The organism is Bradyrhizobium sp. LeoB3 (assembly GCF_055456055.1).
Window position 1 is genome coordinate 1 of the sequence record NZ_JBVBEF010000064.1, and the last position, 46,657, is coordinate 46,657.

General features: G+C 63.5%; 46 protein-coding genes. 17 read left to right on the forward strand and 29 right to left on the reverse strand.

Annotated features, from left to right (window positions below):
- Positions 1 to 355 precede the first annotated feature (355 nt).
- The 3 genes from ACZXDY_RS30970 to ACZXDY_RS30980 all read left to right on the forward strand — a co-directional run bounded on the left by ACZXDY_RS30970 (position 356) and on the right by ACZXDY_RS30980 (position 3,439).
- Positions 356 to 1,396, forward strand: a complete 1,041-nt coding sequence (locus ACZXDY_RS30970) for a PrsW family intramembrane metalloprotease (protein WP_130229830.1) — start codon at positions 356 to 358, stop codon at positions 1,394 to 1,396.
- Between the two features lie 68 nt (positions 1,397 to 1,464).
- Positions 1,465 to 2,043: an HdeD family acid-resistance protein gene (locus tag ACZXDY_RS30975; RefSeq protein WP_464348118.1), complete on the forward strand. Its 579-nt coding sequence runs from the start codon at positions 1,465 to 1,467 to the stop codon at positions 2,041 to 2,043.
- A 310-nt stretch (positions 2,044 to 2,353) separates the two neighbouring features.
- The gene (locus tag ACZXDY_RS30980) at positions 2,354 to 3,439 is read left to right on the forward strand and encodes a 3-deoxy-7-phosphoheptulonate synthase (RefSeq protein ID WP_464348119.1); all 1,086 of its coding nucleotides are present in this window, start codon (positions 2,354 to 2,356) and stop codon (positions 3,437 to 3,439) included.
- Positions 3,440 to 3,488: 49 nt separating this feature from the next.
- Here ACZXDY_RS30980 and ACZXDY_RS30985 read toward each other — a convergent pair whose 3' ends face one another.
- The 3 genes from ACZXDY_RS30985 to epmA form a co-directional block, all read right to left on the reverse strand.
- The gene (locus ACZXDY_RS30985; protein ID WP_028167861.1) at positions 3,489 to 3,740 is read right to left on the reverse strand and encodes a hypothetical protein; all 252 of its coding nucleotides are present in this window, start codon (positions 3,738 to 3,740) and stop codon (positions 3,489 to 3,491) included.
- A gap of 70 nt (positions 3,741 to 3,810) precedes the next feature.
- Entirely contained in the window at positions 3,811 to 4,902 is a 1,092-nt protein-coding gene (locus tag ACZXDY_RS30990) for a lysine-2,3-aminomutase-like protein (RefSeq protein ID WP_464348120.1), read from the reverse strand.
- Positions 4,899 to 5,951, reverse strand: a complete 1,053-nt coding sequence (gene epmA / locus ACZXDY_RS30995; protein ID WP_464348121.1) for an EF-P lysine aminoacylase EpmA — start codon at positions 5,949 to 5,951, stop codon at positions 4,899 to 4,901. Before epmA ends, ACZXDY_RS30990 begins: the two co-directional genes overlap by 4 nt.
- Before the next feature lie 354 nt (positions 5,952 to 6,305).
- Here epmA and efp point away from each other — a divergent pair, with 354 nt between their 5' ends.
- The 3 genes from efp to ACZXDY_RS31010 all read left to right on the forward strand — a co-directional run bounded on the left by efp (position 6,306) and on the right by ACZXDY_RS31010 (position 9,170).
- Positions 6,306 to 6,872, forward strand: a complete 567-nt coding sequence (gene efp, locus ACZXDY_RS31000; RefSeq protein WP_027578243.1) for an elongation factor P — start codon at positions 6,306 to 6,308, stop codon at positions 6,870 to 6,872.
- 46 nt (positions 6,873 to 6,918) lie between these two features.
- Complete coding sequence (locus tag ACZXDY_RS31005) at positions 6,919 to 8,496, forward strand: M23 family metallopeptidase (RefSeq protein ID WP_464348146.1); 1,578 nt, start codon at positions 6,919 to 6,921, stop codon at positions 8,494 to 8,496.
- A 113-nt stretch (positions 8,497 to 8,609) separates the two neighbouring features.
- Positions 8,610 to 9,170 (forward strand): DUF805 domain-containing protein, encoded by a 561-nt coding sequence (locus ACZXDY_RS31010; RefSeq protein ID WP_464348122.1) that lies wholly within the window; start codon positions 8,610 to 8,612, stop codon positions 9,168 to 9,170.
- Here the strand turns inward: ACZXDY_RS31010 and ACZXDY_RS31015 are convergent.
- Both ACZXDY_RS31015 and ACZXDY_RS31020 read right to left on the reverse strand, forming a co-directional pair.
- Positions 9,081 to 9,578, reverse strand: coding sequence for a cupin domain-containing protein (locus tag ACZXDY_RS31015; RefSeq protein WP_464348123.1), 498 nt, complete (start codon positions 9,576 to 9,578; stop codon positions 9,081 to 9,083). The genes ACZXDY_RS31010 and ACZXDY_RS31015 overlap by 90 nt on opposite strands.
- Positions 9,579 to 9,627: 49 nt before the next feature.
- On the reverse strand, positions 9,628 to 10,110 hold the full coding sequence (locus ACZXDY_RS31020; protein WP_464348124.1) for a carboxymuconolactone decarboxylase family protein: 483 nt from the start codon (positions 10,108 to 10,110) through the stop codon (positions 9,628 to 9,630).
- Between the two features lie 50 nt (positions 10,111 to 10,160).
- Here ACZXDY_RS31020 and ACZXDY_RS31025 point away from each other — a divergent pair, with 50 nt between their 5' ends.
- Together ACZXDY_RS31025 and ACZXDY_RS31030 are read left to right on the forward strand one after the other, a co-directional pair.
- Positions 10,161 to 10,736, forward strand: coding sequence for a MarR family winged helix-turn-helix transcriptional regulator (locus ACZXDY_RS31025; protein ID WP_464348125.1), 576 nt, complete (start codon positions 10,161 to 10,163; stop codon positions 10,734 to 10,736).
- 56 nt (positions 10,737 to 10,792) lie between these two features.
- Complete coding sequence (locus ACZXDY_RS31030; RefSeq protein ID WP_464348126.1) at positions 10,793 to 12,022, forward strand: lytic murein transglycosylase; 1,230 nt, start codon at positions 10,793 to 10,795, stop codon at positions 12,020 to 12,022.
- Positions 12,023 to 12,029: 7 nt separating this feature from the next.
- On the opposite strand, the gene ACZXDY_RS31035 is transcribed toward ACZXDY_RS31030, so the two are convergent.
- Together ACZXDY_RS31035 and recJ are read right to left on the reverse strand one after the other, a co-directional pair.
- Positions 12,030 to 12,848 (reverse strand): SDR family NAD(P)-dependent oxidoreductase, encoded by an 819-nt coding sequence (locus ACZXDY_RS31035; RefSeq protein ID WP_028167853.1) that lies wholly within the window; start codon positions 12,846 to 12,848, stop codon positions 12,030 to 12,032.
- Between the two features lie 21 nt (positions 12,849 to 12,869).
- Positions 12,870 to 14,711: a single-stranded-DNA-specific exonuclease RecJ gene (gene recJ / locus ACZXDY_RS31040; protein ID WP_464348147.1), complete on the reverse strand. Its 1,842-nt coding sequence runs from the start codon at positions 14,709 to 14,711 to the stop codon at positions 12,870 to 12,872.
- Positions 14,712 to 15,073: 362 nt separating this feature from the next.
- Between recJ and ACZXDY_RS31045 the strand changes: the two genes are divergently transcribed.
- Complete coding sequence (locus ACZXDY_RS31045) at positions 15,074 to 16,168, forward strand: methyl-accepting chemotaxis protein (RefSeq protein WP_028167851.1); 1,095 nt, start codon at positions 15,074 to 15,076, stop codon at positions 16,166 to 16,168.
- A 165-nt stretch (positions 16,169 to 16,333) separates the two neighbouring features.
- On the opposite strand, the gene ACZXDY_RS31050 is transcribed toward ACZXDY_RS31045, so the two are convergent.
- From ACZXDY_RS31050 to ACZXDY_RS31070, 5 genes are all read right to left on the reverse strand, one after another.
- A complete protein-coding gene (locus ACZXDY_RS31050) occupies positions 16,334 to 17,053 on the reverse strand; it encodes a haloacid dehalogenase type II (protein ID WP_464348127.1) in 720 nt (239 codons plus the stop codon).
- 67 nt (positions 17,054 to 17,120) lie between these two features.
- On the reverse strand, positions 17,121 to 18,119 hold the full coding sequence (gene glpX / locus ACZXDY_RS31055) for a class II fructose-bisphosphatase (protein WP_464348128.1): 999 nt from the start codon (positions 18,117 to 18,119) through the stop codon (positions 17,121 to 17,123).
- Positions 18,120 to 18,194: 75 nt separating this feature from the next.
- A complete protein-coding gene (locus ACZXDY_RS31060) occupies positions 18,195 to 19,511 on the reverse strand; it encodes a homoserine dehydrogenase (RefSeq protein WP_028167848.1) in 1,317 nt (438 codons plus the stop codon).
- Positions 19,512 to 19,535: 24 nt separating this feature from the next.
- Positions 19,536 to 20,756, reverse strand: coding sequence for an LL-diaminopimelate aminotransferase (locus ACZXDY_RS31065; RefSeq protein WP_130228036.1), 1,221 nt, complete (start codon positions 20,754 to 20,756; stop codon positions 19,536 to 19,538).
- A gap of 212 nt (positions 20,757 to 20,968) precedes the next feature.
- Positions 20,969 to 21,238 (reverse strand): hypothetical protein, encoded by a 270-nt coding sequence (locus tag ACZXDY_RS31070; RefSeq protein WP_464348129.1) that lies wholly within the window; start codon positions 21,236 to 21,238, stop codon positions 20,969 to 20,971.
- 290 nt (positions 21,239 to 21,528) lie between these two features.
- Between ACZXDY_RS31070 and ACZXDY_RS31075 the strand changes: the two genes are divergently transcribed.
- Together ACZXDY_RS31075 and ACZXDY_RS31080 are read left to right on the forward strand one after the other, a co-directional pair.
- A complete protein-coding gene (locus ACZXDY_RS31075; protein ID WP_464348130.1) occupies positions 21,529 to 23,334 on the forward strand; it encodes a PHA/PHB synthase family protein in 1,806 nt (601 codons plus the stop codon).
- A gap of 94 nt (positions 23,335 to 23,428) precedes the next feature.
- Entirely contained in the window at positions 23,429 to 23,827 is a 399-nt protein-coding gene (locus ACZXDY_RS31080) for an MAPEG family protein (RefSeq protein ID WP_028167844.1), read from the forward strand.
- 10 nt (positions 23,828 to 23,837) lie between these two features.
- Here ACZXDY_RS31080 and ACZXDY_RS31085 read toward each other — a convergent pair whose 3' ends face one another.
- The 6 genes from ACZXDY_RS31085 to ACZXDY_RS31110 form a co-directional block, all read right to left on the reverse strand.
- Entirely contained in the window at positions 23,838 to 24,818 is a 981-nt protein-coding gene (locus ACZXDY_RS31085; RefSeq protein WP_464348131.1) for an isopenicillin N synthase family dioxygenase, read from the reverse strand.
- A gap of 46 nt (positions 24,819 to 24,864) precedes the next feature.
- Positions 24,865 to 25,833, reverse strand: coding sequence for an ABC transporter substrate-binding protein (locus ACZXDY_RS31090; RefSeq protein ID WP_464348132.1), 969 nt, complete (start codon positions 25,831 to 25,833; stop codon positions 24,865 to 24,867).
- A gap of 433 nt (positions 25,834 to 26,266) precedes the next feature.
- Positions 26,267 to 27,247 (reverse strand): N-acetyl-gamma-glutamyl-phosphate reductase, encoded by a 981-nt coding sequence (gene argC / locus ACZXDY_RS31095; RefSeq protein WP_464348133.1) that lies wholly within the window; start codon positions 27,245 to 27,247, stop codon positions 26,267 to 26,269.
- Positions 27,244 to 27,909, reverse strand: a complete 666-nt coding sequence (locus tag ACZXDY_RS31100; protein WP_464348134.1) for an FMN-binding negative transcriptional regulator — start codon at positions 27,907 to 27,909, stop codon at positions 27,244 to 27,246. The genes argC and ACZXDY_RS31100 overlap by 4 nt, the downstream gene beginning before the upstream one ends.
- Before the next feature lie 333 nt (positions 27,910 to 28,242).
- A complete protein-coding gene (locus ACZXDY_RS31105) occupies positions 28,243 to 29,232 on the reverse strand; it encodes an MBL fold metallo-hydrolase (RefSeq protein ID WP_464348135.1) in 990 nt (329 codons plus the stop codon).
- 129 nt (positions 29,233 to 29,361) lie between these two features.
- Positions 29,362 to 29,892: a DedA family protein gene (locus tag ACZXDY_RS31110; RefSeq protein ID WP_130228029.1), complete on the reverse strand. Its 531-nt coding sequence runs from the start codon at positions 29,890 to 29,892 to the stop codon at positions 29,362 to 29,364.
- Between the two features lie 178 nt (positions 29,893 to 30,070).
- Here ACZXDY_RS31110 and ACZXDY_RS31115 point away from each other — a divergent pair, with 178 nt between their 5' ends.
- From ACZXDY_RS31115 to ACZXDY_RS31130, 4 genes are all read left to right on the forward strand, one after another.
- A complete protein-coding gene (locus ACZXDY_RS31115) occupies positions 30,071 to 30,439 on the forward strand; it encodes a hypothetical protein (RefSeq protein ID WP_028167837.1) in 369 nt (122 codons plus the stop codon).
- 138 nt (positions 30,440 to 30,577) lie between these two features.
- Positions 30,578 to 32,635 (forward strand): DNA topoisomerase IV subunit B, encoded by a 2,058-nt coding sequence (gene parE, locus ACZXDY_RS31120; protein WP_464348136.1) that lies wholly within the window; start codon positions 30,578 to 30,580, stop codon positions 32,633 to 32,635.
- Positions 32,636 to 32,851: 216 nt separating this feature from the next.
- On the forward strand, positions 32,852 to 33,634 hold the full coding sequence (locus tag ACZXDY_RS31125; RefSeq protein ID WP_028167835.1) for an outer membrane protein: 783 nt from the start codon (positions 32,852 to 32,854) through the stop codon (positions 33,632 to 33,634).
- A gap of 166 nt (positions 33,635 to 33,800) precedes the next feature.
- A complete protein-coding gene (locus tag ACZXDY_RS31130) occupies positions 33,801 to 34,571 on the forward strand; it encodes an SDR family NAD(P)-dependent oxidoreductase (RefSeq protein WP_464348137.1) in 771 nt (256 codons plus the stop codon).
- Position 34,572: 1 nt separating this feature from the next.
- On the opposite strand, the gene ACZXDY_RS31135 is transcribed toward ACZXDY_RS31130, so the two are convergent.
- Together ACZXDY_RS31135 and ACZXDY_RS31140 are read right to left on the reverse strand one after the other, a co-directional pair.
- A complete protein-coding gene (locus tag ACZXDY_RS31135) occupies positions 34,573 to 35,823 on the reverse strand; it encodes an FAD-dependent oxidoreductase (RefSeq protein ID WP_464348138.1) in 1,251 nt (416 codons plus the stop codon).
- A 47-nt stretch (positions 35,824 to 35,870) separates the two neighbouring features.
- Complete coding sequence (locus tag ACZXDY_RS31140; RefSeq protein ID WP_464348139.1) at positions 35,871 to 37,340, reverse strand: caspase family protein; 1,470 nt, start codon at positions 37,338 to 37,340, stop codon at positions 35,871 to 35,873.
- 412 nt (positions 37,341 to 37,752) lie between these two features.
- Between ACZXDY_RS31140 and ACZXDY_RS31145 the strand changes: the two genes are divergently transcribed.
- Positions 37,753 to 39,180, forward strand: coding sequence for a DEAD/DEAH box helicase (locus ACZXDY_RS31145; protein WP_464348140.1), 1,428 nt, complete (start codon positions 37,753 to 37,755; stop codon positions 39,178 to 39,180).
- Positions 39,181 to 39,391: 211 nt separating this feature from the next.
- Positions 39,392 to 40,459, forward strand: a complete 1,068-nt coding sequence (locus ACZXDY_RS31150; RefSeq protein ID WP_028167830.1) for a GGDEF domain-containing protein — start codon at positions 39,392 to 39,394, stop codon at positions 40,457 to 40,459.
- A 182-nt stretch (positions 40,460 to 40,641) separates the two neighbouring features.
- Here the strand turns inward: ACZXDY_RS31150 and ACZXDY_RS31155 are convergent, their stop codons facing one another.
- The 9 genes from ACZXDY_RS31155 to ACZXDY_RS31195 all read right to left on the reverse strand — a co-directional run.
- A complete protein-coding gene (locus ACZXDY_RS31155) occupies positions 40,642 to 41,070 on the reverse strand; it encodes a TfoX/Sxy family protein (protein WP_464348148.1) in 429 nt (142 codons plus the stop codon).
- Positions 41,071 to 41,219: 149 nt separating this feature from the next.
- Positions 41,220 to 41,609: a HesB/IscA family protein gene (locus ACZXDY_RS31160; RefSeq protein WP_456641536.1), complete on the reverse strand. Its 390-nt coding sequence runs from the start codon at positions 41,607 to 41,609 to the stop codon at positions 41,220 to 41,222.
- A gap of 125 nt (positions 41,610 to 41,734) precedes the next feature.
- Positions 41,735 to 42,148: a VOC family protein gene (locus tag ACZXDY_RS31165; protein ID WP_464348141.1), complete on the reverse strand. Its 414-nt coding sequence runs from the start codon at positions 42,146 to 42,148 to the stop codon at positions 41,735 to 41,737.
- 6 nt (positions 42,149 to 42,154) lie between these two features.
- Complete coding sequence (locus ACZXDY_RS31170; RefSeq protein ID WP_028169354.1) at positions 42,155 to 42,529, reverse strand: SUF system Fe-S cluster assembly protein; 375 nt, start codon at positions 42,527 to 42,529, stop codon at positions 42,155 to 42,157.
- Positions 42,526 to 43,773 (reverse strand): cysteine desulfurase, encoded by a 1,248-nt coding sequence (locus ACZXDY_RS31175; protein ID WP_464348142.1) that lies wholly within the window; start codon positions 43,771 to 43,773, stop codon positions 42,526 to 42,528. Before ACZXDY_RS31175 ends, ACZXDY_RS31170 begins: the two co-directional genes overlap by 4 nt.
- A complete protein-coding gene (sufD, locus tag ACZXDY_RS31180; RefSeq protein WP_028169356.1) occupies positions 43,770 to 45,083 on the reverse strand; it encodes a Fe-S cluster assembly protein SufD in 1,314 nt (437 codons plus the stop codon). Before sufD ends, ACZXDY_RS31175 begins: the two co-directional genes overlap by 4 nt.
- 18 nt (positions 45,084 to 45,101) lie before the next feature.
- Positions 45,102 to 45,854, reverse strand: coding sequence for a Fe-S cluster assembly ATPase SufC (sufC, locus tag ACZXDY_RS31185; protein WP_464348143.1), 753 nt, complete (start codon positions 45,852 to 45,854; stop codon positions 45,102 to 45,104).
- A gap of 16 nt (positions 45,855 to 45,870) precedes the next feature.
- Entirely contained in the window at positions 45,871 to 46,083 is a 213-nt protein-coding gene (locus ACZXDY_RS31190) for a hypothetical protein (protein WP_464348144.1), read from the reverse strand.
- A 4-nt stretch (positions 46,084 to 46,087) separates the two neighbouring features.
- Positions 46,088 to 46,657 (reverse strand): SufD family Fe-S cluster assembly protein (locus tag ACZXDY_RS31195; RefSeq protein ID WP_464348145.1); only part of this gene is annotated, 570 nt, incomplete at its 5' end.

The following is a 46,657-nucleotide window of genomic DNA, read 5'->3' on the forward strand; positions in this document are numbered from 1 at the left end:
TCACCTTCAAAACCGGCCTTGAATACTTCCATGCCGTCGCAGTCGGATGGAGCCTCAGAGATCCGTGCATGCCCTAGCGCCTTCGCGGGGACGACAGCGTAGGATGGGTAGAGCGCAGCGAAACCCATCGCGATGAAATGAGCGGCGCGAATGATGGGTTTCGCTGCGCTCTACCCATCCTACGGACTACGGACCGCCGGATCCCGGCTCGACACCGGAAACGACCGACCGTGCCATGCGACAAAAAGCCGTGAATGTGGCGCGCCGAACCCATCGCAAAGCGGTTACGTTGCCTTGCCAAGCGCTGGCTTTGTGGCCATTTTCCTTACTCGTACCCGGTTTTGATTACCCGCAGATGCTATTGCTCGAGTCTCTCCCAACCGTCATCGGTGCCGCCGCCATTGCGCCGGCGCTTCTGATGCTCTGGCTCGTCATCGCCGCCGACGAGCGCCCGGGCCCGCCGGGACAGGTCTGGCTCGCTTTCGTGCTCGGCGCGGCCAGCATCTCGCTGCTTGGGCTGGTGCGGGCGCCGTTCAACGCATTGCTGGCGATACCGGAAAACCCCTGGATGACGTTGGTGGTGCGCTCGCTGTTCGGCGTCGCCCTCCCTGAAGAGATCGTGAAGATCGCGGTGATCATCGCCGTGTCGTCCCGGCGGCGGCGCGCCTCCGCCGACCCGATGGATCCGGTGGTCTACGGCGCCGCCGTAGGGCTCGGTTTCGCCGCCTATGAGAACCTCGCCTACCTGGTCCAGCACGCGGAGATGTGGCGCGCGCTCGCCGTGCTGCGCAGCGTGCTCACGGTGCCGTTTCACGGCGCGCTCGGCATCATCGCCGGCGCCTATGTCGCGATCGCACGCTCCGGCACCGCGCTCGGCGCGCACCGCAAGAACCGCGCCTGGGCGCGCTTGTCGAGCTGGGGCATGGTGCTGCTCGCCCCGGTCTTGCTGCATGCCGCGTTCGACTTCCCGCTCCTGACCCTGCAGCGGGGCGGCGATCTCGGCTCCACGCTGCGGATGGTCCTGGGCTCGGCGAGCGTCCTGATCGGGTTCAGCTCGATCGGCTTCGCCATCCGCCTGATCTACCGGGTCGGCCGCCATCATGCCCCGCGCACCGCGCTCGCGCGTGAACGGCTGAGCCAGTTGCGGCGGATGTGGGCCGTGCTCGTCCTCGGCAGCGGCGCCGGCTTTCTCGGGCTGGCCTTCGTGCTAACGTCGATCCGTCGCTGGCTGATCAATCCCGAGCACAATGCGGCGGCGATCCTGGTCCCGGTCGCGGCGATCTCCATTGTGATCGGTATAGCGCTGCTGATCGCGACCACCGCGATTTACATCTTCGGGCGAAATCGAATTCGCACGACATCGGAGGGCTTTTCGTCGGCACCGGGGCCGGGCTAATCTGATATAATCAGAACCGGACACGCTCTAGGATCGCGTGCAATCAGGCACCCGCCGGGAGAGCTGCGATGACCCTTCCAGATAACCTCGACAAGCTGCAGTCCGAAGTGAACGCCACGGTGAAGGCGCATTGGAAGGCCTTCCTGTTCGAAGGCATCCTGCTCGTGGTTCTTGGCCTCGCCGCGTTGATCGTGCCGGCCTTCGCGAGCCTCGCCGTGACCATCTCCCTCGGCTGGCTGTTCCTGATCTCCGGGATCGGCGGATTGATCGTAACTTACTGGGCGCGCGAGATGCCGGGCTTCTGGTGGTCGCTGATCTCGGCGGCGCTGGCCGTGCTCGCCGGCCTGATCCTGCTGGCGCGGCCGATGCAGGGCGTGCTGACGCTGACCATCGTGGTCGGAGCCTATTTCGTCGCCGAGGGCGTCGCCACCATCATGTATGCGCTGGAGCACCGGCGCGAATTGACCGGGCGCTGGTCGTGGCTCCTGATCGCAGGGCTGATGGACATCCTGATCGCCTTCATCATCGTCGCCGGCCTGCCCGGCTCGGCGGAATGGGCGCTTGGGCTCCTGGTCGGCCTCAATCTGTTATTCGGCGGCGCCAGCCTGATCGGCATGGCGCTCGCCGCCCACAGCACCGACCCGTGATTTAGATCGTTTTCGAGCGAAGTGGATACCGGTTCGCGTGAAGAAAACGCGTCAAAATAAGAAACTGAAGATCGGTTCTGATTGAATCAGAACCGAATCTTTGGAGGTGACAAGGCGGAATCCTTCCGCTATAGACCCAGCCATGATCAACGCCGCCACCAGCTATTTTTGGTACTTTAGCTACGACAGCTCGCTGGCGGCGGGAGGATCGCGCTCAATTTAGTGAAATTGCAGCAAGACGTCCGAACAGCCGCCAGACCTGGCGGCTTTTTTGTTGGCCGGCAGGTTCAAAAATCAAAAGGAGCCCGCCGTGTTGAGTACCACTGACGATCTTCGCATTAGAGAACTGAAAGAGCTGAGTACGCCCGAAGAGGTGATGCGCGAGGTCCCGCGCACCTTGACGGCGACGCGGGTGGTGATGGCGGCGCGCAACGCCATCCACGCCATCCTGAACGGCAAGGACGACCGCCTCCTGGTTGTCGTCGGCCCCTGCTCCGTCCACGATCCCGAAGCGGCCATCGACTACGCCGAGCGCCTCGCCACCTTGCGCGAGACGCTGTCTGACCGGCTCGAGATCGTGATGCGGGTCTATTTCGAGAAGCCGCGCACGATTGTCGGATGGAAGGGGCTGATCAACGATCCCAACCTCGACGGCAGCTTCGACATCAACAAGGGCCTGCGGCTCGCCCGCAGCGTGCTCTCCGCCGTCAACAATCTCGGCCTGCCCGCCGGCGCCGAATTCCTTGATATGACGACGCCGCAATATATCGCCGATCTCGTGAGCTGGGCCGCGATCGGCGCGCGCACCACCGAGAGCCAGATCCACCGCGAGCTCGCCTCCGGCCTGTCCTGCCCCGTCGGCTTCAAGAACGGCACCGACGGCAATGTGCGCATCGCCTCTGACGCCGTGAAATCGGCGTCCCACCCGCACCATTTCATGGCGGTGACGAAGGGCGGACGCTCGGCGATCGCGGCGACCAGCGGCAATGAGGACTGCCACATCATCCTGCGCGGTGGCCGCGCGCCGAACTATGATGCGGCAAGCGTCGATGCCGCAGCAAGCGAGTTGGCGCGCTCAGGCGTCAACCAGCGCATGATGATCGACGCCAGCCACGCCAACAGCAGCAAGAAGCCGGAGAACCAGCCGCTGGTCGTTGCCGACATAGCCAGCCAGGTTTCCGGCGGCGAGACGCGCATCATGGGCGCGATGATCGAGAGCAACCTGGTCGCCGGGCGACAGGACGTTGTGCCGGGAGTTGCGCTCACCTACGGTCAGAGCATCACTGACGGCTGCATCGACTGGGAGACGACGGTCTCCTCGCTCAACGTGCTCGCCGATGCGGTCGAGGCACGCCGCAAGGCAGAGCGCCGCGATGTCCGGGAACGGTTGGCCTAGACGCTTGTCGTTACGGGCCGCTGGGCGTCGCAGCGCCCGGCGGCTCGCCTCAGCAACCTCTGCAGATGCTCTTGATCTTGCGATCAAGGGCGGCGTCTTCCTTGTTCACCGGATTGTTCGGGTCGTTGATATTGTTCTCGCTCGGCACATCGCCGCGGCGCGGCTGACGGTGGCCGATCGGCGCTTCCGGAATCGGCCTGGTCTCGGGAGTGCTTTTCGGCACTGTCGTGGTTCCACCCTGCGCAAAGGCAGGCGCACCGATCAGGGTCACAAGTGCCATCGACAAGATTGTTTTCCGCATCCTGATTCTCCTGCCTCTCGACACACTTTATCGCGCCCGTTCAGGCGCGTCGATATTACTGCATCTGCGCTCACACATTAGGTGGATAGAGATGCACGTCACCGCAATAATCGACGACACGGTAGCGTGTTTCATTAACTCCTTCACGCTGCGAGAGATTGTCCTGCGTCAAATAGCCCGGCCCGATCGGCGCTTTGCCGTGGCCGCCGGGAATGTCGAGCACGTAGTCGGGCTGGCACAGGCCCGAGACGCGGCCCCGCAACGATCGCATCAGTTCCTGCCCCTCCTCGACGGTCGTGCGCAGATGCGCAGTGCCGGGCGCGAGATCGCCGTGGTGCAGGTAGTAGGGCTTGATCCGGCATTCGACGAAGGCCCGCATCAAGCCTTCCAATGTGGCAGCATCATCGTTGACGCTCTTGAGCAGCACGGTCTGGCTCACCAGGGGAATGCCTGCATCCGCCAGCCGCGCACAGGCGGCGCGCGCCTCGGGCGTCAGTTCGCGCGGATGATTGGCGTGGATCGCAACCCAGGTCGTCGCGCCCTCCACACGCAGCGCGCGGACCATCTCTGGATTGAGACGGGCCGGATCAGCCACCGGCACGCGCGTGTGCAGGCGGATGATCTTGACGTGATCGATGGCAGCGAGATCGGCCATGATCTCCGCGAGCCGCCGCGGCGACAGCATCAACGGATCGCCGCCGGTCAGGATCACCTCCCAGATCTGCGGCTGCGAGCGGATGTAGGAGAGCGCATCGCGGTAGGCGTCCTCCGACAGCGCCGTCGCCTTCCCCGGCCCGACCATCTCGCGGCGAAAGCAGAACCGGCAATAGACCGCGCAGACGTGCACGAGCTTGAATAACACCCGGTCCGGATAACGGTGCACGATGCCGGGAACAGGCGCATGCGCATCATCGCCGATCGGATCGGCGTTCTCGCCGGGATGCGTCACGAGTTCATCCGCGGCGGGGATGAATTGCCGCGCGATCGGATCGTTCGCATCATTCGGGTCGATCAGCGCCGCAATGCCAGGCGTCACCGCGATCGCGTAGCGCGCGGCGACCTGCTCCAGATCGGCAAGCGCCTCCTGCCGCGCAAGGCCGCGCTCGATCAGTTCGGCGGGCTGCCGCAGCGTTGTCGCCAGCTTTCGGTCGATCCGGTTCATCTCTCTCCTGCCGGCGGCGTCCACACCACCTGGTCGATCCTTGGCGCGCCGCTTGCCAGCATCACCAGCCGGTCGAAGCCGAGCGCCACGCCGCTCGCCTCGGGCATCGCGCCGACGGCGGCGATAAAATCCTCATCGAGCGGGTAGCGCTCGCCATAGCGACGCTCCTTCTCGTCCATGGCCGCGGCAAAACGTCGGCGCTGCTCAGCGGCATCCGTCAACTCGCCAAACCCGTTGGCGAGCTCGACGCCGCAGGCATAGACCTCGAACCGCTCGGCGACGCGCGGATCGGAAGGATCTGCGCGCGCCAGCGCCGCTTCCGGGATCGGATAGTCGGACAGCACGGTCAGGTGCCCCTGCCCGAGATTTGGCTCAACATGCTCGACCAGAACCTTGCTGAAAATATCCGACCAAGTGTCATCCTCGGCGATCCGTACCCGCTCCCGTGCCGCATCCGCAAGCGCCGCACGGTCGCCCTCGCCGTCAACGACGGTGGCCAGGAGATCGATCCCGGCAAAGCGTTCAAAGGCGGACGCCACTGTCAGGAATTCAGGCACCCCGCCGATCTCTGCGGTCTTGCCACGAAACGAGAATCGCTCGATGCCGGTCGCGTGCGCGGCCTCGGCGATGATCAAGAGGGTGTCGGTCACCACGGCGTCGATATCATCATTGGCGCGGTACCATTCCAGCATGGTGAACTCGGGCAAATGGAGGTCACCGCGTTCACGGTCGCGGAACACGCGCGCGAACTCGAAGATCTTTGTTTCACCCGCCGCGAGTAGCTTCTTGCAGGCGAATTCGGGTGACGTGCGCAAGTAGCGGGGCACGCGGCTGCAATCGGCCCGCGTCAACTCCGTGCGCGGCGCATGCAGATGGGTCTCGTTGCCAGGCGAAATCTGCAGGATGCCGGTCTCGACTTCCAGGAATCCCCACCCCTCAAACCAAGCCCGCACCGCCTTCGTCACGGCGCTCCGCGCCTCAAGAAACGGTTTTCTGTCGGCGTGCCGGGCTGGATTCCACCAGGGGGACGGGCGGTCGACGCCGCTCATGGCTGCGCTCCTGCCAAAGGATGCTTCACGCGATGCGTCGGGTTGTCCATTAACAAGTTGAGAAAATCGGTAAATCTCATTGAAATCGCTCGATTTCCTCGACGTCCGGCGACTCCTTGATGCCTGACGGTGAATGCGTTGTCCATAGAGCGGGGCGGCACCACGTTCCGGCCCGCCGTTCGCGCGGTTGACACCTCGTAGAGGACGCCACACCTGTCAGCAACCTGCCGAAACCGGCCGCAAAAGGCTGGCATCTCGGGGGCAAATCAGTATGTTGCAGCCCGAAACTGCCGCCAGGCCGCCGAGCGTATCAGCCGAGCCGAGCCGGCGGCCGAACCATTCAGGAAAACCACTTTGAGAGTCATCGCCAGTTCCATCCGCAAGGGCAACATCATCGAGCAGGATGGCAAGCTTTACGTTGTCCTTTCCGCCGAAAACATCCATCCCGGTAAGGGAACCCCGGTCAGCCAGATTGAAATGCGTCGCATCGGCGACGGCGTGAAGGTCTCCGAACGCTACAAGACCACCGACCAGGTGGAGAAGGCGACCGTCGAGGATCGCAACTTCAACTACCTCTATGAGGACGCCGACGGCTTCCATTTCATGAATGGCGAGACCTACGACCAGGTCCAGGTGTCGAAGGACATCGTCGGGTCATCCGCGCCGTATCTGCAGGAAAACATGACCGTGAAGCTCTCGATGCATGAGGGCAATCCGGTCGCGATCCAATTGCCGCAGCGCGCCACCCTGGAGGTCGTCGAGACCGAGCCGGTGACGAAGGGCCAGACCGCCTCCTCCTCCTACAAGCCGGCCGTGCTGTCGAACGGCATTCGCACCGCTGTGCCGCCGCATATCTCGACCGGCACGCGCATTGTGGTGATGACCGAAGACGGCTCATACGTCGAACGCGCGAAGGATTAACCGATCGCGCTAAGGGGGTACCGCGCCGGGGGACGACGCGTTGAAAGTGAAAGCTGTCTGCTTTGTGGCACCTTGGCTGGCAGCTTTCGCGTCGCTTCTCGCCACCTCCCTCGCCGCTTCTGCCGACGAATTCCGTACCCCTTCGATCTCGGCCGTGCGCGTCGAATGGCGCGCGGTGCTCGATCAGCTTCGCGCCGAGATCAATAGCCAGCCTTCGATCGCTGCGAACTTCACATTTGCGAGCCAGCGCCGCGTACCTTCGTACGATCCGCGCTCACGGCCCGCGCTGGTGCAATTGAACGCGATCACCTCGCAGCTATTCCCCGGCATCGGCCGCAGCCCGATCCCGGTACTCTTGCCGTTCGATACCGCAACCTATCTCGAAGCGCGGCGGAGCGGCACGCCGGAGAGCTTGTCCGTGTCGCGCTATCAGGCGGACTTCCGTCCGGCCGGTCTCTTCCATGCAGGAGCGGCCGGTTATGATGCGATGTTCACACTCGAGCCGGGCGCAGGCAACGGAATGCCGGAGCGGACTTATGCAAGACCGATCGAGGTACATATCACCGGTTCGCTGCTGCTCTATGATCTCAACGATCGGCTCGGCGGCAAAGGCGAACCGGTCAAATCGCTTTCGGCGCAATATCCTGATATCCGACGCTTCATCCGCGAAGGCTATGTGCGCTACGCCTTCACCCGCTTCGGCGTACCCTATGTGGTTTCGATCCACTGCCTCGATAGCACGCCGCGGCTGCGACGGCTGGCCTGCCGCGAGGCCTATCCGGTCGCCGAACGCTTCCTGAAGGCGCTGCGCATCGCCGGCGGCCAACCCTCGCGGCTGCGGCGGGACATCGCCTCCGTGAGCGCGGAACGGCCGGCCACCGTTTCACCCGAGTTCACCTATCGGCCAAGCGGCGACATCGTCGCCAACAGCGGTTACCACAAGCAGGGTGGCCGCACCGACCTGACCGCGTATTCGCAGATCCGCTTCCCCTTGGCGAAGGCACCGGCCTTCATCCATTCGCAATCGTTCGGCAGGCGCGCCGACCAATATCCCTGGCAGGACAGTTTTTGCGAGGCGCGCAGTTTCGAAGTCGGCCAGTGCACCAACGGCTTTGGCCACCAGGGGCAGGATATCCGCCCGGGCGCCTGCCCGCCCAACAACGAAAGCGGAGAGCCCTGCGATCCCAAGCGGCAGGCAATCGTCGCGGTGCGCGACGGCGTTGTGATCCGTTCACCGGGCCAGCAGGGAGTGACGCTGCAGGTCAACACCCAGACCGAGCATATTCGCTTCCGCTACATGCATATGAACCCGTCGGCGATGGACGCGGACGGCCTTCTCAACGGACGCCGTGTCACGGAAGGCGAAAAGATCGGCGTGGTCTCGAATTATCTCGATCACCCCAACGGCACCACGCGCCACCTGCATTTCGACGTGCAGGTGTTCACGCGCGACGGTTGGCTCTGGGTCAATCCCTACACCACGCTGGTCTCAGCCTATGAACGCCTGATCCGCGGCCGCGGCCGCGAGATCGGCCCCGAACCGCCGGCGGCGGCCGCAGTGGCGCACGCGCAGCCAGAAGACGTGATCCAGCGTCTCGATCCGCAGGAAGGCGGCGGCAACTGATTGCCGACCAGGCGATTGACGGAAAGTAGCTAAATCTCGGAAATCGATTCCGCGATCGTTAAGTGCCTGCAGTGTACGATGGGCAGCCAACTCAAGTGAAACCACGATCGCGCATGTTCTCGACCTTCACCTGGTATTTTCTGTCGCCGAACGGCCGCATCAGCCGGCAGGAATTCCGACTCGGCTTTATCGGGATTGTCTTGGTCTACATTCTGCTGGTCCGTAGCTGGCGTAACCTCACCATTCCGCCGGTTCGGTATTACGTCTCACCCGACGTCAATCCGCCGTATGACGGCTCTGTCCGGCTGGCGCTGCTGATCGTTCTGTGGCCGCTCATCGCCATATTGGCGAAACGGTTGCACGATCTGAACGTCTCCGGATGGTGGCTGCTGACCCTTCTCGCCGTTCCACTTGTTGCCAGCGCGATCAGCATCAGCGTGTCTATTCCATATCTCCTGATTGTTGCCTTTCTGAGCTTCTTTCCCGGAGCATGCGGGAGCAATCGGTTCGGCCGCGACCCCCACTGGCGCGCGCCGGAATCTAGCGCGGCCGCCGCGACGCGTTTACAAACCAGCCGAACCGCACTACTCGAGAAACGTCGTAAGCTGCGCGCCCTCGTCGGCTACGAATACGGCAATCAACTCCGCCGGCTCCGTGTTGCTTGCATTGGCTGAGACCAGGTGCGTCGAACCCGGCGGCTCGAAGAAGGACTGGCCGACCTTGAACGTCTCAAGCGGTCCGCCGCCGAGCTGCGAGCGGATTTCGCCCTTGGTGATATAGGCCGTCACCGAGCCGGCATGCCGATGCGCGCGCGTGAAACCGCCGGGGCCGTAGAACACGCGTACGATGGTGACACGCTTGCCCGGCACGTTTGGCAGCGCGTACGAGCCGATCGGCTCGACCTTGTCGAGCGGCGATCCCTCGGCGGCGTTCGCGCAAAGCGGCGCGATGGCGCCGGATACCGTGTCCATCATCGCCGGCAATGTCCTTGCGGTGACCAGGGCACAGGCAAGACCCGCAATAACCGCGAGCGAAATCGGCCGTGTCGATGCGAAAGGAGTTGTCGCGAGCATCGATGCCATGTTGTTCTCCTTTGGAGAAAGACGTTATTCGCCCCTTTGCCTTCCCTATTCACGACGCGGCTGCGCCGACCGAGGACGGCTTTCGCGCCGGCGGCGTCCAGCGATAGGCGACGCCATACCTGTTCCAGACGTTGATCGCCGCGATCGCCGAGGTGAGATAGCTCAGTTCCGGCTCGGAGAATTCCGCGCGCGCTTCAGCATAAACCTCGTCGCTCACGCCGTCGCCGAGTTTCGTCAGCGCTTCGGTCCATGCCAGCGCAGCGCGTTCTCGCGCGGAAAATTGCGGGGCCTCGCGCCAGACCACGACGAGGTTGAGCTTGTCGGCCGATATGCCGAGGCTCTCGGCCTGCAGGATATGAAACTGCACGCAGAAGGCACAGCCGTTGATCTGCGAGGCGCGCAGCTTGACCAGTTCGAGCAACTGCTTGTCGAGCCCGGCCTTGGCCGCCATCTGACCCAGCGCCCGCACCGCATCGTAGACATCGGGTGCAAGCTTCGGAAAGTCAGCGTATTCGGCTCTCGCGTGTGACATCAGTTTCGCCTCATGTTATCAGTATGCTGATATATTATAAGAGCACTGATATGGCGCGCAAGACTGCATGGTCCACCGGCACGGTTCGTAAGACATCAAAAATCGAAAAATCGAAAAATACCACTCGGAGCCGGAAAGCGCCCGCCGAGACAGATCCGGCACTTGCAATCATCCGCCCACCACCACCCGGCCAGGGCAAGCGCGGCGAGCAAGGCTATCTCGCTTATCTCCTGCGGCAGGCCCAGGCGGCGACGCGGCTGACGATGGAGCGGGCGCTGGGAAAGCTCGGCGTTACCCCGCCACAGTTCGTCGTGCTGACGATGCTGCGCGCCTATCCCGGGCTGTCCGGCGCCGATCTCGCGCGGGTGGCGTTGCTGACGCCGCAGACCGTCGGCGTCATCATCCGCAATCTCGAGCGCGACGGCGCGATCCGGAAGACACCGCATCCGGTTCACGGCCGCGTCCTGCAATTGACGCTGACCAGGCGCGGAACCGCGCTCCTGGAAAAATGCCGGCGTCACGCCCATGCCGTGGACCGGCGGCTGGCCAAGGGGCTCAACCCCAGGGCAGAACTGATCGTGCGGCGCTGGCTGTCCAAAATCGCCACAGAGCTGCAGGATAGCTAGGTTCCCGCGGCGATGTGACTTTTTGTGTCCTTGGATGGCGCCGCTAGATTGGCAGCATGAAGCAACTTGATTCTTTGAAATCCCCCGCCCGCCGAGCTTTCCTGCAAGGCAGCATCGCGGCCGGCGCCCTACTTGCCGGCCCGTTCGCTGCGCTCGCCGCGCCACCCGGCTTTGACCAATGGCGCGACAATTTCCGCGCCCGCGCGCTCGCCAAGGGAATCTCGGCGGCGACCTGGACCCGCGTGATGGGCCGCATCGAGCCTGACATGAGCGTGTTCCGGCAGATGCAGAAGCAGCCGGAATTCAACGAACAGATTTGGCAATACATCAACCGTCGCGTCTCCGACTGGCGCATCATCAATGGCCGTGAGGCGCTCAAGAAGAACGAGGCGCTGTTCGCGCGGATCGAGAAGGATTTTGGCGTCGAGCGCGGCACGCTGTTGGCACTGTGGGGCGTTGAATCCGCCTACGGCGATCCGCTGGTGCAGCAGAACCACATGAAGCCGGTATTCCCTGCACTTGCCGCGCTCGCCTGGAACGAACCGCGTCGCAAGGCCTATTGGGAGACCGAGCTGATCAACGCGCTCAGGATCGTGGACCGCGGCTGGAGCACGCCGGAGGAGATGCGCGGCTCCTGGGCCGGCGCCATGGGGCATTCGCAATGGATGCCGGAAGTGTGGCTCAATGTCGGCTTCGACTATGACGGCGATGGCAAGGTCTCGCCATTCGGCCGGCCGGACGATGCACTCGGATCAACCGCGAAATACCTCGTCAACCGCGGCAAATATCACCGCGGGCAACATTGGGGCTACGAAGTGCGGGCCAATGGCAGCATGAGCGGCAGCCGCACCTATGCGGCATGGGCCGGCGCCGGCGTGACCCGCGCCGACGGCCTGCCATTCCCACAGCCGAATGCATCGGCGCAGCTATGGATTCCGGTCGCCGGCGGCCCCGCCTTCCTGCTGGGTCCGAATTTCTATGCCGTGCGCAGCTACAATCCCTCCATGAACTATGCGTTGGCGATCTGCCATCTCGGCGACCGCATCCTCGGCGCGCCGCCCTTCATCCATCCCTTCCCCGGCTCCGAGCGTGCGCTGACGCTCGCCGAGGTGCAGGAAATGCAGACGCGACTGACAAAGGCCGGCTTCGATACCGGCGGCACCGACGGCCGCGTCGGCAATGACACCATGAAGGCGATCCGGGATTATCAGACCAAGATGAGCCTGTTGCCGGCCGACGGTTATGGCGGCCTGAAGGTGCTGGCGCGGTTGCGGCAGGGCGGCTGACGCGCCGTCATTTCGAGACAATGGGCCGTACAACAGCACCCGCGTTCATGCCGCCGTCGATGACAAGCTCAGTCCCGGTCACGTAGCGCGACGCATCGGAGGCCAGATACAGCACGCCGCTGGCGATCTCCGCCGCCTGGCCGGCGCGGCCGAGCGGGGTTGCAATCTTCGCACGTTCTTCGGGATCAATCGGCGCGTTCGCACGGTTCCCCGTCGCCTCCGTCGGGATCTTGCTCCAGATCGGGGTGTCGATGATGCCGGGATGCACCGAGTTGACGCGGATGCCGTCTCCCGCAGCGGCGCATTCCATCGCGACAGACTTCGCAAGCAGCCGCACGCCGCCTTTGGTCGCGGAGTATCCGGCAAGGCCCGCCGCGCCGCGCAGGCCCGCGAGCGAGGACATCATGATGACGGATCCGCCACCGCTCCTGCGCATCAGCGGCAGAGAATATTTCACCGAGAGGAAAACGCCGTCGAGATTGATCGCGGTCTGCCGGCGCCAGTCGGCGAGCGTCATGTCGGTGATCGACGGCACGGAGATGCCGATACCGGCATTGGAGACCAGCACATCGAGCCGGCCAAACCGTTTCTCGATCTCCGAGATAATCTCCGCCCAGCGTGCCTCGCTGGTGACGTCCTGTTGCAGAAACACCGCTTTGCCGCCGGCCTTGTTGACGCCGGTAACGAGCTCCGGTCCCCTGAGCTCGTCGATATCGGTCGCCACGACCGTGGCGCCCTCCTGCGCCAGCAATTCCGCGACCGCCGCGCCGATGCCCGAGGCGCCGCCGGTGACCAGCGCCACCTTGCCTTCCACCTGTCCTGCCATGTGCTCTCCCCGACTGTTTTCTTATCTGATCACCGCGGGCCCCTGATCGGGGACCGCGACGTCGAGCACACGCAATTGCACACGTTCGCTGCCTTGCCAACGGTCGATCGCAAGGGAGCCCGCGACATGGAGCGGCTGGCCGCGATTTTGAATCAGCGCATTGCCGAGCTTTTGGCCGACGGAACGGAAGGCCATGCCGTTCACGATCGCGCCGTCGCCCGATTTGAAGCGCAGCCGCAGATGCGCCTGTCCGACTTCATCGGCATAGACGAGCTGGTGCGACGGCAGCGCGATCACCGGCTCCGGATTGCCGCTGCCGAACGGGCCGGCGCGGTTCAGCATCGCGGCAAATTCCACCGTTACGGCGCGAGCGCTCACTGCGCCGTCGATGAACAATTCATTCTCGTGACGCGAATTGGCGACGTCGGCGGCGAGCACGCTTTCCAGATAGGCGCGGAACTCGGCGAGCTTCTCCTTTCGCAGCGTTACGCCTGCGGCCATCGCATGGCCGCCGCCCTTGAGCAGCAGGCCGTCCGCCACCGCCTGCCGCACCGCCTTGCCGAGATCGACGCCGCCGATCGAGCGACCCGAGCCGGTGCCGATGCCGCCCGGCTCGAGCGCGATGGCGAAGGCCGGCCTGCCAAATTTCTCCTTCAGGCGCGAGGCCACGAGGCCGACGACGCCGGGATGCCAGCCCTCGGCGGCCGTGACGATGACGGCGCCCTTGTCCTCCAATCCGAGCGAGGCCAGCGCCTCCGCCTCGGCCTGCGCTTCGGCCGCCTGCTCAATGACGCGCCGCTCGCTGTTGAGGCGGTCGAGTTCGGCCGCGATCCGTGCCGCCTCCGAGGGGTCGGATTCCAGAAGTAGCCGCACGCCGAGGTCGGCGCGCCCGATCCGCCCGCCCGCATTGATGCGCGGTCCCAGCATGAAGCCGAGGTGCCAGGCCTCCGGCGGGCCGTTGAGCCGGGCCACATCCATCAGCGCGGTGTGCCCGACATGGTCGCGCCGGCGCAGCGCGATCAGCCCCTTGGCGACCAGAGCGCGGTTGAGCCCAATCAGCGGCGCGACGTCAGCCACCGTTCCAAGCGCGACGTGATGCAGCATGCCCAAGAGATCCGGCTCCGGCATTTCCGAAGTCCAGAAATCGCGCTGGCGCAATTCCCGGTTCACCGCGACCAGGGTCACCAGCACGAGGCCGACGGCTGCGAGATGACCAAGCCCGGAGAGATCATCAGGCCGGTTGGGATTCACCAGTGCGTCCACCTCGGGCAGCACCTCGCCGCATTGATGGTGATCGATCACGACCACGGACATGCCGAGCCGCCGCGCCTCCGCCAGCGGCTCCAGGCTCGTGGTGCCGCAATCGACGGTGACCAGCAACGTCGCGCCCTTGGCGGCAAGCGCGCGCACGGCCTCCGTGTTGGGGCCGTAGCCCTCGAACAGGCGGTCGGGAATGTGGATCAGCGGATCGAGCCCGCAATGCCGCAAGTGCCAGGTGAGCAGCGCCGCCGAGGTTGCTCCGTCGACGTCGTAGTCGCCGAAGACCGCGACCTTCTCATTGCGCATCGCCGCATCCGCGATCCGCCTTGCCGCCGCCTCCATCTCGGTCACGGTGAAGGGATCCGGCATCAATTTGCGGATGGTGGGATCGAGGAAATCCGGCACATCATCGATCGCGACGTCGCGGCCCGCGAGCACCCGCGCCAGCATTTCCGGCAGTTGGTGGCGCTGCGCGATCGCGAGCGCCCGCGCCGCTCCCCGCGCGTCCAAACGGTCGCGCCAGAATTTGCCCGTGAGCGAGCGCGCCACGCCGAGAAAGGCCGGCGGCATCTCTACGGGCAGGATGGCGGTGTGCAGCGTCATAACGATCCCGACGACGAGTGGCGCTCGCATGAAAGCGAATCAGAGCTGCCATCCTCGACCCTGAGCGGGCGATCGCGAAGCGCTGCCAGGCGGTTTTGCCCGCTTTTCGCAGGAGACGGACCTTGCGGAATTGGCTTGCGGGGGTGTCGAGGCCTTCGTCGGGCGGTGTCAGGAGAGGGATTCACAACGGGAAATGGCGGAGTGCCCAAATAAAGTGCAGTCCCACATAGGTGGCAATTTCGGAAAATTAAGCCGACGTTAGCCGAAATCCCCGAAAAAGGACGCGTGCTTGATCTGCGATTTTTTGGTTCCGTTCCGTCCGCAGGAAGCGGTCAAAGGCTTAATGCAAGGGAAGTCCGGCTATGTCCATCGCGCTCCCGCGCGCGAAATCAATCGCGAGCGAATCGGCGGTCTCGCCTGACATCGACGATGAATCCGACATTTCGGCGCTGATCGCGCGGCTGACCGCGGAGGTCAATCAGATCGCCTGCGAGAAGACCAGGTCGATCCAGAAGATCACCAACCAGATGAAGATGCTGGCGCTGAATGCGCTGATCGAAAGCTCGCGCGCCGGCGCGCAAGGCGCGGGCTTTGCCGTGGTGGCGCAGGAAGTGCGCGGCGTCGGCCAGCAGGTCGAGACCATCGCGCGCGAGCTCGAGACGCAACTAACGCGGCGCACCGGCAGTCTCATGAGCTCGATCGAGCGCATGACCGACCGCTCGCGCGGCGAGCGCATGGTGGACCTGTCGCTGAACGCGATCGAGCTGATCGACCGCAACCTCTATGAACGCACCTGCGATGTGCGCTGGTGGGCGACCGATTCTGCCGTCGTCGACTGCGCTGCGTCACCGCAACCGGCGGTGGTCGCGCACACGTCCGAGCGGCTGGGCGTGATCCTTTCCGCGTACACCGTCTACCTCGATCTCTGGCTTTGCGATCTCGAGGGCAACGTGCTCGCCAACGGGCGCGCCGATCGCTTCAAGGTGATCGGCCAGAACGTCGCGGCCACAAAATGGTTTCGCCAGGCGCGCGACCTGCGCTCGGGCGACGACTATGTCGCCGGCGACGTCGAGTGCCAGCCGCTGCTCGGCAACGCGCAAGTCGCGACCTATTGCGCCAGCGTCCGCGAAGGCGGCAAGGCCCATGGCAAGCCGACCGGCGTGCTCGCGATCCATTTCGACTGGGAGCCGCAGGCACGCGCCATCGTGCAGGGCGTGCGCGTCGGCGCCGCCGATAAAGCGCGCGTGCTGCTGGTCGATTCCCATTTCCGGGTGATCGCGGCATCCGACGGCAAGGGCCTTCTGACCGAGCACGTCTCGCTGTCACTCGGCGGCCAGCGCAGCGGCTTCTACCACGACCGCTCCGGCGCGTTGGTCGCCTTCCACGCCACGCCGGGCTACGAGACCTACAAGGGTCTCGGCTGGTACGGCGTCATTCTCTGCGGGGCGGCTTCCTAGGCCTAGATCGGTGTGGTGTCCCCTCATGGTGAGGAGCGCGCCAGCGCGTCTCGAACCATGAGGCCCGGATCTCGCCCGCGGCCCATCCTTCGAGACGGCCGCTGCGCGGCCCCCTCAGGATGAGGGCTTTCTGCGTGGCCTGGCTTTTCGCGACGAGCTGCTCAGCTAGCAACCCATCCGATCGGCGATCGCGACGAAATCCTTGGCGACGATATCCCAGTCACCGGTTGCTTCGAAGTCGACCTTCTGCAGCGGGCCGTATTCGGTCGGACGCGCCACAAAGGCGGTCTTCAGGCCGTTTTGCTGCGCATGCTTGAGATCGCCGTTGTGCGCGGCCACCATCATCACCTGCTCCGGCGGCAGGCACAGCAATTTCGCGGCGCCAAGATAGGTTTCGGGATCGGGCTTGTAGTGCTCGAACAGTTCGGCCGACATGATGAGATCCCATGGCAGGCCGGCAAACTTCGCCATGTTGGTCAGCAGTGCGACATTGCCGTTCGAGAGCGGCGAGATGATGTATTTCGCCTTCAGCCGCGCCAGCCCCGCTATGCTGTCGGGCCAGGGATGCAGGCGGTGCCATCCCGTGGTGAGGTAATGCAGGTCGACGTCCGTCAATCCCTTGATGCCCTGCTGCTCGACCAGCTTCTCAAGTGAGCGGCGGTGCAGCACGTCGAGGATGACATAGCCGCGTTCGGGATGTTTGCGCACCTCGTCCATCGAGGCGACATAGACCCCGCGCCAGCCGTCAACGAGCGCGGTCCAGTCGGCTTCGATGCCGCGCGTCTTCGACCACTTCGTGAAGTCGTTGATCAGGCTGGTGCGCCAGTCGACGACGGTGCCGAACACGTCGAACACCAGCGCCTTCACCGCCGAAAGATCGGCCATGCTCGCCTCCCGTTTGTTCTTGTCATTCCGGGGCGCGCATCAGCGCTCCCCGGAACGGCGGTTCACCTCAATCGAGATGGAACTTCTCGAGCTGGCGGTGCTCCGCCTTGATGTAGCGCACGGTGCCGGTAACCGAGCGCATCACCACCGTCTCGGTCTCGATCGTGTCCTTCTTGAACTTGACGCCTGTCAGCAGCGAGCCCGTGGTGACGCCGGTGGCAGCAAACAGGCAGTCGCCACGCGCCATGTCCTCGATGCCGTAGATCATCTTCGGAGCGGTGATGCCCATCTTGTGCGCGCGCTCGCGCTTCTCCTCGCTGTCAAGGATCAGGCGGCACTGCATCTGGCCGCCGATGCAGCGCAGCGCTGCCGCGGCCAGCACGCCCTCGGGCGCACCGCCGGTGCCCATATAGATGTCGACGCCCGTCTCGTCCGGGTTGGTGGTGTGGATCACGCCGGCCACGTCGCCGTCGGTGATCAGGCGCACGGCGGCGCCAGTCGAGCGGATGCTCGTGATGATGTCGGCATGGCGCGGACGATCGAGCACCAGCGCCGTGATCGCCGATGCCGGCACGCCCTTGGCCTTGGCGAGCCGCTGGATGTTGTCGGCCGGCGACGCGTCGAGCTCGATCACGTTCTTGTCGTAGCCCGGACCGATCGCGATCTTCTCCATGTAGACGTCGGGCGCGTGCAGCAGCGTGCCGCCATCGGCCATCGCCATCGTGGCGATCGCGCCCGGCATGTTCTTCGCGCAGAGCGTGGTGCCTTCCAGCGGATCGACGGCGATATCGACCTTCGGCCCGGCATTGAGCCCGACTTTCTCGCCGATGAACAGCATCGGCGCCTCGTCGCGCTCGCCCTCGCCGATCACGATGGTGCCCTCGATCGGCAATTTGTTGAGTTCGCGGCGCATCGCGTCGACCGCGGCCTGGTCGGCCGCCTTCTCCTGGCCGTGGCCGCGCAGCCGCGCGGCCGACACCGCCGCCCGCTCCGTCACCCGCACGATTTCGAGCGTGAGAATGCGCTCGAGCAAAAGTTGTGGCGGGACGGAAATATGGGTCGACATCTCTGCACTCCTTCAGCCTTCGGGCCCCTCGCCCGCATTCAATCATCTAACGTAGAAGGCGTTCGCTATCGCACACTAATTTTTCTCAATTCGGATCACCTGCGGGCGACCGCTGATGACCCTGTCGCGCTGCACGGCCTTGAGCGCCCGGTGAACCGCATCTTCACTGGTCGCGTAGGTAATCAGAATGACAGGAACCGGTGAAGCTTTTTTGGCCGAACCGTTAACATCACCGTCATTGCGGTGGCGCTGCACGATCGATTCCAGCGAAATCTTCTGTTCCGCAAGCCGCGTTGCGATGGTCGCGGCGGTGCCGGCGTGGTCGCGGGCCAGAAGACGGATGTAATACCCGCCCTCATGGCGCTCCATCGGCGCCTTTGTCGTCGCGCGCAGGCTGTCGACCGGCCGGCCAAACGGCGTTGCGCGGATGCCGCGCGCGACGTCGGCGATATCGGCAACGACGGCGGACGCGGTCGCCGCCCCGCCGGCGCCCGGCCCGACCAGCGTGATCGGCGGAATGCCCTCACCGTCGATCGTCACCGCATTGGTGACGCCCATCACTTGGGCAATCGACGAAGATTTCGGCACCATGGTGGGATGCACGCGCTGCTCGATGCCCTTTGCAGTTCGCACCGCAACGCCGAGCAGCTTGACGCGATATCCGAGTTCCTCCGCCGCACGCAGGTCTTCGGGCGTGATCGAGGAAATGCCTTCGACATAGACGGCGGTTTGCGCGACCTTGGTGCCGAAGGCGAGGCTCGCCAGGATCGCAAGCTTTTGCGCGGTGTCGTGTCCGTCGACGTCGAAGGACGGATTGGCTTCGGCATAACCGAGCCGCTGCGCGTCCTTCAAACATTCCTCAAACGACAGTCCCTCATGCTCCATCCGCGTCAGGATGTAATTGCAGGTGCCGTTGAGGATGCCGTAGACGCGATTGACGCTGGTGCCGGAGAGCCCCTCGCGCAGCGTCTTGATCACGGGAATGGCCGCGCCGACCGCGGCCTCGTAATTCAGTGCGCTGCCATGCTGCTCCGCGGCCTTGGCGAGCCGCAGCCCATGCTTGGCGATCAGCGCCTTGTTGGCTGTCACTACCGACTTGCCGGCCTTCAGCGCAGTCTCGATCGCCGAGAAGGCGGGATCATCGGCGCCCCCCATCAATTCGACGAAGCAATCGACATTGGAATCCTCGGCCAGCGCCTGCGGACTCTCAGCCCAGTCGACGCCGCGCAAATCGAGTCCGCGTTTCTTCTTCGAACGCGCGGTGACCGCGACGACGCGCACGCCGCGGCCGCTGCGCGCCGCCAAGGCGGCACCCTGCTGCTCAATAAGACGGACGACTTCGGCGCCAACGGTGCCGAGCCCCGCTATGCCCACTTTCAGCGGTGCGACCATTGCAAACAGACCTGCCGGAGGAGATTAACGCCGGTTGGCGAGAGGAACCACGTTGTGCAACGTTTCGATGCCGCTTTCAAGGAAGCGGCGCACACCGCGCGCGGCCTGCCGAATACGTTGCTCGTTTTCCACCATCGCGATGCGGACAAAACCCTCGCCGTGCTCGCCGAAGGCAACGCCGGGCGACACCACCACGCCGGATTTTTCCACAAGCAGGGTCGCGAACTGCATGCTGCCGACATCCTCGAACGCTTTCGGCAGCGGCGCCCAGGCGAACATCGAGGCTTGCGGCGGCGGGATGTCCCAGCCGGCGCGGCCGAAGGCTTCCACCAGCGTGTCGCGTCGCCGGCGATAGGTCTCGCGCATCTCGCGGATACAGTCGTCCGGCCCGTTCAGCGCCGCAGTCGCGGCCACCTGGATCGGCGTGAAGGCGCCGTAATCGAGATAGGATTTCACCCGCGCCAGAGCCGCGATGATGCGCTCGTTGCCGACCGCAAAGCCCATGCGCCAGCCGGCCATCGAATAGGTCTTCGACATCGAGGTGAATTCGACGGTGACGTCCATCGCGCCCGGCACCTGCAGCACCGAAGGTGGCGGATTGTTGTCGTCGAAATAAACTTCGGCGTAAGCGAGGTCCGAGAGGATGAATATCTCGTGCTTCTTCGCGAACGCAACGAGGTCTTTGTAGAAATCGAGATCGGCGACATAAGCCGTCGGGTTGGAAGGATAGCAGACCACGAGCGCGAGTGGCTTCGGGATCGAATGGATGATCGCCCGTTCCACCGCCTCGAAGAATTGCGGCGTCGGCTCCGACGGCACCGAGCGGATCACCCCGCCCGCCATCAGGAAGCCGAAGGCATGGATCGGATAGCTCGGATTCGGGCAAAGGATGACGTCGCCGGGCGCGGTGATCGCCTGCGCCACATTGGCAAAGCCCTCCTTCGAGCCCAGCGTCGCCACCACCTGGGTGTCCGGATTGAGCTTCACGCCGAATCGCCGCGCGTAATACGCAGCCTGCGCCTTGCGAAGGCCATTGATGCCCCGCGAGGCCGAATAGCGGTCGGTCCGCGGCTTGCCGAGGGTTTCCTTCAACTTCTCGAGCACATGGGGCGGCGTCGACAGGTCGGGGTTGCCCATGCCCATGTCGATGATGTCGGCCCCGGCATTGCGCGCCGCTGCCTTGGCCTGGTTGACCTTCTCGAACACGTAAGGCGGCAGACGGCGAATGCGATAGAACTCTTCCATGGGACCTTTGCTCCGACGACCGGCACGGCAGAATCGCGCGCGTTTACGCGGTTTGCCGAGACCAAGTCCGGTTTGGCCCGGAAATTACGCCCAATCAATGACTTAGAGCGTTTCCAGACGCAAAATCTGGGCTCGGCGACCGGATATGCGGTTGAATTGAGGTTCTTTTAGCATGTAGCGGTGGCAGCGCCAGCGATTAGCTTGCTGCCGCTTCACTTGCCGGCGTTTTGTGCGGCCGTGGCTTGGCGGTCGCGCGCGGCCTTCAGCTCGGCCTCGATCTTGGCCTGCTCCGCCGGCTTCATCGGCGCCTCCTCACGATCCGGCGGCATGTCGTGCACCGGAAGATACCCGCCGGCCTCCTTCGGACGCGCCGGGGCATCGGCTGGCGTCCCGATGCCGGGAAGATCCGCGATCGACGTCGAGCAGCCGCTCAGCGCAACCGCGGACGCAAGCAGCGCGCCGACCGCGAGCAGCCTTTTCATTCGATCGATACGCATACGTCCGGAAGTCCCCACTTGCCGGTAACCAATCACTGGTACGAGCTTTGCAGCGACAAATCGTCCAATCGCTTCGGCTCTGCCCTAACCGTTCAAACCATTGTCGCCCGAAACGATTAAGTCGTGAACAACAAATCCGATTGATGCGGCTTCAATGTGTCGGAACTGGGAGGAATTTGTCGCAGTGCAACAATGCGAAAACCTAGAGAAATCCTACATCTTGCTTGCCGCACCGCGCGATGACGCGGCTCAATTGAAGCGATAGTGTCCACTGCATGAGCGACGTTACCCTCGAAACCCAGGCCACAAAGAAGTTCGACGGCGAAGCCTTCGCAATGAACATTGCGCGTGCGCTGGAGAGCTCCGGCCAGGCGCTTGCGGCCTATCTGAAGCCGCGCGAAAACGCTGACATCAAGGACAAGGCGGGAGGCGAGTTTGCGGAGGTGATCAAGACCTTCACCGCGGTCGCCGAATACTGGCTCTCGGACCAGGATCGGGCCGCTGACCTGCAGACCAAGCTTGGCAAGGCCTATCTCGACCTGTTCGGCTCAGCCGCCCGCCGCATGGCCGGCCAGGAAGCCAAGGCCGCGATTGACCCCCCACCGCGCGACAAGCGCTTCGCCGACCCGGAATGGCGGTCGAACCAGTTCTTCGACTTCATCCTGCAGCTCTATCTGCTCACCACGCAATGGGCGCAGGAGCTGGTGCGCAACGCCGAGGGCATCGACCCGCACACCCGCAAGAAGGCCGAGTTCTACGTCCAGCAGATCACCAACGCCCTGGCGCCGTCGAATTTCGTTTTGACCAATCCGGAAGTGCTGCGCACCACGATGGAGACGAACGGCGACAACCTCGTTCGCGGCATGAAGATGCTGGCGGAGGACATCGAGGCCGGCCACGGCACGCTGCGGATCCGCCAGTCCGACCCGACCAACCTCGCGGTCGGCGTCAACATGGCAACCACGCCAGGCAAGGTGATCTATCAAAACGAGTTGATGCAGTTGATCCAGTACTCGCCGACCACGGAGACGGTGCTGCGCACGCCGCTCCTGATCGTGCCGCCATGGATCAACAAGTACTACATCCTCGATCTCAGGCCCGAGAAGTCCTTCATCAAATGGTGCGTCGACCAGGGACTGACCGTGTTCGTGATCTCCTGGGTCAATCCCGATCGCGATCTCGGCAAGAAGACCTTTTCCGACTACATGACCGAAGGACCGCTGACCGCGATGGATGTCATCGAGAAGGTGACTGGCGAGATGAAGGTTCACACCGTCGGCTATTGCGTCGGCGGCACCCTCCTTGCCGCGACGCTCGCCTGGCTCGCCGAGAAGCGCCGGGTGCGCGTCACCTCGGCCACGTTCTTCGCCTCTCAGGTCGACTTCACCCATGCCGGCGACCTCCTGGTGTTCGTCGACGAGGACCAGATTTCCGCGCTCGAGCGCGACATGGAGCAGCGTGGCGTGCTCGAGGGCAGCAAGATGGCGATGGCCTTCAACATGCTGCGCTCGAATGACCTGATCTGGAATTATGTCGTCAGCAACTACCTGAAGGGGCAGCCGCCCTCCTCGTTCGACCTGCTGCACTGGAACTCCGACGCGACGCGGATGCCGGCGGCGAACCATTCCTATTACCTGCGCAACTGCTATCTGGAGAACCGGCTTTCCTCCGGCACCATGGTGCTGGACAACACGCTGCTCGATCTCTCCAAAGTGAAGGTGCCGGTCTACAACCTCGCGACCCGCGAGGATCACATCGCGCCGGCCGAGTCGGTGCTGTACGGATCGCAATTCTTCGGCGGGCCGGTGAAATATGTGCTGTCCGGCTCCGGCCATATCGCCGGCGTGGTCAACCCGCCTGCGGCCAACAAGTACCAGTACTGGACCAACGACAACATCAAGGACGCCAAGCTTTCCGACTGGCTGAAGAGCGCCAAGGAGCACAAGGGATCGTGGTGGCCCGATTGGCGCGAATGGCTGGAAAGCATCGATGCCGAGACAGTGCCTGCGCGCGCGGTCGGCTCGGAGGCACTGCCACCAATCGAAGAAGCTCCCGGCAGCTATGTCCGGGTGCGCGCATAGCGCGAGGCGCGCCGCTTCGGTATAATCAAGCGTCCATCGGAGCAGAAAAACCATCACGCTCCAGACGGGACGCAGCTCAACCGAGGGGAAACCAATGACGCGCGAACTGTTCTGGCTGACGCTGACGGTAATCCTGACCGGAATATTGTGGATTCCCTATGCCATCAACCGCTGCCAGGTCCGCGGCCTCGCCGGCGCGATGGCCAATCCGTCGCGCAACGACAAGCCTCACGCCGACTGGGCGAACCGGCTGATGTTCGCGCATGACAACGCGGTCGAGAATCTCATTATTTTCGCGCCGCTGGTCTTGATCCTCAACGCAATCGACTACTCGACCAAATGGACCGTGCTCGCTTGCGCCGTCTATTTCTGGTCCCGCGTCGCGCACCTGATCGTCTATACGCTCGGCCTGCCGGTGTTCCGCACCCTCGCCTTCGTCATCGGCTTCCTGGCGCAGGCCGTACTCGCGGTGGCGATATTCAGGGCGTTCTGATTACAGTGCTTCACGGCTGTGGCCTGGCCTCGGGCTTCATGCTCAAATCCATGGATGCCGTCAGCTTGGCGCGAATGTAGTCGCCAGCCAACACGGGCTCGTACAGCGCGGGATGCTCCGCATCGACGCAAGTCGGGAGGCAGGCGACTTCGGCCGACTCGTTCGGTCCCGTGAAGGCCACCATGGACAGGCGCGCGGTCGAGCCTGTGAGGCTGCGATCGGGGTTGGATACCCGATGCAGCGTCGAGCGCCAGCGGCCATTGGTCCATCGCGACATCAGATCGCCGACATTGATCACGAAGGAGTTCGGGACGACGCCAACCTCGCTCCATGTCCCGTCGCGATCACAGACCTCGAGACCGCCCGGCGCCTCGTCCTGCCGCAGGATGGTCAGGCCACCGTAGTCATGATGGGCGCCATAGCGCAATTGACCCGGCGCAGGCGGTTGCGGCTGATCGGGATAATGCACAAAGCGCAGCGTGATCGATGGATCGGCATACGAGGACGCGAAATAGTCTTCTGGCAGATCGAGGGCCAACGCCGAAAGACGCGTGAGATGAGCGGCGAGCGTCATAATCTCGGCCGACCAGGCTTCAACCAAGTCTCGAAGCCCGACCGGACTGGCGGGCCATATATTCGGCCGGCCGCTGTGGGCTTCCCGGTGCGGAGCCGCAAACACCAGCGCCTCGCACAGGTCAGGCGGCGTTTCGCCCGACAGGGTCTTGGCGACACTCTCGATTCCGATCGGCAGATAGCCGCGCCCCTTGGTCTTCTCGGGTGCCGCATTCTGCAGCTTCGTCGCCATGGGCTGCGCGAAATAGCCCTTCACCGCACCATAGGTGTCGCTCGCGAGCTGTTCGGGCACCCCGTGCCCGACCACAACGGCGAAACCGATACTTTCGAACGCATGACCAAACGCCAGTCCGACCTTCTGGCGGGCCGCAGCGTCACCGTGGACGAAGGGGGCTATATCGACGATGGGAAGAGTCATCTGAGGCATCGAAATCTCTCGGCAAACACATCAGGTGGTCGAACGGTCATTTGGTGTTGCTGAATCGCAGCGTGTAGGCGGATCTCACGTCGAGCGTTCTCGGATAGACTCCTGCCGCGGCGAGCGTGTCGAAGAAGCGGGTCCAGCGTTCGTCCGTCATGGCGCCAATCCCCAGCCTGTCGGCATCGCCCCCAAGGACAAGCCCGCGCTTGCGCATCTGATCGAGCTTGAAGCGGAACAGTTCCTCTCCCCCGGTTGGATTGACGGCGAGGATAGCTTTCATGGCCGGTGTGGCGTCACCCGTCATACATTCTTCGAACCCCTTTCGGGTTGCATCGACGAAGGCCTGAACGGTGTTGGAATGACCTTCAATATAGGCGTCGGTAGCGAAGATCGTGGTCGCATAATTGTCGTAGCCATAGTCGGCAAGCAGGATCGATACGGGCGGTGCAGGCAAGGCCTTGCCGAGCAGCAAGGCGTCTTCGGTGATATAGCCTTGCTGCACGGCCTTGGGATCGGCAAGAAACGGCGCAGCCGAATAGCTGTAGGCCGCCAGTTGATCATCCGAGAAGCCGAACTTGGCTTTGAGGAATTGCCAGAATTCGTTTCGTGAGAACTGGCCGATCATGATCCGCCGGTCCTTCACGTCCTGCAGGGTGGAAACGCCCTGGCCTGCATGAGCCACCAGCGTCTGCGGGTCCTTCTGGAAAAATGCCGCGACCGTACGGGCCTTAACGCCCCGATTGACCAGATTGAGCGTTGTGAAACTCGACCCCATGCCCATGTCGATTTCGCCGGCAGCGACCATGAGGGGCATATTGACGTTTGGATTGCCGGGACGAAGTTCGACGTCGAGGCCTGCGTCCTTGTAGTAGCCCTTGGCCTGGGCCTGGAAGAACCCACAGTGCTCCCCTTGTGGCACCCAGTTTAGGCCGTAAACAACCTTATCGAGCGCCTGGGCTGGCGAACCCATGACCGACAAGGCCATCGCACAGATAGCAAGACACTGTTTCATGAGTGTAGCGGTCCGCATGCCTGCCCCTTTGGACTGGAAATGATTCAGCCGACCGTCGGGTAGCCATCGTCGTCACCACAATGGCGAGCTGAGCCTGCGAGCCAGCTTCATCTCCGTGTTTGCGGAGCGCTCGGCGACCACTGGATTGCAAGGCAATAGGAAGTCTTGCACCGCAAAGCGTTGCGTACGAGCATCATTTTTTGCGCATTGTGTTCGCAAAAAGCGTACGCAGACAGGATGCGCCCTGTGCGCCAGCCATCGGATCGCGGGCGCGCGCCCTCATCTGCGGCAACTGACTTCATCCAGTTTTCTGGTGAGCCTTTGAGCGCGTCCCTATTGTGCCGATCGTCCAATGTCGCTCCGGCAGAATCGTGACCGCATCGCTGTGCGCAACGCGGTCACGCTGACAGAAACAGTACCGCCCGCTTCAGGCTTAGGCCTCAGCGAGCCCCAGCATCAGCCGCATGTTTTGCACCGCCGCGCCCGAGGCACCTTTACCCAGGTTGTCTAGGCGCGCGACTAGCACTGCCTGATGGTGCTTGTCGCTGGCAAAGACATACAGTTCGAGCCTGTTGGTCTCGTTCAGCGCCTCGGGCTCGATCCGCCCGCTCTTGGCAGCCTCGTTCTCAAGCGGCATGACCGAGACATAGCGGCTTCCGGCGTAGCGTTTCGCCAGCGCGTCGTGAAGGTCGGCCGCGCCAGGGTTGCCCGGCAGCGTCTCGAGCTGCAACGGCACTGACACCAGCATACCCTGCCGGTAGTTGCCCACCGACGGCACAAAGATCGGCCGGCGCGTCAGCCGCGAGTAGAGCTGCATCTCCGGCACGTGCTTGTGCTCGAAGCCGAGACCATAAAGTTCGAAGGCTGGCGCGGTGCCATCCTCGAAGCTTGCGATCATCGACTTTCCGCCGCCGGAATAGCCGCTGACGGCGTTGACGGTGATCGGATAGTCCGCCGGCAGGACGCCAGCATCCACCAGCGGGCGGAGCAGCGCGATCGCGCCAGTCGGATAGCAGCCGGGGTTGGAGACCTTCCGGGCGGTGCGGATCTTGTCCGCCTGATCCGGGGCGAGCTCCGGAAAGCCGTACGCCCAGTCGCTGGCGACGCGGAACGCCGTCGACGCGTCGAGCACGCGGGGGGCCGCTGTGCCCATACTGTCGATCAGCGCTACGGTCTCCTTCGCGGCATCGTCCGGCAGGCAGAGGATCACCAGATCCACCTCCTCCATCAGCGCGCGCTTGGCACCTGCGTCCTTGCGCTTTTCTTCGGCAATGCTCTTCACCACCACGTCGTTCTGCAGCCGAAGCCGCTCATTGATGCCGAGGCCCGTTGTTCCACTGGCACCGTCGACGAAGACGGCGGCCTTTGCGGAGCTGCCGACGGTCGGAGATGGCTTGACGTCAGAGAGGCTCATGGCTCGGTCCTTTCGAGCGTGTTCGGTTCATTTGCAAAGGCTTGCGGCCGCGCTTCCCGCATCAGATGCGCAATCTGCTGCGCGCCGGCATCGGTCTGCGAGGCGAGCGCGCCCGCCACCGCTGCATAGTCGGTTTCGGATTTGTGCTGGTTGAGCTTGAAGCTACCCTCGACCTCTTCAACCGTCATCTCAAGGCCCACGATTGCCTTCTTCATCGCCTCCAGCCGCCCGGCAGTCATCTTCGCCGACGTCCACGGCTTCTTCGGCAACAGCCTGTTCTCGAACTTGGCGCTGAGGGTATCGATCTGCACCGCAAGCTCATCATCCGATAGCGGCCGCACCGGACCGCTCAGGTGCACAGCCTGATAGAGCCAGGTCGGCACCTGATCCCGCGAGACGTACCAATCCGCCGACACATAGGCATCCGATCCAGTGACGGCCAGCAGCCAGGACGAAGTCCCCGCAAGCTTTATCAGCGGATTGTGACGGGCAAGATGAAACACCGCGCGCGGCGTCCCGTCGGCAGCATAGGACAGATAGAACGGCAGCGGCGAAGCGATCGGCTTGGCGCCGTCCCAGGCGCAGACAAGGCCGAACCCGCGCGCTTCCGCAAAGGCGAGACTTGCGGCGCGGTCGGGCTTGAACGGCGGTGGCGTATACATGTCGAACTCCGGAGGTGGCTAGGAGCCGCCAGATCGACCGCGTTGCTTTTCTTGGGAAAGATGCCGCGGGAGATGATCCGGCGGCAGAGGCGATGATCTTAAACGCAGACGACCGCCCATACCGCGCAAGCGCGGCGGCGACGGGCGATGGAATTGGTCGCAACGTGGATCATGCGTGAGCCTATAGGGGTGCGGAGCCTGATCGTCAAGGCGCAACGCCGTCATTCCGGGGCGACGCGGTAGCGTCCAACCCGGAATCGCGCGCCACAACCTCAAGCTTCCAGGTTCGCGCGCTAAAGGCGCGCGCCCCGGAATGACGAGCGTGGGACCAATTCAGATCACCGGATTCCACGGCGCCGGGATCACCCGGTAGCCATTGCCGTCCTTCTCGATATTGGCAAGGCCGGGGAACGGATAGTGGAAGCCCTGCAATTGCAGCTTCTCGGCGGCCACCATGTCGTAGACCCGGCGACGGGTCTTCTCGGCCATGTCGGCGTCCTGATCGAAGAAGGCGTGCCAGCCCGGATTGGTCGCGAACGGATTCGGATTGTTGGTGACGTCGGACTGGATGAACACCTTCCCCGAGCCGGACGACAACACGTAGGAGGTGTGGCCCGGAGTGTGGCCAGCGGTCTCGACCGCGAGCAGTCCCGGCGCGACCTCCTTGCTCCATTCGTAGGGCGTCACCTTCTTCTGAAGGCTCGCCTCGAAGATGCTGCGGTTGTTCTTGAAAAGACCCTGCATGCGACCGGCCGGAGCGCGGCTCATCTCGCCATCGTCCATCCAGAACTTCCATTCCACCGCAGGCACCAGCACCTCGGCGTTCGGAAACGCCGGCGTGCCGTCCGCCGTCAAGAGGCCATTCACATGATCGCCGTGGAAGTGGGAGATCACGACCATGTCGACCGCCTTGGGATCGAATCCCGCAGCCGTCATGTTGTCGATGAACAATCCGTTGGCGCCCTTGCTGTTGACCTTGGCAGTAGGGCCGTTGCCGGTGTCGAGAACGATGAGCTTGCCGCCGCTGTTGATCACGAGCGGGGCGAAATGGATCGTGAAGACGTCACGTGGCAGGAACGCCTTTTCCAGTGCCGCGTTCACTTCCTCCTTCTTCGCATTGGTGATGAAGGAGTCTTCCAGCTTGAAGACGTTCTTGCCGTCGGACACCACGGTGACCTGGATGTCACCGACCTTGTAGCGGTAGAAGCTCGGCGCCTGTTTGTCCGCGAGTGGCGCCGCGGCCTGTGCGGAAACGTTCGGCAACAGTGGCGCGGCAGCAATAGCGGCTGCGCCCGCGAGGGCGTGACGACGTGTGATTTCCATGATGCTCTCCCACTGAAACGATGATCGCGGTATTTCCGCGTTGGCTTCCTGCAAGGACCCAATCTACCGGAAAATGGAGCGCCCAGTATCGACGGAGCTAACCCCCGCCTGAGGCGCTTATTCCACGTCTCACACCGTTCGCCACAACCACTCGGCGATGCGCGCCATCACGTCCCCGAACAGCAGCAGCACCGCCGACCACACCAGCGCGGAGATGAAATTGGCGATCTGGAATGGCCAATATGACATCTCGAAGATACCGGCCGCGAGCGGAACCGAGGCGCGCAAGGGTCCAAAGAAGCGGCCAATGAAGATGCTGGGCACGCCCCATTTGCGTACGAAGGCTTCCCCGCGCGGCAGGATCTCCGGGTAGCGCGATAGCGGCCACATCTGCGCGACCTTTTCCTTGTAGCGGTAGCCGAACCAATAGGAGACCCAGTCGCCGAGCGCCGCGCCGATGCCGCCGGCGATCCAGACCGGCCAGAAACTAATACCGCTCACCCCGATCAGCGCACCGATCGCGACAAGCGCACCCCAGGCTGGGATCAGCAACGAAACAAAGGCGAGCGACTCCCCGAACGCCAGCACGAGCACGATTGGCGCGGCCCAAGCCTGGTGGTCGCGCACGAAATCGGCCACGGCACGCGCAAATTCTTCCATATAATGAACGCCTTCCCCGCCCCGCTCAGGTGGCTTGAACCTTTCTGCGGGCTCATAGCCTAAGGACAGGTAAGCCAGCCCCTTGCGTGACAATCAAGTCACAAAGCCGAAGGAAGGGGCGTGATTTCAGTTCCCGGCCCCATGGCCGCGGCGTTTTCCCACAAGATGAGGGTTTTTGATGATTGGATCGTTGATGATGTGCGTGAGTGCTGTCGTTCTGCTGCTCGGAATGCTGGGCGGCATCGCTATGGGTATCCAGCAAAACTTCACTTTGGCGCCGGCGCATGCCCATCTCAATCTCGTCGGCGGCGTGCTTTTGTTCCTGTTTGGGCTCTATTACCACCTGATTCCGGCCGCGGGGGCGACGATGCTGGCCCGGATCCAGGGCTGGATGCACATTCTGGGCGCGATCCTGTTCCCCGCAGGCGTAGCCGTCGTGCTCCTTAAGGGATCCTCTTTCGAGATCGCTCCGGTCGTGGGCTCATTGCTGGTGGTCGGCTCCATGGCCCTGTTTGCCCTGATCGTGTTCCGCACCTCGCGCGCCTGATCGAGAGTCCCTATCTATTCGGTGACCGCCGGGCGAGGCATCGATTGCCGCTGCCCGGCGGTCACTTTTTAAGCCTATCCGTGTCATAGTCAGAGTGACTGATTCGCTGCGCGCTGTTTGTGCAATCTATGAAGAGCCATGTCCAAATCACTGAAACCCGCTGCAAAAACCAAATCCAATGACGACCTGTTCGCCGGTGCCGAACCCAAGGGCCGGGCGCCGCTGAAGGTCGCTGCGCGGTCGGGTTCCGCTGAGGCTGACTATACCGCTGCTGATATCGAGGTGCTCGAAGGGCTGGAACCGGTCCGCCGGCGGCCCGGCATGTATATCGGCGGCACCGACGAAAAGGCGCTCCACCATCTGTTCGCCGAAATCATCGACAACTCCATGGACGAGGCGCTGGCGGGGCACGCCACCTTCATCGAGGTGGAGTTGACCGCGGACGGTTTCCTGACAGTCACCGACAACGGCCGCGGCATTCCGATCGATCCGCACCCGAAATTCCCGAAGAAATCCGCGCTCGAAGTCATCATGTGCACGCTGCATTCGGGCGGCAAGTTCGACTCCAAGGTCTACGAGACCTCGGGCGGCCTGCACGGCGTCGGCGTTTCCGTGGTCAACGCCCTCTCCTCGCGGCTTGAGGTCGAGGTGGCGCGCGGCCAGAAGCTCCACCGCATGACGTTCGAGCGCGGCCATCCGAAGGGCAAGCTCGAAGACCTCGGCAAGGTCAGCAACCGCCGCGGCACGCGCATCCGCTTCAAGCCCGATACCGACATCTTTGGCGCCAAGGCCACATTCAAACCGCAGCGCCTGTTCAAGATGACGCGCTCCAAAGCGTATCTGTTCGGCGGCGTCGAGATCCGTTGGCATTGCGACCAGGAACTCCTGAAGGGCGTCGAGGATGTGCCGACGGAGGCAACCTTCCACTTCCCCGGCGGCCTGAAGGATTACCTCGCCGCCGCGATCCATGCCGACACGCTGGTGCATCCGGACATCTTCTCCGGCAAGTCGGGCCGCAACGGCGCCCACGGCGCCTGCGAATGGGCGGTGGCCTGGACGGCGGACGCCGACGGCTTCCTGTCCTCCTACTGCAACACCGTTCCGACCCCCGATGGCGGCACCCATGAATCCGGCATGCGGAGCGCGCTGCTGCGCGGCCTGAAGGATCACGCCGAGCGCGTCGGCCAGGGCAAGCGGGCTGCATCGGTCACCTCGGAAGACGTCATGGTCGGCGCCGCGGTGATGCTCAGCGTGTTCGTGCGCGAGCCGGAGTTCCAGGGCCAGACCAAGGACCGGCTGGCCACGGCGGAGGCCCAGCGCATCGTCGAGCAGGCCATCAAGGATCCGTTCGATCACTGGCTGTCGGGCAATCCGGTGCAGGCCAACAGGCTGCTCGATTTCGTGGTCGAACGCGCCGAGGAACGGCTGCGCCGCCGCCAGGAGAAAGAGGTTGCACGCAAGACCGCCGGCAAAAAGGCTCGCCTGCCCGGCAAGCTCGCCGATTGTACCGACGCCGGACTTGCAGGTTCCGAACTCTTCATCGTCGAGGGCGACTCGGCCGGCGGCAGCGCCAAGCAGGCGCGCGATCGCAAGACGCAGGCCGTGCTGCCGCTGCGCGGCAAAATCCTCAACGTCGCTTCTGCCGGCAAGGACAAGCTGATGGGCAATGTCCAGCTCAGCGACCTTGTGCAGGCGATCGGCTGTGGCACCGGTGCGCATTATCGCGAAGAGGATCTTCGGTATCAGCGCATCGTCATCATGACCGACGCCGACGTCGACGGCGCCCATATCGCGTCGCTGCTGATCACCTTCTTTTACCGCCAGATGCCGCGGCTGATCGACGAAGGGCACCTCTATCTGGCGGTACCGCCGCTCTACAAGCTCACGCACGGCTCCAAATCGGTCTATGCCCGCGATGACGCGCACAAGGACGCGCTGATCAAAAGTGAGTTCAATGCCAACGCCAAGGTCGAGGTCAACCGCTTCAAAGGCCTCGGCGAGATGATGCCGGCGCAGCTCAAGGAAACCACGATGGACCCGGCCAAGCGCACCCTGCTGCGGGTCGTTCTGCTTGCCGATGACCGCGAGGGCACCGCCGATTCGGTTGAGCGATTGATGGGCACCAAGGCCGAGGCGCGGTTCGCCTTCATTTCCGACAAGGCTGAATTTGCCAGCGACGACCTGCTTGACGTCTAATCATCGCTTTCCAGGATAACCCTCTGTAAACGCGACAGATTTTTATCCTGCCGCGGCACGCGCACCGCTCCGGGCCGAAGACGAACCGGAGCGTTTTCAGGCAAGTGTGCCTGTCCCGCAACAGCATTCCTGGTTGAAATAGCTATAGTTTGTGCAGCTACGAAATGGAATCGACGCAGCCGTCAGGCGCTCGTCATGCAAGTTGGGGATTTGAACATGAAGAAATTGGCGCTCGCTCTGGCGGCGGTTGCAGCACTGACGGGGTCGGCCTCGGCGGCTGATCTTGGCGCTCGGCCGTATACGAAGGCGCCGCCGCCGGTGGCGCCCGTCTATAATTGGACCGGCTTCTATGTCTTCGGCGGTGGCGGCGGTGGTCTGTGGGATGCTGACAGCAACGTTCAAACCACCGTTGGCGCGATTCCGCTGTCGCGCGACACCCGGCTCGGCGGCGACGGCTGGTTCGGTACCGTTGGTATCGGCTACGATTGGCAGTTCAACGGCCGGTGGGTTGCTGGCGTGTTCGCCGACGGCCAGTTCGGCAGCCTTCGTGGTTCGTTGACCGACCCGATTGACCAGGTCGAGGGGCGTGTGAAGCTTCGGACCAGCTATGCGGCCGGTGTGCGCCTCGGCTATCTGGTTGCGCCGAATGTCTACTCCTACGTCAACGGCGGCTATTCGGGTTCGGAATGGTCGGGTACGACCCTTTCCGATCTCGCCGGAAACCCGGTCGGTGCGACCACTCCTTCGTTCCGTCGTGACGGCTGGTTCGTCGGTGGTGGCGTTGAGAACAACCTCGATATCTTCGGCATCAGCGCGCCTGGCTGGTTCATGAAGACCGAATATCGCTCCGCGTTCTACGACCGCATCTCTCTGCCCTCGTCGTTCCTTGATGGCACGCCGACGGGAATTTCGACCACCTTCAAGCCCTGGGTGCAGACCATCAGCACCTCGATCGTCTACCGCTTCAACTGGGGCACTCCGGTCGTCGCCAAGTACTGATCTCTGCTGAACTGGCAGGCAGAAGCCCCGGCATCGTCCGGGGCTTTTTTGCGTTTGCGCCTGGGGTTCGTTGCAAGACTGGCACGTCTGCGACATCCGGGGTTGGCAAAGCCTCGCCTCAGTCGGCATCTTCCCTCAATCTCGACAACAGAAGCGGAAAACAACAATGGGAACGCCCCTCTTCGACCTTACTGGCAAGGTTGCGATCGTCACCGGCGGCAATGGTGGAATCGGGCTTGGGATGGCGCGCGGGCTGGCGGATGCCGGCGCTGCGATTGCCGTCGTCGGCCGCAACGAAGGGAAGTCGGCAGCCGCGGTCGCCGAACTTAAGCAGCGCGGCGGCACGGCCGTTGCGATCGCCACCGATGTCACCGACAGCAAAGCCGTCGCCGACATGGTGGCGCGCGTCAAAGCCGAGTTCGGGCGAATCGATATCCTCGTCAACAACGCCGGCATCAATATCCGCAAGCCGCCGCACGAGCTCGATATCGGCGAATGGGACAGCGTGATCGCGACCAACCTCACCAGCGCCTTCCTATGCTCGCAGGCGGTCCATCCGGCGATGAAAGAAGCCGGCGGTGGCAAGATCATCAATATCGGCTCGATGATGTCGATCTTCGGCGCCAGCTTCACGCCGGCCTATGCCGCGAGCAAAGGCGGCATCGTGCAGTTCACGCGATCCTGTGCCTGCGCCTGGGCGGCCGATAACATCCAGATCAACGCGATCCTGCCCGGCTGGATCGATACCGACCTGACCCGGCGCGGCCGCAGCGAGATCACCGGGCTGCATGAGCGGGTGCTGGCGCGCACGCCGGCGGCGCGCTGGGGTGATATCGACGATCTCTCGGGGATCGCGGTGTTCCTCGCGTCGCCGGCTTCCGATTTCATCACCGGCACCGCCATCCCCGTCGACGGCGGCTATTCGATCATGGGCTGATTCAGGAGAGCGCGGGCGACTGCACATGTTCGGGACGCACGCCGATCCCGACGAAGCGCGCGGTGATGCCCTGCAGCAAGGGCATCGCCGTGACCAGCCGCACCACCAGTGGAACCTTGATCGGCTGATTGGCGGGTCCCAGCGCCGTGCTGATGATCTTGTTCTGCACGATGGTCTGCATCGTCTGTGTCATCTTCATCGGAAACTCGCGCCGCTTGCGCACCGCGTCGAGTTCATCCTCGGTCGGACAGCCGCCCGCAAGCTTTGCCGCCAGCAGATTGGCGGTCGCGACCGCATCCTGCACCGCCAGGTTGACGCCGACGCCGCCGACCGGCGACATCGCATGCGCGGCGTCGCCGATGCACAGCAGCCCCGGCAGCGTCCAGCGCTTCAGCCTGTTAATCGCAACCGTCAGGAGCTTCACGTCGTCCCAGCTTTTGACATCGGAAATGCCGGACTTCAGGATCGGCGCCAGCCGCACCACGTCATCCAGCAGCGCCGGAAGTCCCCTCGCCTTCACCGCGTCGTATTGTCCCTTGGCGATCACATAGGCGCATTGCCAGTAATCGCCGCGGTTGAACGTGACCATCATCTTGCCGGGCTCGACCCGCGCGAACAGGTTCTCGTTTTCGTCCGGCCGCCGCCCGATGCGAAACCACAACACGTCCATGGGCGCGCCGATCTCCTCGACCGCAAGTCCGGCGCGCTCGCGCACAGTCGAGTGACGGCCATCGCAGGCAATCGTCAGATCGGCCTCGATGTCGAGCGCGCCCTCTGGCGTCTTGGCCCTCACGCCGGCAACCGCTTCGCCATTGCGGATCAGATCGGTCGCCTCCGTGCTCATCAGCACTTGCAGTGAAGCGAAACGCTTGCCGCTCTCGCGCAGGAAGTTGAGAAAGTCCCATTGCGGCATGAAAGCAATGAACGGGTATTTTGCGTCCGTGCGGGAGAGATCGGCGATCCGGACCTTGGTGCCGCCGAACATCCCTTCGAGCTTCTGCAATTCCTGGTGCGGTAGCTTGAGGAAGCCGTCGATCAGCCCGAGTTCGTCCATCACCTGCAAGGTCGAGGGATGCACGGTGTCGCCGCGAAAGTCGCGGAAGAAGTCGGCATGCTTCTCCAGCACCACCACATCGACGCCGGCGCGGCCCAGGAGGTAGCCAAGCATCATGCCCGCCGGCCCGCCGCCGACGATGCAGCAGCGCACTTTCATCCTGCGCGCTGATGGATGCTGCGATACGCCTGCGCTCATGATGCCCTCGTCGAGACCCGGCTTGAATTATAGCGCCAATCAGACGACTAGCGCCGGAACATCTTGATCTCCGATACGCTGCCGTCGCGATAGGTCAGTTCCACCGAGACCGACTTGGTCTGCGGCGCAAGCTTTAGATAGGGCTGCGCCTCATGCGGGATCACGCTGGGGTCGCGCGGATCGCATGGCGGCATCTTCAGCACCTTGTCCGGCACTGCGCTGTCCATACCGATACGCGCCTCGCGGATCGCGCAGCGGTAGGACATCAGATGGGTGTAATAGACCAGGAGCCCGTTGAACTCGCGGAACGACAGCCAGCTCGTCGCAGTCATGTCGAGGATCTTGCGCTGGTCGCGGATCAATGCCGCTTCGGGGTCGAACCAGATCGGAAACGGCCCTTGCATCTCCCCGGCCGCATCGACATAGCGGACCTGGATGGTGCCGGCCGGCGCATCGGCTGCCAGTTCGATCGACGGATTGGGCATCCGTTTGCGCGTGCGCGGATCAAGCGCGTCGATGAATCCGGTCTCGCGGAAATCGCCGCCGTCGCCCATCCGCCAGGAGATTCCGAGCGCAGGGTCCGCGATCGAGAACACCACCGTCCAGCCGCCATTATGGCGGGAGAAACTTGCGATCGGCGCGTTGACGGAATCGTCCTTCGGGACGCGCGGCACCGAGACCGGCGGCAATGCTGCAAGCTTCTGCGGTCCCTCGGCAGCTCCCGCCACGTCCTGCGCTTTCGTCATGCCGTTCAGGAACACGTCATCCACCATCTGGTCGAAATAAACAGGGATCTGCTTGTGCCTGATGGTCTCGGCCGCCTCGCTGACCAGGCGCCGGGTTTGCTGGGCGACCTGGACCAGATTCTTGCCGGGCTGCAGCAACTGCTTGGCAAAGGTACGGGTGAACACCGAATTGGGATTGGTATCGTCGTTCGACAGCCGATCGAGGGCGGTCTGGCGCGGGCCGGCCGAGAACACCGAGAATACGCCCTCCGGCAACTGCGTCATCGGCGCCAGCCCGCCACCGCCGGCGACCGCGCGCGTTCCCGGCCGCTCGAACGGATTGTTGCGGCAAGCATCGAACACCAGGATCGAGGTGCGCGCCCTCTTGTTCTGCAGGCGCTCGACGATGCGATCGGCGAGAACAGATGCGTCGCGCACCAGTTCTTCCTGGCCCTCGGTCGCCGCCGGCACGTCGGTCGGCAGCAGGAAGTTCTGGCCGGCAATCTCGAAGCCATGGCCGGCGTAAAAGAAGAACGCGGTGTCGCCGGGTTCGATCGCCTTGTCGAAGGCGAGCAGCGTCTCGGAGAATTGCTGGCGGTTCTGATTCTCAGCGATCATGACGGAGAAGCCGAGTTGCTTCAGCGTGTCCGCCATGGTGCGGGCGTCATTCACCGCCTTCTGCAACTTGGGGACGTTTTTGTAGTCATTGTTGCCGACGACCAGCGCGACGCGCTTTTCAGCCTGCGCGGGCGCGGCGAGAGTTGCCGATGCCAGGGTAATGCCCGCGACCATCAGAACTCTCGAAAGAAAGCCAGCCATTCTCTGCCCCGTCTCACCAAGCGCCCCCAACGCGCGACCGTCGATGCCATAGTCGGTACACCGCCCCAACCGGTTCAGTGTACGAGCTTTCGCGTTCGGCCAGTACCGCTCCGCCATTTGACGGGCAAATGACAGCTCGCCCCTTATTTGTGCGAAAACATTAAGCTTTTTCGGGCATTTGGGCAGTTCCCAGATTGACTTTGGCGATTTCGAACCTATGTTCCGAGCAACGCGGCCTTGGATCGAAACGCGATTCCCTGAGTTTGCCGCCCGTCAGCGTCAGTCAGAGCCCCCGAGCTTTTTTGAGAAGCAACGCCGTTTCGGGGCGAAACGCGACCAGCCTTTTTACCCTCGATTCCGAACGGCGGTGTCGACAAGAGGCTCAATGTCTTTTTCCAATCTTGGCCTTTCCGACAAGGTCTTGGCCGCCGTAGCGGCCACCGGATACACCAATCCCACGCCCATCCAGGAACAGGCGATTCCCCACGTTCTCGCCCGCCGCGATGTCCTCGGCATCGCCCAGACCGGCACCGGCAAGACCGCCGCCTTCGTGCTTCCGATGCTCACCATCCTCGAGAAAGGCCGGGCCCGGGCACGAATGCCACGGACCCTGATCCTCGAGCCGACACGCGAGCTCGCCGCCCAGGTGAAGGAAAACTTCGACCGCTATGGGGCCGGACAGAAACTCAACGTGGCGCTCCTGATCGGCGGCGTCTCGTTCGGCGACCAGGACAGCAAATTGACCCGTGGCGTCGACGTCCTGATCGCGACCCCCGGCCGGTTGCTCGACCACACCGAGCGCGGCGGATTATTGCTCACCGGCGTCGAGCTGCTCGTGATCGATGAAGCGGACCGCATGCTGGACATGGGCTTCATCCCCGATATCGAGCGCATCTGCAAACTGGTGCCCTTCACCCGTCAGACGCTGTTCTTCACCGCCACCATGCCGCCGGAGATCCGGCGCATCACCGAGGCTTTCCTCCACAACCCCGTGAAGGTCGAAGTCTCCAAGCCCGCCACCACCGCCGTCACCGTCACGCAGTCGCAGGTGCCCGCAGGGCGCGAGCCGCACCAGAAGCGCGAAATCCTCCGCCGCCTGCTGCGCGAGGCCAAGGACCTCAACAACGCGATTATCTTCTGCAATCGCAAGCGCGAAGTCGCCATTCTTCACAAGTCGCTGCAGAAGCATGGCTTCAGCGTCGGCGCACTGCACGGCGACATGGATCAGGCCGCCCGCATGGCGGCGCTCGATCAATTCCGCAAGGGCGAGCTGCCGCTCCTGGTCGCCTCCGATGTCGCCGCCCGCGGCCTCGACATCCCCGCCGTCAGCCACGTCTTCAACTTCGACGTCCCCCATCATCCCGACGACTACGTTCACCGCATCGGCCGCACCGGCCGCGCGGGCCGCACCGGTACCGCAATCTCGATCGTCACGCCGCTCGACACCAAGTCGGTCGCGGCGATCGAGAAGCTGATCGGCCAGCCGATCCCGCGTGCTGAAGGCGACTTCTCGGTTCAATCGGATGAGAGCGAGACCGACGAGCAGCCGCGTGAGGCACGGCGCCGCGACGGTTCGCGCGAGCGCAGCGGCCGCAACTCGCGGCGCGAACGCGAGCCGCGTCATGGTCATGGCCGCGATAGCCGCAACGGCGATGGCCGCAATGGCAATTCGCAGCCGCAGGCGGCTAGCCCGCGAGTGCCTTCGATCGGCCGCGCGGAGCCGCGGCGCACACAGCACGACGTCGACTCAGAGCCGGCCGATCACTCGCATCTGCCCGCGTTTCTGCTCCGCCCCGTGCGGGCCCGCGTCTAGCGCTTTGCACAGCGTCGGCTCAGATCAGGCCGACGCTCTAATCTCTGGCTTGGTTCGTTTTTTTCGTGCCGTCGATTCCTCCATCCGAATCGTCGGCGCACGGCGTGCGATTCCCCTATTTACGGGGCGTTCATTATCCTCCATTAGCGTGGCGACAATACTTTTAGTCATTGCGGCTGGGCGGCGCGGCTCGGCATTGGGGACTTGATCAGTGGTCAAGCTGCTGGACGAACACGAACGCACGATGGCTTTTGCCGAGGTTGCGCTTGGCCAGATCAGGTCGCTTCGTCAGACCGCCGTCCCCCGCAACTACGAAATCTGGTATGTCTACGCGACCGGATACAACGCTCCCCTCAATAAGATCATCAACGAGACTCTGGCGCGCAACGGCAAGCTGAGCGAAGCCGATCTCGAGCAGATCTACGAGACCTATCTCTCTCACATCAAGACTTCAGATCGCATCGACAAGGTCGGCGCGCGCGTCATCGGCGAGATCGACGATGTCGTAACGCTGATCTCGGACGCGCTCGGCATGTCCGCGAGCTACGATGCAAGCCTGAGCGGCGCCAGCGAACGGCTCGCGAGCGTGAAGAATCGCGACCAGCTCAAGCCGATCATCGAGCAGCTTGTGAAGTCGACGCATGAGATGCGCGAAACCAACAAGGCGCTCGAGAATCGCCTGGCGCTGTCAAAGACCGAAATCAGCAATCTCCAGCACAGCCTGGAGGCGATCCGCGCCGAGAGCCTGACCGATCCGCTGACCGGGCTTGGCAACCGCAAATATTTCGACCGCTCGATCGAGATGGCCGTGCAGACCGCGATCGCCAATGACCAGCCGCTGTCGCTCCTGATGTTCGACATCGACCATTTCAAGTCGTTCAACGATTCCTACGGCCACCTCACCGGCGACCAGGTGCTGCGGCTGGTCGGCATGTCCTTGAAGCAGACCATCAAGGGCCAGGACATCACCGCGCGCTACGGCGGCGAGGAATTCGCGGTTGTGCTGCCCAACACCAGCCTGCGCCAAGCGCTGACGGTGGCCGACCATATCCGCCGCGCCGTGATGGCGAAGGAATTGAAGAAGAAATCCACCGGCGAGATCCTCGGCCGCGTCACCATCTCGGTCGGCGTCTCCCTGCTGAAGCCGGGCGACGACACGGATGCGCTGATCGAGCGCGCCGATGCCTGCCTCTATGCCGCCAAGCGCGCCGGCCGCAACCGCGTGGTCTGCGAAGTCGACCCCGAATACACCGCCGAAATCCGCAGCCGCGTTGCGTGACGATTTCGTAGGCGAACGTTCTGTCACGCTCTCTCCCCCGTCATTGCGAGCGCAAGCGAAGCAATCCATCTCGCCGCTTGTGGAGGCATGGATTGCTTCGTCGCTGCGCTCCTCGCAATGACGGGCTGTAGCTTCGTAGGGTGCGCAAAGGCGCACTTGCGCCGTGCCCACCATCGCACGCGCTATCTGGAACGGTGGGCACGCTTCGCTTTGCCCACCCCACGATTTGACGTCTTCTTGGCTTTCTTTGCCGAGGCCTTCTTCGCCGCTTTCCTTGCTTTCGGCCGCTTGCGCAATGCGGCGCGTTGCGCGGCGGCGAGCGCGGCCCTTGCCCATTGCGCCAGTTCTTCCGAATCGTCGAACAGCCGCGCCGGCAACTGCCAGTAGGAGTTCACCGTGACGTTCCGGGTGCTCGTTTGATATTGGAACGGCTTCGAGCCTTCCGCTTCAAACCGCGGAATGGTCTCTTCGTCGGCGCGGAAATAGAGCCCAGCACGCAGCGATAACGCGAAGTTGGTGCCGTCGGCAGAGATTCCGTAGCCGGAGAACATGCGGCGGATGGTGACCGGGCCGAAATCGGCAAACAGGTCGATCAGGAATTCGCGGTCCATCATGGCCCCAGCCCCGCTCTCACCCCTCATGGTGAGGAGGCGCGCAGCGCCGTCTCGAACCATGAGGCCCCGATCTCACCCGTGGCCATCCTTCGAGACCGCCGCTGCGCGGCCTCCTCGGATGAGGTCCCGTGTGCTTGGCGAGCGGTTTACACCTTCGCCGGTGTCAGCTGAACCGACTCGCCGCAGCCGCAGGCGGAAACCTGGTTCGGGTTGTTGAAGATGAACTGCGCCTGCATCTTATCGGCCTTGTAGTCCATCTCGGTGCCGAGCAGGAACAGGACTGCCTTCGGATCGACCAGGATCTTCACGCCCTTGTCCTCGACCACCTCATCGGTCGGCCGGATCTCGTGGGCGTATTCGACCGTATAGGACTGTCCCGCGCAGCCGCCATTCTTGATGCCGACGCGAAGGCCGACGATCTCGGAATCGGCACGCTTGGTCAGTTCCGTGATCCGCGCTGCCGCGGCGTCCGTCAGCTTCATGACCTGCGGGCGGGGCCGCGGCTTCGGCTTGGCAACTGGTGCGATGGTGGTCATTGCAGCGGCTCTCTCTCCCTACGATGCAGAGCGGCAAAGTCTGTCATCTCAAAAATAACAACGAAATTCCGGCTGTGAAGGTCTCATGTTCGCAATTGGCTAGAACTTCTCCGAACGACACACACCTAGTAGATCGCCCATACTCCCGGTGTGACCAGTTCCAGCAAATGATTGTCCGGATCGCGGAAATAGATGCTCTTGCCGCCGCGCGGCCAATCGGTCCTGCCTTCGATCGCGACATCGTGCTCGCCAAGCCGCTTTTCCCAGGCCGGCAATTCATCTGCGGCGATGGCAAGGGCCGCATGGATCGGGCCGCTGCCGTCGTGCGGCGGAATGGTGCCGCCGGGCAGATGGACCGTCTCAAGCGTAGCGCCGCGACGAAACAGCAGCAGCACACTCCGGCCTCCTATGTCGAAGGCCATAAACCGCGAGTCGCTCGTCAGAGGCTCAAGACCGAGCACATCGGTGTAGAACGCGCGGGCGCGGTCGAGGTCATCGACATAGAGTGCAGTCTCGATGACACCGGATAGCTTCGGCAACGAACCTCACCACATGTTGAGCACGAGGCGGGCCTCGTCGCTCATCCGATCCGGCGTCCACGCCGGCTCCCAGACCAGGTTGACATTGACGACGCCTACGCCGGGAACGCTGGCCAGCGCGTTCTCCACCATGGTGGGCAATTCACCGGCCGCCGGGCAGTTCGGCGTGGTCAGCGTCATCTCGACGTCGACGCTGCGGTCGTCCTTGAGATCGACCTTGTAGATCAGTCCGAGCTCGTAGATATCGGCCGGGATTTCCGGGTCGAACACCGTCTTCAACGCCGCCACGATCTCCTGGCTGAGACGCTCGGTCTCTTCCGGCGGCAAGGCGGAGCTTGTCTCCACATGGGCGGTTTTGACGTCGTCGGCAGTCTCGGTCATGCGAACAATTCCCCGGCCTTGATCAAGGCTTGCGCCAGATGGTCGACCTCTTCCCTCGTATTATACATGCCGAACGAGGCCCGGCACGTGGCTGTGACATTGAACCGCTCTAAGAGCGGCATCACGCAATGAGTGCCGGCCCGCACCGCAATCCCCTGGCGGTCGATTACGGTCGCGACATCGTGGGGATGGGCGCCCTTCATCTCGAAAGAGATCACCGGCCCCTTCTCCCGGGCGGTGCCGATCAGCCGCAGCGAATTGATCTCGCGCAGGCGCTCCTGGGCGTAGGTCAGCAGGCTGTGCTCATGGGCGGCGATGCGCTCCTTGCCGATCGAATTGACGTAGTCGATCGCAGCGCCCAGCCCGATCGCCTGGACGATCGGCGGGGTTCCGGCCTCGAATTTGTGCGGCGGGTCGCCATAGGTGACCCAGTCCTTTGCGACCTCGCGGATCATCTCGCCGCCGCCGTTATACGGCCGCATCGCGACCAGGTGCTCATGCTTGGCATAGAGCACGCCAATGCCGGTCGGGCCGTAAACCTTGTGGCCGGTGAAGGCGTAGAAATCGCAGTCGAGGTCCTGGACGTCGACTGGCAGATGCACGGCGCCCTGCGCGCCGTCGACCAGCACCGGAATGCCGCGATCGTGCGCGATCCTGACGACCTCCTTGACCGGAACCAGCGTGCCGAGCGCATTCGACATCTGCGTGATCGCGACCAGCTTGGTGCGCGGCGAGAGCAGCTTCTCGAACTCCTCGATCAGGAAATTGCCGTCGTCGTCGACCGGCGCCCATTTGATGACGGCGCCATGCCGCTCGCGCAGGAAATGCCAGGGCACGATGTTGGAATGGTGCTCCATGATCGAGAGCACGATCTCATCGCCCTGCCCGATATTGGGCTCGCCCCATGACGAGGCGACCAGGTTGATCGCCTCTGTGACGTTACGGGTGAAGATGATTTCTTCGCTGCGCCGCGCGTTGACGAACTGCGCCACTTTGGTGCGCGCGCCTTCGTAAGCCTCGGTCGCGGCATTGGCGAGGTAATGCAGGCCGCGATGCACATTGGCGTATTCGGTCTTGTAGGCCTCGGCCATGCGGTCGAGCACCGCGTTCGGTTTCTGCGCGGAGGCCGCGTTGTCGAGATAGACCAGCGGCTTGCCGTAGATCTGCAGCGCCAGCGCCGGAAAATCCTCGCGCACCCGCGCGACATCATAGGCCCCGTTGGCGACCGCCGGATGCGTGCTCATGCGCGTGCCTCCAGCCAGCGCTGTGCCGCCGCGATCACATGCTCTCGCAGCGAGTCGTTCGCGATCGATTCGATGGCCTCGCCGACGAAGGCCTGGATCAGGAGCGCCTGCGCTTCCTTCTCGGGAAGGCCGCGCGCACGCAGATAGAACAACAGGCTTTCGTCCAGTGCACCGGTGGTCGCGCCATGGCCGCAGGTGACGTCGTCGGCAAAAATCTCGAGCTCCGGCTTGTTGTCGGCCTCGGCCTCGTCGGACAGCAGGAGCGCCCGCGTCATCATCTTGGCATCGGTCTTCTGCGCGTCCGGACGGACGACGATGCGGCCCTGGAACACCGAATGGGCGCGGTCGTCGATCACGGCGCGGAACACTTCGCGACTGGCGCAGTGCGGCACCGCGTGATCCATGAACAGCGTGGTGTCGGCATGCTGCCGGCCCTTGATCAGGTTGACACCGTTGGTGTCGACCCGCGCGCCCTCGCCTGCAAAGATGATGGTCGGCTGATAGCGGCTGACGCTCGCGCCCGACACCATGCCGAAGGTGTTGAGCTGCGCATGCGCGCCGAGCGTCACCGCGGCGGAAGCAATGTTGAAGGCTTCCAACCCGTCCTCAACCAGACGGAGATGATCGAGCCGCGCATTGTCGCCGAGCGAAACGATCAGGGAGTCGTAGGTCTGATACGCCTTTGCACCTTCGGTGGCGACAAAGCTTTCCACCAGCGTCGCGCTCGCGTCGCGGCCCAGGCGGAGCAGCGAACGGGTGTACATCGCAGCCGGCGTGCCCGTGCTCGCGACATGGACCACGTGCAGCGGTTGCTCCAGCACGGTGCCGTTGGCAATTTCGATCACGACGCCGTCGGTCGCCATCGCCGTGTTCAGCGCGATCATGGGATTGGAGTTATCGGAGGCCAGCAACTCGCCGTCCCCCGCCTCCAGCACCTCACGCAGCGTGCGGACGGAAAGGCCCTTTTCGCCCTTGCCGAGATCAGAAAGCTTTGCCGCGAATACGCCGTCGACCAGCACCAGCCGCCGCGTGCCTTCGATCGCATGCAGCTTGAGCGCGGCTTCCGCGCGCGACAGCGCCGCCGTATCGGGTGCAGCCGCCAGCGGCAGCACTTCGCGCATCAGGACGCGCAGGTCGGTGTATTTCCAGTCCTCGATCCGGCGATGCGGGAGGCCCGCGCGCTCAAAGGCTTCAAAGGCCTGCTGCCTTTGCTCGGCGACCTTGCCCGAGCCAGGCAACCGCTCACGCGCGAGCGCAAAGCTGGTGCTCACTGCGCGCCCGGTATCGGTTTTTGCCAACACGACGTTCATCACGAATTCCGTTCAGGCTTAGGCGTCTTCGAACTGCGCATAGCCGGATTCTTCCAGCTGCAGCGCCAGTTCCTTGCCGCCAGTCTTCACCACCGAGCCCTTGGCCATCACGTGCACATAGTCCGGCACGATGTAGTTGAGCAGCCGCTGGTAGTGGGTGATCACGACCATGGCGCGCTCGGGCGAGCGCAGCGCGTTGACACCGTCGGCCGCGATCCTCAGCGCGTCGATGTCGAGACCCGAGTCCATTTCATCGAGGATGCAGAGGCTCGGCTCGAACAGCGCCATCTGCAGGATCTCGTTGCGCTTCTTTTCGCCGCCGGAGAAGCCGACATTGACGCCGCGCTTGAGCATGTCCATGGGAACGTTGAGCCCGGATGCGACGGAGCGCACTTTCTTCAAGAAGTCCGGCACCAGAAGTTCGGTCTCACCGCGGGCCTTGCGCTGCGCGTTCAGCGCCGTGCGCAGGAAATTCATGGTGGTGACGCCGGGGATTTCGACCGGGTACTGGAACGCCAAGAACACGCCCTTGGCGGCGCGCTCGTCGGGCGCCATCTCCAGGAGATCCTCTCCACGGAACAGGATCTGTCCGCCCGTGACCTCGTAGCCCGGCTTGCCGGCGATGACGTGCGAGAGCGTCGATTTGCCGGAGCCGTTCGGCCCCATGATCGCGTGCACCTCGCCGGGATTAACAGTCAGCGACAGCCCGTGGAGGATTTCGCGATCCTCGACACGGACTTGCAGGTCTTTCACTTCAAGCAGTGCAGTCATTTTCTTTCCTTCTGGCCTAGGCCGACCGCAAGGCGATCAAAAAAAGGAGCCAGCCAAAAAATCCCATAGCTCCGAACCCAGCAGCGGCCTTGCCGAATTCCATTACGTCATGCGAGCTCGCAAAAGCGCCAATCAAGGCAATGAACGCTCCGGCGATCGCCACGAATCCAGTGATCGCGAATGGCCAAACCTGAACGCCAACGAGGATGTTCCGAATGGTTTGGATCATTGGCTTATCCGACGCTGCCCTCCAAGGAGATCGAGATCAGCTTCTGCGCCTCGACCGCGAACTCCATCGGGAGCTGCTGCAGCACGTCCTTGACGAAGCCGTTGACGACGAGGCCGACCGCCTCCTCTTGGCTCAGCCCGCGCTGCACGCAGTAGAACAGGACATCCTCGGAGATCTTCGAAGTCGTCGCCTCGTGCTCGAACGTCGCCGACGAGTTCTTCGCCTCGACGTAAGGCACGGTGTGCGCACCGCATTTGTCGCCGATCAAAAGCGAGTCGCAGGCGGTGTAGTTGCGCGCGCCGGTGGCTTTGCGGTGCGCGGTTACGAGGCCGCGATAGGTGTTCTGCGACTTGCCGGCAGCGATGCCCTTGGAGATGATCCGGCTCGAGGTGTTCTTGCCGAGATGGATCATCTTGGTGCCGCTGTCGACCTGCTGGTAACCGTTCGAGATCGCGATCGAGTAGAACTCGCCGCGCGAATTGTCGCCGCGCAGGATGCAGCTCGGATATTTCCAGGTGATGGCGGAGCCGGTCTCGACCTGGGTCCAGGAAATCTTCGAGTGGTCGCCACGGCA

Bases quoted from the DNA above. Each gene is read 5' to 3' on its own strand.
- ACZXDY_RS31175 (WP_464348142.1), bottom strand. From the start codon at position 43,773: ATGAGCACGCATCCGGCGGTCGCCAACGGGGCCTATGATGTCGCGCGG.
- ACZXDY_RS31070 (WP_464348129.1), bottom strand. From the start codon at position 21,238: ATGAAAAGGCTGCTCGCGGTCGGCGCGCTGCTTGCGTCCGCGGTTGCG.
- parE (WP_464348136.1), top strand. From the start codon at position 30,578: ATGTCCAAATCACTGAAACCCGCTGCAAAAACCAAATCCAATGACGAC.
- sufC (WP_464348143.1), bottom strand. From the start codon at position 45,854: ATGACTGCACTGCTTGAAGTGAAAGACCTGCAAGTCCGTGTCGAGGAT.
- ACZXDY_RS31020 (WP_464348124.1), bottom strand. From the start codon at position 10,110: ATGTCACACGCGAGAGCCGAATACGCTGACTTTCCGAAGCTTGCACCC.
- glpX (WP_464348128.1), bottom strand. From the start codon at position 18,119: ATGTCGACCCATATTTCCGTCCCGCCACAACTTTTGCTCGAGCGCATT.
- ACZXDY_RS30990 (WP_464348120.1), bottom strand. From the start codon at position 4,902: ATGAACCGGATCGACCGAAAGCTGGCGACAACGCTGCGGCAGCCCGCC.
- ACZXDY_RS31115 (WP_028167837.1), top strand. From the start codon at position 30,071: ATGATTGGATCGTTGATGATGTGCGTGAGTGCTGTCGTTCTGCTGCTC.
- ACZXDY_RS31085 (WP_464348131.1), bottom strand. From the start codon at position 24,818: ATGACTCTTCCCATCGTCGATATAGCCCCCTTCGTCCACGGTGACGCT.
- ACZXDY_RS31035 (WP_028167853.1), bottom strand. From the start codon at position 12,848: ATGGCAGGACAGGTGGAAGGCAAGGTGGCGCTGGTCACCGGCGGCGCC.
- ACZXDY_RS31170 (WP_028169354.1), bottom strand. From the start codon at position 42,529: ATGACCGAGACTGCCGACGACGTCAAAACCGCCCATGTGGAGACAAGC.
- ACZXDY_RS30970 (WP_130229830.1), top strand. From the start codon at position 356: ATGCTATTGCTCGAGTCTCTCCCAACCGTCATCGGTGCCGCCGCCATT.
- sufD (WP_028169356.1), bottom strand. From the start codon at position 45,083: ATGAACGTCGTGTTGGCAAAAACCGATACCGGGCGCGCAGTGAGCACC.
- ACZXDY_RS30985 (WP_028167861.1), bottom strand. From the start codon at position 3,740: ATGCGGAAAACAATCTTGTCGATGGCACTTGTGACCCTGATCGGTGCG.
- epmA (WP_464348121.1), bottom strand. From the start codon at position 5,951: ATGAGCGGCGTCGACCGCCCGTCCCCCTGGTGGAATCCAGCCCGGCAC.
- ACZXDY_RS31030 (WP_464348126.1), top strand. From the start codon at position 10,793: ATGAAGCAACTTGATTCTTTGAAATCCCCCGCCCGCCGAGCTTTCCTG.
- ACZXDY_RS31145 (WP_464348140.1), top strand. From the start codon at position 37,753: ATGTCTTTTTCCAATCTTGGCCTTTCCGACAAGGTCTTGGCCGCCGTA.
- ACZXDY_RS31125 (WP_028167835.1), top strand. From the start codon at position 32,852: ATGAAGAAATTGGCGCTCGCTCTGGCGGCGGTTGCAGCACTGACGGGG.
- ACZXDY_RS31140 (WP_464348139.1), bottom strand. From the start codon at position 37,340: ATGGTCGCGGGCATTACCCTGGCATCGGCAACTCTCGCCGCGCCCGCG.
- ACZXDY_RS31025 (WP_464348125.1), top strand. From the start codon at position 10,161: ATGGCGCGCAAGACTGCATGGTCCACCGGCACGGTTCGTAAGACATCA.
- ACZXDY_RS31060 (WP_028167848.1), bottom strand. From the start codon at position 19,511: ATGGTCGCACCGCTGAAAGTGGGCATAGCGGGGCTCGGCACCGTTGGC.
- ACZXDY_RS31105 (WP_464348135.1), bottom strand. From the start codon at position 29,232: ATGGAAATCACACGTCGTCACGCCCTCGCGGGCGCAGCCGCTATTGCT.
- ACZXDY_RS31190 (WP_464348144.1), bottom strand. From the start codon at position 46,083: ATGATCCAAACCATTCGGAACATCCTCGTTGGCGTTCAGGTTTGGCCA.
- ACZXDY_RS31130 (WP_464348137.1), top strand. From the start codon at position 33,801: ATGGGAACGCCCCTCTTCGACCTTACTGGCAAGGTTGCGATCGTCACC.
- ACZXDY_RS31010 (WP_464348122.1), top strand. From the start codon at position 8,610: ATGTTCTCGACCTTCACCTGGTATTTTCTGTCGCCGAACGGCCGCATC.
- ACZXDY_RS31075 (WP_464348130.1), top strand. From the start codon at position 21,529: ATGAGCGACGTTACCCTCGAAACCCAGGCCACAAAGAAGTTCGACGGC.
- ACZXDY_RS31160 (WP_456641536.1), bottom strand. From the start codon at position 41,609: ATGACCACCATCGCACCAGTTGCCAAGCCGAAGCCGCGGCCCCGCCCG.
- ACZXDY_RS30975 (WP_464348118.1), top strand. From the start codon at position 1,465: ATGACCCTTCCAGATAACCTCGACAAGCTGCAGTCCGAAGTGAACGCC.
- argC (WP_464348133.1), bottom strand. From the start codon at position 27,247: ATGAGCCTCTCTGACGTCAAGCCATCTCCGACCGTCGGCAGCTCCGCA.
- ACZXDY_RS31135 (WP_464348138.1), bottom strand. From the start codon at position 35,823: ATGAGCGCAGGCGTATCGCAGCATCCATCAGCGCGCAGGATGAAAGTG.
- ACZXDY_RS31045 (WP_028167851.1), top strand. From the start codon at position 15,074: ATGTCCATCGCGCTCCCGCGCGCGAAATCAATCGCGAGCGAATCGGCG.
- ACZXDY_RS31050 (WP_464348127.1), bottom strand. From the start codon at position 17,053: ATGGCCGATCTTTCGGCGGTGAAGGCGCTGGTGTTCGACGTGTTCGGC.
- ACZXDY_RS31090 (WP_464348132.1), bottom strand. From the start codon at position 25,833: ATGAAACAGTGTCTTGCTATCTGTGCGATGGCCTTGTCGGTCATGGGT.
- ACZXDY_RS31080 (WP_028167844.1), top strand. From the start codon at position 23,429: ATGACGCGCGAACTGTTCTGGCTGACGCTGACGGTAATCCTGACCGGA.
- ACZXDY_RS31110 (WP_130228029.1), bottom strand. From the start codon at position 29,892: ATGGAAGAATTTGCGCGTGCCGTGGCCGATTTCGTGCGCGACCACCAG.
- ACZXDY_RS31155 (WP_464348148.1), bottom strand. From the start codon at position 41,070: ATGGACCGCGAATTCCTGATCGACCTGTTTGCCGATTTCGGCCCGGTC.
- ACZXDY_RS31065 (WP_130228036.1), bottom strand. From the start codon at position 20,756: ATGGAAGAGTTCTATCGCATTCGCCGTCTGCCGCCTTACGTGTTCGAG.
- ACZXDY_RS31015 (WP_464348123.1), bottom strand. From the start codon at position 9,578: ATGGCATCGATGCTCGCGACAACTCCTTTCGCATCGACACGGCCGATT.
- ACZXDY_RS31100 (WP_464348134.1), bottom strand. From the start codon at position 27,909: ATGTATACGCCACCGCCGTTCAAGCCCGACCGCGCCGCAAGTCTCGCC.
- recJ (WP_464348147.1), bottom strand. From the start codon at position 14,711: ATGACGCTGCACACCGCCATCCTGCCCGTAGAGATGCCGCCGGCCTTT.